Annotated in this window: 55 protein-coding genes, 3 tRNA genes, 1 other RNA gene and 1 pseudogene (1 of these 60 running past the window's edge); 53 read left to right on the top strand and 7 right to left on the bottom strand. The window is 31.9% G+C overall.

What is annotated here, in order from left to right; translation table 11 throughout:
- The 3 genes in view from KJI70_01765 to KJI70_01755 are tightly spaced (at most 5 nt apart) and all read right to left on the bottom strand, a layout consistent with a single transcriptional unit that may run on beyond the window.
- Nucleotides 1-659, bottom strand: the beginning of a protein-coding gene (locus tag KJI70_01765; protein MCP6718257.1) for a B12-binding domain-containing radical SAM protein. It extends 745 nt beyond the left edge of the window; only the first 659 of its 1,404 coding nucleotides appear in the window; it begins with the start codon at nt 657-659; the stop codon falls past the left edge of the window.
- Between the two features lie 5 nt (nt 660-664).
- The gene (locus KJI70_01760; GenBank protein ID MCP6718256.1) at nt 665-1,522 is read right to left on the bottom strand and encodes a glycosyltransferase family 2 protein; all 858 of its coding nucleotides are present in this window, start codon (nt 1,520-1,522) and stop codon (nt 665-667) included.
- Between the two features lies 1 nt (nt 1,523).
- Nucleotides 1,524-2,828 (bottom strand): sugar transferase, encoded by a 1,305-nt coding sequence (locus tag KJI70_01755; GenBank protein MCP6718255.1) that lies wholly within the window; start codon nt 2,826-2,828, stop codon nt 1,524-1,526.
- Nucleotides 2,829-2,891: 63 nt separating this feature from the next.
- On the opposite strand from KJI70_01755, the gene KJI70_01750 reads away from it, so the two are divergent.
- The 19 genes from KJI70_01750 to KJI70_01660 all read left to right on the top strand — a co-directional run bounded on the left by KJI70_01750 (nt 2,892) and on the right by KJI70_01660 (nt 22,877).
- Entirely contained in the window at nt 2,892-4,892 is a 2,001-nt protein-coding gene (locus KJI70_01750) for an O-antigen ligase family protein (protein ID MCP6718254.1), read from the top strand.
- Between the two features lie 25 nt (nt 4,893-4,917).
- The gene (locus KJI70_01745) at nt 4,918-6,633 is read left to right on the top strand and encodes a peptidoglycan-binding protein (protein ID MCP6718253.1); all 1,716 of its coding nucleotides are present in this window, start codon (nt 4,918-4,920) and stop codon (nt 6,631-6,633) included.
- A gap of 252 nt (nt 6,634-6,885) precedes the next feature.
- Complete coding sequence (gene murB, locus KJI70_01740; GenBank protein ID MCP6718252.1) at nt 6,886-7,869, top strand: UDP-N-acetylmuramate dehydrogenase; 984 nt, start codon at nt 6,886-6,888, stop codon at nt 7,867-7,869.
- A 259-nt stretch (nt 7,870-8,128) separates the two neighbouring features.
- Nucleotides 8,129-8,311 (top strand): hypothetical protein, encoded by a 183-nt coding sequence (locus tag KJI70_01735; GenBank protein MCP6718251.1) that lies wholly within the window; start codon nt 8,129-8,131, stop codon nt 8,309-8,311.
- A gap of 88 nt (nt 8,312-8,399) precedes the next feature.
- A complete protein-coding gene (raiA, locus tag KJI70_01730) occupies nt 8,400-8,837 on the top strand; it encodes a ribosome-associated translation inhibitor RaiA (protein ID MCP6718250.1) in 438 nt (145 codons plus the stop codon).
- 136 nt (nt 8,838-8,973) lie between these two features.
- Entirely contained in the window at nt 8,974-9,369 is a 396-nt protein-coding gene (gene speD / locus KJI70_01725; GenBank protein ID MCP6718249.1) for an adenosylmethionine decarboxylase, read from the top strand.
- Between the two features lie 4 nt (nt 9,370-9,373).
- On the top strand, nt 9,374-10,501 hold the full coding sequence (locus KJI70_01720) for a bis-aminopropyl spermidine synthase family protein (GenBank protein ID MCP6718248.1): 1,128 nt from the start codon (nt 9,374-9,376) through the stop codon (nt 10,499-10,501).
- On the top strand, nt 10,488-11,366 hold the full coding sequence (gene speE / locus KJI70_01715; GenBank protein ID MCP6718247.1) for a polyamine aminopropyltransferase: 879 nt from the start codon (nt 10,488-10,490) through the stop codon (nt 11,364-11,366). The genes KJI70_01720 and speE overlap by 14 nt, the downstream gene beginning before the upstream one ends.
- Nucleotides 11,363-12,340 (top strand): hypothetical protein, encoded by a 978-nt coding sequence (locus tag KJI70_01710; GenBank protein ID MCP6718246.1) that lies wholly within the window; start codon nt 11,363-11,365, stop codon nt 12,338-12,340. The genes speE and KJI70_01710 overlap by 4 nt, the downstream gene beginning before the upstream one ends.
- A 61-nt stretch (nt 12,341-12,401) precedes the next feature.
- A complete protein-coding gene (secA, locus tag KJI70_01705) occupies nt 12,402-14,852 on the top strand; it encodes a preprotein translocase subunit SecA (protein MCP6718245.1) in 2,451 nt (816 codons plus the stop codon).
- A gap of 63 nt (nt 14,853-14,915) precedes the next feature.
- Entirely contained in the window at nt 14,916-15,137 is a 222-nt protein-coding gene (locus KJI70_01700) for a hypothetical protein (GenBank protein MCP6718244.1), read from the top strand.
- A gap of 5 nt (nt 15,138-15,142) precedes the next feature.
- Entirely contained in the window at nt 15,143-15,382 is a 240-nt protein-coding gene (locus KJI70_01695; GenBank protein MCP6718243.1) for a type II toxin-antitoxin system RelE/ParE family toxin, read from the top strand.
- A 19-nt stretch (nt 15,383-15,401) separates the two neighbouring features.
- On the top strand, nt 15,402-16,064 hold the full coding sequence (locus KJI70_01690) for a DUF1614 domain-containing protein (GenBank protein ID MCP6718242.1): 663 nt from the start codon (nt 15,402-15,404) through the stop codon (nt 16,062-16,064).
- Nucleotides 16,065-16,116: 52 nt separating this feature from the next.
- Nucleotides 16,117-17,088: a hypothetical protein gene (locus tag KJI70_01685; protein ID MCP6718241.1), complete on the top strand. Its 972-nt coding sequence runs from the start codon at nt 16,117-16,119 to the stop codon at nt 17,086-17,088.
- A gap of 95 nt (nt 17,089-17,183) precedes the next feature.
- Complete coding sequence (locus tag KJI70_01680; GenBank protein ID MCP6718240.1) at nt 17,184-18,518, top strand: hypothetical protein; 1,335 nt, start codon at nt 17,184-17,186, stop codon at nt 18,516-18,518.
- Between the two features lie 2 nt (nt 18,519-18,520).
- Nucleotides 18,521-20,140, top strand: a complete 1,620-nt coding sequence (locus KJI70_01675) for a type IV secretion system DNA-binding domain-containing protein (protein ID MCP6718239.1) — start codon at nt 18,521-18,523, stop codon at nt 20,138-20,140.
- The gene (locus KJI70_01670; GenBank protein ID MCP6718238.1) at nt 20,137-21,282 is read left to right on the top strand and encodes a phosphoglycerate kinase; all 1,146 of its coding nucleotides are present in this window, start codon (nt 20,137-20,139) and stop codon (nt 21,280-21,282) included. The genes KJI70_01675 and KJI70_01670 overlap by 4 nt, the downstream gene beginning before the upstream one ends.
- Before the next feature lie 10 nt (nt 21,283-21,292).
- Entirely contained in the window at nt 21,293-22,459 is a 1,167-nt protein-coding gene (locus KJI70_01665) for a DHH family phosphoesterase (GenBank protein ID MCP6718237.1), read from the top strand.
- Complete coding sequence (locus KJI70_01660) at nt 22,434-22,877, top strand: ribonuclease HI family protein (protein MCP6718236.1); 444 nt, start codon at nt 22,434-22,436, stop codon at nt 22,875-22,877. Before KJI70_01665 ends, KJI70_01660 begins: the two co-directional genes overlap by 26 nt.
- Before the next feature lie 46 nt (nt 22,878-22,923).
- Here KJI70_01660 and rnpB read toward each other — a convergent pair.
- Nucleotides 22,924-23,277: RNase P RNA component class A (rnpB, locus tag KJI70_01655), an RNA gene on the bottom strand.
- Nucleotides 23,278-23,348: 71 nt separating this feature from the next.
- Between rnpB and murJ the strand changes: the two genes are divergently transcribed.
- The 10 genes and pseudogenes from murJ to KJI70_01605 all read left to right on the top strand — a co-directional run bounded on the left by murJ (nt 23,349) and on the right by KJI70_01605 (nt 31,556).
- Entirely contained in the window at nt 23,349-25,016 is a 1,668-nt protein-coding gene (gene murJ, locus KJI70_01650) for a murein biosynthesis integral membrane protein MurJ (GenBank protein ID MCP6718235.1), read from the top strand.
- Entirely contained in the window at nt 25,003-26,790 is a 1,788-nt protein-coding gene (gene lepA, locus KJI70_01645) for a translation elongation factor 4 (GenBank protein ID MCP6718234.1), read from the top strand. Before murJ ends, lepA begins: the two co-directional genes overlap by 14 nt.
- Before the next feature lie 139 nt (nt 26,791-26,929).
- Nucleotides 26,930-27,334, top strand: a complete 405-nt coding sequence (locus KJI70_01640; protein MCP6718233.1) for a septum formation initiator family protein — start codon at nt 26,930-26,932, stop codon at nt 27,332-27,334.
- Nucleotides 27,335-27,338: 4 nt separating this feature from the next.
- Nucleotides 27,339-27,409, top strand: a tRNA-Gly gene (locus tag KJI70_01635).
- A 7-nt stretch (nt 27,410-27,416) separates the two neighbouring features.
- A tRNA-Thr gene (locus KJI70_01630) sits at nt 27,417-27,489 on the top strand.
- A 103-nt stretch (nt 27,490-27,592) separates the two neighbouring features.
- Nucleotides 27,593-28,606 (top strand): annotated as a pseudogene (gene prfB, locus KJI70_01625) (peptide chain release factor 2).
- Nucleotides 28,599-29,297, top strand: a complete 699-nt coding sequence (locus KJI70_01620) for an ATP-binding cassette domain-containing protein (GenBank protein MCP6718232.1) — start codon at nt 28,599-28,601, stop codon at nt 29,295-29,297. The pseudogene prfB and the gene KJI70_01620 overlap by 8 nt, the downstream one beginning before the upstream one ends.
- A 20-nt stretch (nt 29,298-29,317) precedes the next feature.
- Entirely contained in the window at nt 29,318-30,226 is a 909-nt protein-coding gene (locus KJI70_01615; GenBank protein ID MCP6718231.1) for a permease-like cell division protein FtsX, read from the top strand.
- A gap of 4 nt (nt 30,227-30,230) precedes the next feature.
- Nucleotides 30,231-30,301, top strand: a tRNA-Gln gene (locus KJI70_01610).
- A gap of 325 nt (nt 30,302-30,626) precedes the next feature.
- Nucleotides 30,627-31,556, top strand: coding sequence for a hypothetical protein (locus tag KJI70_01605; GenBank protein MCP6718230.1), 930 nt, complete (start codon nt 30,627-30,629; stop codon nt 31,554-31,556).
- Nucleotides 31,557-31,562: 6 nt separating this feature from the next.
- Here the strand turns inward: KJI70_01605 and KJI70_01600 are convergent, their stop codons facing one another.
- Nucleotides 31,563-33,233, bottom strand: a complete 1,671-nt coding sequence (locus KJI70_01600; protein MCP6718229.1) for an ABC transporter ATP-binding protein/permease — start codon at nt 33,231-33,233, stop codon at nt 31,563-31,565.
- Between the two features lie 205 nt (nt 33,234-33,438).
- Between KJI70_01600 and KJI70_01595 the strand changes: the two genes are divergently transcribed.
- The 23 genes from KJI70_01595 (at nt 33,439) to KJI70_01485 (ending at nt 56,100) form a co-directional block, all read left to right on the top strand.
- A complete protein-coding gene (locus tag KJI70_01595; GenBank protein ID MCP6718228.1) occupies nt 33,439-34,860 on the top strand; it encodes a cell division FtsZ family protein in 1,422 nt (473 codons plus the stop codon).
- A 5-nt stretch (nt 34,861-34,865) separates the two neighbouring features.
- Nucleotides 34,866-35,789, top strand: a complete 924-nt coding sequence (locus KJI70_01590) for an FAD-dependent oxidoreductase (protein ID MCP6718227.1) — start codon at nt 34,866-34,868, stop codon at nt 35,787-35,789.
- A gap of 71 nt (nt 35,790-35,860) precedes the next feature.
- The gene (gene eno / locus KJI70_01585) at nt 35,861-37,111 is read left to right on the top strand and encodes a phosphopyruvate hydratase (protein ID MCP6718226.1); all 1,251 of its coding nucleotides are present in this window, start codon (nt 35,861-35,863) and stop codon (nt 37,109-37,111) included.
- The gene (gene apgM / locus KJI70_01580) at nt 37,108-38,307 is read left to right on the top strand and encodes a 2,3-bisphosphoglycerate-independent phosphoglycerate mutase (protein ID MCP6718225.1); all 1,200 of its coding nucleotides are present in this window, start codon (nt 37,108-37,110) and stop codon (nt 38,305-38,307) included. Before eno ends, apgM begins: the two co-directional genes overlap by 4 nt.
- A gap of 3 nt (nt 38,308-38,310) precedes the next feature.
- Nucleotides 38,311-39,504, top strand: coding sequence for an FMN-binding glutamate synthase family protein (locus tag KJI70_01575; protein MCP6718224.1), 1,194 nt, complete (start codon nt 38,311-38,313; stop codon nt 39,502-39,504).
- A 1-nt stretch (nt 39,505) separates the two neighbouring features.
- Nucleotides 39,506-39,685 carry a 4Fe-4S binding protein gene (locus KJI70_01570; GenBank protein ID MCP6718223.1) on the top strand — a complete coding sequence of 60 codons (180 nt, stop codon included), beginning with the start codon at nt 39,506-39,508 and terminating at the stop codon, nt 39,683-39,685.
- A 78-nt stretch (nt 39,686-39,763) separates the two neighbouring features.
- The gene (locus KJI70_01565; GenBank protein ID MCP6718222.1) at nt 39,764-40,177 is read left to right on the top strand and encodes an Rrf2 family transcriptional regulator; all 414 of its coding nucleotides are present in this window, start codon (nt 39,764-39,766) and stop codon (nt 40,175-40,177) included.
- A gap of 14 nt (nt 40,178-40,191) precedes the next feature.
- Entirely contained in the window at nt 40,192-41,364 is a 1,173-nt protein-coding gene (gene nifS, locus KJI70_01560; protein MCP6718221.1) for a cysteine desulfurase NifS, read from the top strand.
- Nucleotides 41,365-41,375: 11 nt separating this feature from the next.
- Nucleotides 41,376-41,855, top strand: coding sequence for an iron-sulfur cluster assembly scaffold protein (locus tag KJI70_01555; protein MCP6718220.1), 480 nt, complete (start codon nt 41,376-41,378; stop codon nt 41,853-41,855).
- On the top strand, nt 41,852-42,916 hold the full coding sequence (mnmA, locus tag KJI70_01550) for a tRNA 2-thiouridine(34) synthase MnmA (GenBank protein ID MCP6718219.1): 1,065 nt from the start codon (nt 41,852-41,854) through the stop codon (nt 42,914-42,916). Before KJI70_01555 ends, mnmA begins: the two co-directional genes overlap by 4 nt.
- 5 nt (nt 42,917-42,921) lie before the next feature.
- Nucleotides 42,922-44,082 carry a tRNA 4-thiouridine(8) synthase ThiI gene (thiI, locus tag KJI70_01545; protein MCP6718218.1) on the top strand — a complete coding sequence of 387 codons (1,161 nt, stop codon included), beginning with the start codon at nt 42,922-42,924 and terminating at the stop codon, nt 44,080-44,082.
- A gap of 68 nt (nt 44,083-44,150) precedes the next feature.
- A complete protein-coding gene (locus KJI70_01540) occupies nt 44,151-44,909 on the top strand; it encodes an SDR family oxidoreductase (protein ID MCP6718217.1) in 759 nt (252 codons plus the stop codon).
- A 7-nt stretch (nt 44,910-44,916) separates the two neighbouring features.
- A complete protein-coding gene (locus tag KJI70_01535) occupies nt 44,917-45,123 on the top strand; it encodes a DUF1858 domain-containing protein (protein ID MCP6718216.1) in 207 nt (68 codons plus the stop codon).
- Between the two features lie 106 nt (nt 45,124-45,229).
- Complete coding sequence (locus KJI70_01530; GenBank protein ID MCP6718215.1) at nt 45,230-46,201, top strand: hypothetical protein; 972 nt, start codon at nt 45,230-45,232, stop codon at nt 46,199-46,201.
- 24 nt (nt 46,202-46,225) lie between these two features.
- The gene (locus KJI70_01525) at nt 46,226-46,465 is read left to right on the top strand and encodes an NrdH-redoxin (GenBank protein ID MCP6718214.1); all 240 of its coding nucleotides are present in this window, start codon (nt 46,226-46,228) and stop codon (nt 46,463-46,465) included.
- A gap of 17 nt (nt 46,466-46,482) precedes the next feature.
- Complete coding sequence (gene gap, locus KJI70_01520) at nt 46,483-47,505, top strand: type I glyceraldehyde-3-phosphate dehydrogenase (protein ID MCP6718213.1); 1,023 nt, start codon at nt 46,483-46,485, stop codon at nt 47,503-47,505.
- Nucleotides 47,450-47,863, top strand: coding sequence for a hypothetical protein (locus KJI70_01515; GenBank protein MCP6718212.1), 414 nt, complete (start codon nt 47,450-47,452; stop codon nt 47,861-47,863). Before gap ends, KJI70_01515 begins: the two co-directional genes overlap by 56 nt.
- A 59-nt stretch (nt 47,864-47,922) precedes the next feature.
- Nucleotides 47,923-49,836, top strand: coding sequence for an acetate--CoA ligase (acs, locus tag KJI70_01510; GenBank protein MCP6718211.1), 1,914 nt, complete (start codon nt 47,923-47,925; stop codon nt 49,834-49,836).
- A gap of 2 nt (nt 49,837-49,838) precedes the next feature.
- Entirely contained in the window at nt 49,839-52,208 is a 2,370-nt protein-coding gene (ppsA, locus tag KJI70_01505; GenBank protein ID MCP6718210.1) for a phosphoenolpyruvate synthase, read from the top strand.
- Nucleotides 52,209-52,210: 2 nt separating this feature from the next.
- The gene (locus KJI70_01500; protein ID MCP6718209.1) at nt 52,211-53,170 is read left to right on the top strand and encodes a carbohydrate kinase family protein; all 960 of its coding nucleotides are present in this window, start codon (nt 52,211-52,213) and stop codon (nt 53,168-53,170) included.
- Nucleotides 53,167-54,021, top strand: coding sequence for a class II fructose-bisphosphate aldolase (locus KJI70_01495; GenBank protein ID MCP6718208.1), 855 nt, complete (start codon nt 53,167-53,169; stop codon nt 54,019-54,021). Before KJI70_01500 ends, KJI70_01495 begins: the two co-directional genes overlap by 4 nt.
- Nucleotides 54,018-54,719 (top strand): 50S ribosomal protein L25, encoded by a 702-nt coding sequence (locus tag KJI70_01490; protein MCP6718207.1) that lies wholly within the window; start codon nt 54,018-54,020, stop codon nt 54,717-54,719. The genes KJI70_01495 and KJI70_01490 overlap by 4 nt, the downstream gene beginning before the upstream one ends.
- A 25-nt stretch (nt 54,720-54,744) precedes the next feature.
- The gene (locus KJI70_01485) at nt 54,745-56,100 is read left to right on the top strand and encodes a lytic murein transglycosylase (GenBank protein MCP6718206.1); all 1,356 of its coding nucleotides are present in this window, start codon (nt 54,745-54,747) and stop codon (nt 56,098-56,100) included.
- Here the strand turns inward: KJI70_01485 and KJI70_01480 are convergent.
- Nucleotides 56,097-56,831 carry a PCRF domain-containing protein gene (locus tag KJI70_01480; GenBank protein ID MCP6718205.1) on the bottom strand — a complete coding sequence of 245 codons (735 nt, stop codon included), beginning with the start codon at nt 56,829-56,831 and terminating at the stop codon, nt 56,097-56,099. The genes KJI70_01485 and KJI70_01480 overlap by 4 nt on opposite strands.
- A 1-nt stretch (nt 56,832) precedes the next feature.
- Nucleotides 56,833-57,060 carry a 50S ribosomal protein L31 gene (gene rpmE / locus KJI70_01475; GenBank protein ID MCP6718204.1) on the bottom strand — a complete coding sequence of 76 codons (228 nt, stop codon included), beginning with the start codon at nt 57,058-57,060 and terminating at the stop codon, nt 56,833-56,835.
- Nucleotides 57,061-57,344: 284 nt separating this feature from the next.
- Here rpmE and KJI70_01470 point away from each other — a divergent pair.
- Nucleotides 57,345-57,671, top strand: a 327-nt coding sequence (locus tag KJI70_01470; GenBank protein ID MCP6718203.1) for a hypothetical protein, incomplete at its 3' end; no start/stop codon positions are given.

Genomic DNA, 57,671 nt, shown 5'->3' with positions numbered 1-57,671 from the left:
TGACGGCAGAAAGTACAAGGGAAAGGACATCCTCTTTCAGAAAGGACAAAAGTAAATTTGGAAGCCATAAAAGGAAAAACATATTTATTCAAAGGCAACAGGTCGTGGCGGGGGATAGGTAATTCATCTAAATTTGCTAAGAATTCTCTTCTTTCATTTATTTTTATTTTTTCCTGAATACGATAGGCCAGACCTTTTATTTTCCCAAAATCGTGGATTTTAGTTTCAAGATTTTTAATTAATTCTCTAAAAGTAATTTCAGGTTCACCAACAATAACAAAATCTAGGTCAAGGTTTTCTCGTAATGTTTTTTCAGGAAGCTCTGTTACATGAGGACCCATGGTTATAGTAATGGCACCTATCTTTTTTGCTTCTTCAAACACCCTTAAATCATTTCGGGCGGTAGAGGTTATGACATGAGATACCACATAGCGAGGTTTTTTAATATTCAATATCTTCAAAAATTTATCCCAGTTTATTTTTTCAGCTATACAGTCAAGTATTTCTATTTTAAGATTTTCAGGGGTCATAGCGGCTAAATAGGCCAAACTAGTTTGAGGCCAAATGATTCTTTCTTTGCTTGTTCTGCCCGAACGATTGAAATCTCTAATAATAATTGAGTTGTCCGGTGATGGGGGATTAATGAAAAGAATGTCCATAATAATTATTTTCTACTTTTAACAATTAAATCAGCTATCATGCCGATTGCCAATATTTGAATGGCTGAAATGAAAAAAATAACAATAGTAATATCCATTATTTGAGGCGTGAAAAAATAGCTATAGACTAGAACTCCCAGACTTAACAAGAATAAAATTAAACTAATTGGGATAAAGACTTTGAGGGGATTAAAATAAAGGATAGTTCTAATTATTAGTTGAAGAAAATTTAAAGTATCTCTAATTGGTTTTATCTTTGATTCACCTTTTCTTTTATAATAATTGATGGGAAAGTATTTAACTTGATAGTTATTGGTCAATAAAGCCAAAGTAATGGTGGTAGTAAAAGAAAATCCATCAGGCAAGAGATGAATAAACTGGTTTAAAACATCTCCTTTAATTATTCTGAGTCCGGAATTTAAATCCGGGATTTTGGTTCCTGTTAAATAGTTGGCTAGTTGGGTAAGCAGCCATTTAACTGGCTTTCTGGCAAGAGGTATTTGACTCTGAGGATTTATTCTAGCTCCAACTACCATATCGTAACGCTCTTTTTGGTTAAGTAAATCAGAGATACTTTCTGTTGGATAGGTACCATCAGCATCAATAATTAGAACATATCCTCCTCGGGCCTTTTGGATACCAGACTTAAGAGCCGCTCCATAACCGCGGTTTTCGAGATGATTGATAACTTTAATACTAGGCATTTGTTCCAGTATGTTTTTAGTTCTATCAGTGGAACCGTCATTAACTACTATTATTTCGCATTCTTGGTTAAGATGTTTTTTGACATTCGCAATTACTTTTTCAATTCCCTTTTCTTCATTATAGGCTGGTATAATGATCGATGTTTTTATTTGATTCATTTTATTCTTTTTTAAAAAATAATTGAAAAGTTCTAAGTAAAATTCCTATATCAAGCAAAAAGTTTCTATTTTTCAAATAATATAAATCATACTGAAATTTTTTACGGCTGTCTATAAAAGACCTTCCATACCTGAATTTTATCTGGGCCCAGCCTGTAAACCCAGGTTTTACTAGATGTCTTAAATGATAATGGGGAATTTCTCTCTCTAGTTTTTCAACAAACTCTGGCCTTTCTGGTCTTGGTCCAACCAAAGAAATATCTCCTTTTATTACATTTATCATTTGAGGGATTTCATCTAAATGACTTTGTCTTAAAAACTTTCCAACTTTAGTTATTCTTTTGTCTTCTTTTTCTGCCCAAACAGCATTCTCTTTTTCTGCTCCAACTTTCATTGACCTGAATTTATATAAAACAAAAGAATTTCTGTCTTTTCCAATTCTTTTCTGAGAATAAAATACATAACCTTTATCTTCTAATTTAATAGCCATGGCAATAAAAGGCCAAAGGGGGAGAGTTAGAATGAATAAAAAGCTGGCTGAAATTATATCAAAAATCCTTTTTGTTTCATCATAAAAACTTTTCTCTCTTTCCTTTATATTCTCTAAAAACCAGGATTGAGAAACTGTTGAGACCGGAATTTTTTCATAAATCAATTCATAAGCTTTAGCAAATTCTAAAAAGTTTACTCTAGCTGGTAAACAAAAATAAAGGGCTTTAAGCATTTCAGGGTTTGATTCAAATTCTTCTGTGAAAATCACTGTGTCAATGTTATGTTTTTGAATCTGAGAAAAAAGATCTTTATTTATATCTATTGAAATTATCTTATAGCCGAGATAAGGTTTTTCATTAATTTCTTCTTTTAATATTTCAACTTCAGAACCTTTCCCCATTATTATGGTTCTGTTTAAAAAGTGCACTGAAAACAGAGAATAAAATAATCTGCGCCAGCCTAAAAACAAGATTCCAAAAATTAAAATATTTATTACTAAATTGGTTTTTGGAGCAATTTCAAAAAAAGGAACTGTATAAAAGAAAAGCATTCCCAGAACTAAACTTACAGCAAGGGCCCCAAGAGTATTGGCATAAAAAGAGGTTTTAGTTTTAATCAAATGAAGGTCGTAAAGGCCGAAAATATAGAAAATAATGAACCAAAAAACATAAATAATGGAAAAAGGCAACACATGCAAAGAGAATATTTCAAAACTAAATTCACCAAAAAACCCTAACAATAAGGTTAGAAAAAGTGAGAGATAGATTAAGAAAATATCCCCCAAAAAAACAAGGATTTTCCTCATACTTGACATAGATATATTTTAGTAAAAAGCGTTAAAATTTGCAATATCTTACATATTGGCTAAAATAATTGAATGATTCAAGCATTGAAAAAAATTTGTCTTTTCATAATCAAAACAGGAGCATATTTAGCCTTGTTTGCTCCAGTAATTGTTTACCGTTATTCTTTTTTTCCTTTTGTTACTCCAAAGACTATTTATTTCAGGATTTTAGTGGAGATTATGCTGGCTGCTTATCTAATCCTGATATTATTGTTTCCTCGTTATCGGCCAAAACCTAATATTATACTTACTGCTATTTTGACCTTCATTTTTGTATTGATAGTAACATCTGTTTTGGGTATTAATTTTGAAAGGAGTTTTTGGAGTACTTACGAAAGAATGACAGGGATTTTTACTTTTCTTCACCTCTTAGCTTTTTTTGTTATTCTAACAAGCACTTTCAAAAAAAGAGAAGATTGGGAAAAGATTCTTGCTGTGTCAGTGTTGGTGGGAATTATTCTTTGTATTGGTGTCTTAACTAACAGTCAACTTTCTAGCAGAGGAGGAGGAGCAATTGGCAATACCTCTTTTCTGGCAGCTTATCTGCTTTTCGACATTTTCTTTGCTTTAGTCTTGTTCTTAACAAAAAAAAGCTCATTTTTACGAATTTTTTCTGGAATATCTCTGCTTTTCTTGATTCCAACCTTATTAATATCTACTGCTAGAGGAGCAATTATTTCTTTTTGGTTTGGTCTGTTTCTAATATTATTGGGTTATTTACTGTTTTCTAAGAAAAAAAAGCTTCAAAAAATAGGAACTGGTTTGATTCTTTGTTTAGTGATTTTAGCCATTGCTGCACTGGTTATTCAACCCTCTTTTCTTAAAGACAGAGTTGGAAACGTCTTAAAAGACATGAAGCCAAGATTTGTTGTTTGGGAAAAAGGCTGGAAAGGATTTTTAGAAAAACCAATCTTTGGTTGGGGGCCAGAGAATTTTAATGTAGTTTTTACTAAATTCTTTAATCCCTGTGTATTCCTATCAGAGTGCGGGGGAGAGATTTGGTTTGACAGGGTTCATAATATTGTCTTAGATACTTTGGTAAATAGTGGGGTAATCGGGCTTTTAAGTCATTTATTGATTTTCGCAGTTTCCATTTTCGCACTTTTTAAAATCTGTTTAAAAAAAGAAGAAAACATGATGCCTTGTTTAATAATGGCAGCTTTATTAATTATTTACTTTGCCCAAAATCTGCTTGTTTTTGATATGATTTCAAGCTATACAGTATTCTTTTTAAGTTTAGGATTTGTTAGTTTTTTAATAAATGAAGAAAAATATTCCTTTTCAGATTCAGCTGAAGAGCCATCTAATTTTATTAAAGAAGGATTGGGACGAAATATTGTTTTTGGCCTTATCATATCATTAACTACTTTGCTTCTTTATTTTGGCAATATCCAGCCATTTTCAAGCGCTGTAAGTGTTGTTGAAATAGTTATTGCTTCTGATAATCCAGAAGAGATGACGGTGGCTTATAAAAAATCATTAAACACTTTAATGGAAAAATATGAAATTAGAGAACAGTTTGCTTTGAAAATTTATCAGTCTACTTTTAATTCTCAAAATGATAAAGAGGCTGTGAAACTAGCTTTTGATATCGGTGAAGAGCAAATGGAGGAAAGCATTAGAAAGAATTCTTTAGATTTCCGCCCCTATCTTTTTTTAGGCAGACTTTATTTCACTGATTATCGTTTTAGTCTTGACAAGGAAAAATTGGATTCAGCAGAACGGGTTTTTGAAAAAGCAATAGAATTAAGCCCTACCAATCAGCAGGGTTACTGGCATTTAGCTGAAGTGAAGCTGGCGCAAGGTGAAAGTCAAGCAACTTTTGATTTGTTTAAAAAGGCAATTGAATTGGAGCCAAGAATGGCCCGATCCCATTGGTATTTAGCCACGGTTTATTACATAACAGGTCAATACGAGCAAGCCCTTGAGAAAGTTAAAGATGCAGAAGCAGCTGGCTATAATTGGAGAAATAACGCAGAAGATGTTAAAAAAGTAACTGAAATTTACAAAGCTTTAGGCATTGAATTAGATTAGTTTTTGTGGAAAAGTAAATGAATACATGAAAAATTTAACTTTTATTTCAATCATTTTAATCATTGTTTTTTTACCTATTTTTGTTAAAGCTGAACAAGTCCTAGGGGATTCAGCTAGTTTTTATATTGAATCTTCTTATGATTCTTTAAAAAGAGAACAAATTCAGGCTACTTTAAGAGAAATTTCCCAAACAGCATATTGGTATGTAGATAATGGCTGGTGGGATGGATTAGAAGAAAACGAACAGTTTGAAATGAATAACGCAATAACTGCCTTGTCTCAAGAATTCACAACCAATATTTATCCTGTTTTAACTCAGAATTTTGGCTCTGAATGGAAGCCAGGGATAGATAAAGACTTAAGGATTACAATCTTAATGCATCCAATGAATGAGCAGGTCGGCAGTTATTTTAACAGCGCTGATGAATTTCCAAAATCTCAAATCCTTACTTCAAACGAGAAAGAGATGATTTATTTTAATGCTTTGAATTTAGGTAGTGATTTAGCAAAAAGCTTTTTAGCTCATGAGTTTCAGCATTTGATTTCTTTTAATCAGAAAGAAAAAATTTATGGGGTTTCTGAAGATATTTGGTTAAATGAAGCGCGTTCAGAATATGTATCAAGCATGTTAGGATATAATGAAGTTTTTGAAGGAAGTGATTTACAAAGAAGGATACAGAATTTTTTAGACAAACCTTATGATTCTTTAACTGAATGGAGAAATCTTTCTTATGATTATGGGGTGGCAAGTTTATTTATACATTATTTAGTTGACCATTATGGTGTAAGGATTTTAATAGATTCCTTAAAAAGTTCGCAGACAGGCATCCAGAGTTTAAATTCTGCATTAATGAAAGCTGGATTTGAGGAAGATTTTAGTCAGATTTTTACTGATTGGACCATTGCTATTTTAATTAATGATTGTTCTTTATTTAATAAATATTGTTATTTAAATAACAACTTAAAAAATCTGAAACTTAATCCTTTAATCAATTATCTTCCTTCAATTGGAAAAAGCACCTTATCAGTTACAAATACAACTAAAGACTGGGCAGGAAACTGGCATAAATTCATTGGTGGCAATCACGGAGATTTGAAAGTGGAATTTATAACTTCTTCTTTGACTAAGTTCAAGATCCCTTATTTAGTTCAAAATGATCAAGGCGAACTATCAATTACTTTTTTAGAACCAGATAGTGATGGCAAGGCAAATATCTATGTTTCTGGATTCGGTTCTTCAAATATTTCTTTAACAATTATTCCTTCTGCTCAAAATAAAACTTCTAATTTTTTAGATTCAGAACCTTCTATTTCTTTTTTCTGGTCAGCTTCTACTGTCGAAGAATCAGAAGAGCCGCAAGAAGATGAATTAACAGCTAAGCTTTTAGCTCAAATTGATGAACTTAGAAAAGAGATAACAAGACTTCAAGCGCAATTAGATGCGCTTTTAGGCACAGGTTCAGTGTCAAATGGAGATTGTACTAGTTTTGATAAAAACCTTTATTATGGCATGACAAATGATAATGAAATAAAATGTTTGCAGGAATTTTTAAAATCTCAAGGAACAGACATTTATCCTGAAGGTTTAATCACAGGAAACTTTCTTTCTTTAACAAAACAAGCCGTTATCCGTTTTCAAGACAAATATTCCAGTGAGATTTTAACTCCAATAGGTTTAGAATCAGGAACTGGTTTTGTTGGACCAATGACAAGAACTAAAATCAATCAGTTGTCTGATTAGCCTAGTATTGACAAAAAACAAAAATATTGTTAATATTGAATTAGTGAGTGCGGTTCTGTTTTTAGAACTCCATTCCTAGTCGGCAAAAGCCCCGTTTTACGGGGTTTTTGCTTTTATGATAAATCTTTTCTTTTTTAAAATAATGTTTTAGAATATAAGTGGGTCAGGAGGATAGCACTCACTAAAGACTTAGAATAGGAGTAACTCTTCTGGCCCATACGTTTTCATTAAGCAATCGCCTAATTAGAACGTATGGGCCAAGAATTTGAAAGCGATCTTTCTGGTGTACAATTAAATGTTTCGTTAAAGAATCATTCTACATTTAGAGTTGGAGGGAAAACAAAATATTTTTTTGTAGTCAGAAAAAAACAGGATTTAATAAAAGCTGTAAAATTAGCAAGGAAATATAACTTGTTGTTTTTTATTTTAGGAGGCGGAAGCAAATTATTAATATCAGATAAAGAGTATCAAGGATTGGTTATAAAAATTCAGATGTCAGAATTTAAAATTCAAAACAATGAAATTTTAACAGAGGCAGGCTTATCAACAGCAACGTTAGTAAACATTGCTTTAGAGAATAATTTAACCGGCTTAGAACCATTAACAGGGATTCCAGGAACAGTAGGAGGAGCTACAAGAGGAAATGCTGGTGCTTCTGGTGGTTCAATAAGGGGCTCAATAGGAGATGTTATAAAACAGGTAGAAGTTTTTGACAGAGAAAAAGAGGAAGTCAAAATCTTTAAAAACAAAGATTGTAAATTTAATTATAGGACCAGTATTTTTAAAGAAAATCCTAATTTGATTGTTTTATCTTGTGTAATTCAGTTAAAAGAAGAAGATAAAATAGAAATTGAAAAGAAAATGAAAGCATATCTAGCTTATCGTAAAAAAACACAACCTTTAAGCTTTCCTTCTATAGGAAGTATCTTTAAAAATTATGCGTTAACAAAATCAAAAATTTCTAATTTTGATAAGAAGCTTTTAAAAGAATTTCCAGAATTAGAAAAATTTATTGAGAAGAGAACAATATCCGCAGGTTATTTAATTGATAAATGCGATTTAAAAGGAAAAATTATTGGAGAAGCAAAAGTTTCAGAAAAACACGCAAACTTTATTGTTAATTTAGGAAATGCAAAAGCAAAAGATGTAAAAAAATTAATTGAATTAATAAAAACTAAAGTTAAAAACAAATTTGGAATTATTTTAGAAGAAGAAATTCAATATTTTAATTTTTAAACTTGTTGAAACTTTTAAAAAACTAAAGAACAAAACTAAAAAGTTTGTTTTTTTTGTTTCAAAATCAAATTTTTTTTAAAAAAGTTACAAAAAATAGTTTTTAACACTTGACATTAATTTTGTAAATGAAAAAATATAATAATAAATTAAAAATTAAAAAAGTTTTTTGTTTTAAAAATTTTTTAAAATTAATTTCTAAAAAAGGCGATAGGGAAGTCGACTATCTGCCAATGAAAATAAATAATTTTTTTTCAAAATTATGGTAAAAAGAAAAAGAAAGAAAGCTGCACCAAAAAAAAGGAAAACAACTAAAAGAAGAAAAGTCGCAAGAAAAAGAAAGCCAGCAAAGAGAAGAAAAGTCGCAAGAAAAAGAAAGCCAGCAAAGAAAAGAAAGAAAGCAACTAAAAGAAAACCAGCAAAGAGAAGAAGAAAAAAGAGATAAAAAGCCTTTCCCCCACCTTAATCATTTCAAACTTGTAAAAGTTTTTTAAAATGATACACTAGAAAAAGCGTGGGGGTTTTCCTTTTTTATGAAGATAAATATTAAAACTACCAAAATAAAGTTGGTTCCTAGTATTTATAAGTTTATTGAGAAAAAAATAAGCCCTCTTGAAAAATTCACTAGATTTGCTAATAATAATTATCGCAGTCTTTCTGGCAAGATTAAACCATCATTGGAAGCTTTTGTTGAGATCGAAAAAGGCACTCATCACAAAAAAGGCCTTTTTTTTAAAGCAGGATGTCAATTGAGGTTTCCAGGGGGAACTATTCGTTCAGAAGCTATTTCAGCTGACATTAGAACTGCTTTAGACGATGTTAGAGCTGATCTCCAAAGGCAATTAAGGAGTCAGAAAGCAAAAATGACTGCAAAATTTAAAAGAAAAAGTCGAGTATCAAAAAAAGAATCCAAAATTTCTCCTTCTGCTAGATTTCATAAACGAGAAAGAAATTTAGAAGAAGGAATCTGATCCTTAAGATGAACTTCATTTTAAGGTAACCTCAATCGCTTTTTTTAACTCTTTGTTTTTCTCAACAACCTACAAGTTGTTGAGCGAGTTTTTCAGCATTAATTAGTGCTGAAAGATAAAGCGATTGACTAAAACTATGAACACAAAAACAAAGAGGTCTATTAAATGGACCATAGATACAAAAAATAAATTTCAACACGCAGGCGTTCATCTGATCGCTGAATTTTGGAATGGCAGAATTATTGAAGATAAGAAAGAAATCAAAGAAATTCTCATCAGAGCAGTAAAAAAAGCTAATTGTACTCCTTTAAAAATTGTAATCCATAAATTTGAACCGCAGGGAATCACTGGGGTTGTTTTATTAGCTGAAAGTCATCTTACACTTCATTCTTGGCCTGAATACAATTATGTTGCTATTGATATTTTTACTTGTGGTGATAAATCTGCTCCCGATAAGGCTTTAGATTATTTAAAAAGTGTATTTGTCCCTAAGAAAATTGAAATTCAGAAAGTAAAAAGAGGCAAAGCTTAAAACAATGGAAAAATATTTTAAAAAACTATATATCAGATTTTTAAAATCTCAGAAAACAAGGTTTATTGAAGACAGAAAAAAGCACTCAACAAGCCTTGAGGATTTGAAGGTGTCAGATAAGATTCTTGGTGAGTTTTATGATAATTATTACAAACCTACATTCTTAGGGTTTTTGCATGACATCAAAACAATAATTTATTCTGACAATGTTTTTGAATTTATTACAAAAGAAGCCTTAGAAGACTGGGATCTATATCCTTATCTGAAACTTTTAACAGATGAAAAAATAATTAAAGTTTCAAGAAATGGAAAAACTACTTTACTTAAAAAAAGAATTGAAAAGTTTATTCCCAAACCTCAAACCGCCAAACAGATTAAAAGTGTTGTTGAAAAGAAATTAAAAATTAAAGCTCAAGACAAACAAGCAGTTATTAATTTATTTAAAAAGTTTGAAAGATTTAAAGTTAAAGCTAAATGGGACCAAATGCCAATATCAGCTGAATCTGCATTTTTTGTTGCAGAGAAAATACTTGCAAAGATTCCTTTTAACAAAAAGTTTCTACTTGTCGGTGATGATGACTTTATTTCAGTTATTCTGACTTTAGCTGATCCAAATATTGAATGCCTGGCAATTGACATTGATACTCAACTTTTAGAATGTATTGATATCTTGGCCAAGAAGTTTGACTTAAAAATTAAAACTAAAAAAGTTGATTTAAGTAAGAAAAAAGATTTAAAAGAAAACTTTGTTGGATTTTTAGCCAACCCAATTTATACAGAAGATGGAATCAAAACATTTATTAAGTTTGGCACAGATCAGTTAGGAAAAGATGGTGGCTTTGTGTTTTTAGAGATAGGAGATGAGGCAATAGGAAATAGGTTTTTGTTTCTGCAAGAATTCTTTTCAAAAAATAATCTAATTATTAATGAATTGATTCTAAATAAAGTTTATTACCCTCATATTAAGTTGTACAAGGAAGATGAAGTTGTTTTAAAAAGAATGACTAAATTTATTAATAAAAAAACTATTGAAAAATCACCTAAATTAGGCGCTGCTTTATACATTTTCAATTATCTGGGTAAAAGACCAAGAAGAGTTAAGTTTGATAAGCCGTTTTATGCCTATCTCTAAAAAAAAGTGGTTTTGTGAAAAATCACTTCCTGGAAAACGAAAAAAAACAATAGAACATTGTTTTTCTATTGATAAATTAATATTTAAAGGAAAAACCAAGTTCCAGAATGTTTTGATTTTTGATAATGACTTATATGGTAGAATTCTTTTTTTAGATGGCATCAATCAATTATCTCAAAAAGATGAGTTTATTTACCACGAGATAATGGTTCATCCAGTAATGTTTTCCCACCCCAACCCTAAAAATATTTTAATTATTGGGGGAGGTGATGGTTGTATTTTAAGAGAAGTTTTAAAGCATAATGTTAAAAAAGTAGATTTAGTTGAGCTGGATGAGGAGTTTATAAAGATTTGTAAAAAACATCTTATTTCTATTAATAAAAAATCTTTTTCTGATAAAAGGGTTAATGTTTACATTGAACCAGGGCAAGATTTTATTAAAAAACATATTAATCATTATGATGCAGTAATTATTGATTGTACGAATTTAGAATATCAGGGCTTGTCTTCTCCTTTATACACTAAAGTGTTTTATAATCAGGTTTTAAAATCTTTGACTAAACATGGAATTATTATTACTTTGGGAGCTTCTTTTTTAGATTTTAATACTCTAATTAAAAAGATTTTTAAAGGAATAAAAGCAATCTTTTCTAACACTGTTATTTACAGATTTACTGTGCCGTCTTATCATTGCGGAGAATATAGTTTTATTGCTGGTTCTGAAAGCATAGATTTGGGAAAAATTAATTTTAAAAAAATACAAGGTAAGTTTGATAAATTAGCTAAAAAACACAAGTTTAAATATTATTCTCCAGAAATCCATAAAGCTAGTATGGTTTTACCTGAAGCTTATAAAATAAAATGAAAGTTTTAATTCTGGGGAAAGGAAGAATAGGGAAAGCACTTATTCATTATTTAAGGCGTGAAAAAAGCAAGACAAAAGCTTGTTTTTTTAATTCAGAAGAAAATGTTAAAAATGCTGATTTAATAATTTCAGCTTTGCCTGGTGATATCGGAGAGCTTGGTTTGAAACTAGCTTTGAAGCATAAGAAAGATTTTATTGATATTTCTGATTTAGATTATGAATTTTATTTAGAAAACGAAAACAAAATTAAAAAAGCAGGAATTTTAGTAATTCCTTTTGCTGGTTTTTCTCCAGGACTTATTAATTTTATATGTGGCAGGGAAGCAAGACAGAATAAAGTTAAACAAATCGAAATTTCAGCAGGAAGTTTGTCAGGACAAAAAAACTCATTTCCATTCCTATGGTGCTTTGAAGATTTAATAGAAGGACATCAGCTAGAGCCAATATTAATTAAAAATGGAAAAAAAGTTAAAGTAAAACCTTTTTCTGATTATAAGAAACAAAAAATTCAAGGAATTAATTCTGAAACATATTTGGCTGAAGGATTAGGCTCTTTAATCGATAATTTAAAGGTTAAAAATATGAGTTATAGGATAATTAGGAATTTAGGTTTTCATGAATTTTTTAAATCTTTAAATAATAAAAATCTATTAAAAGATGAGAATATTGGATCTACAGCAAAAAAATTAGAGTCTAAGAAACAAGATAATTTAACTGTTGGAATAATTAAAATTAAAACTGATAAAAAACAAATTACTTGGAAGATGAAATCAATTTCAAAGAAAAATGAATCATTAAATTCAATGCAAAAAATTACAGCAATTTTCCCAACAGTTTTAGCAAAAGAAGTTTTGAGTAAAAATATTTCTCAAAAAGGATTGTTTTTTCCAGAACAATTAGGTCAAGATAATAAAGGACTGTTTGAAAAGATCATTTCTCAGATTAAAATCCAAGTTTCTTTAAAGAGATCCTGATTTACTTCTTGCTAGAAGAAGTCTTGCTCTTCTGTTTTTTTTTATTTAAGATGAATAAATTATGTCAATTTTAGATAGGGTTTTCAGAAAACCTAATGAAAAATATTTAGAAAAAATTAAATCCATAGTTGAAAAAATCAATTCCCTTGAAAAAGAATTTGAAGGTTTTTCTAATGAACAGTTAAAAGAAAAAACTACTGAATTTAAAAAAAGATTAGAAAAAGAAGAAACTTTAGATAATATTTTACCAGAAGCTTTTGCAGCTATAAGAGAAACATCAAAAAGGACTTTAAACCAGCGTCCTTATGATTCTCAAATTATAGGAGGAATTGTGCTTCATCAAAGAAAGATTGCTGAAATGAAAACAGGTGAGGGAAAAACCTTGGCAGCAACTCTTCCTTTATACTTAAACGCCTTAACGGGGAAAGGAGCACATTTAATTACTGTTAATGATTATCTAGCCAGGCGTGATGCTGTTTGGATGGGTCAGATTTATCATGCTTTAGGTTTGAGTATAGGATGCATTAACCACCAACAGTCTTTTATTTATGATCCTGAGTTTAAAAAATCAGAAGAAGAAAAAGATCAAAAAAGAGATGAGCTAGGTGGTTTTTATGTTGTTGAAGATTTTTTAAGACCATGTGAAAGAAGGCAAGCCTATAGTGCTGATATAACTTATGGAACTAATAATGAGTTCGGCTTTGATTATTTAAGGGATAACATGATTTATGATTTAAGTCAGCGTGTTCAAAGAGATTTTAATTTTGCAATTATTGATGAAATTGATTCAATTTTAATTGATGAAGCAAGAACTCCTTTAATTATTTCAGCTCCTGATATGGAAAGCTCAAGGTGGTACAAGGATTTTGCAGGAATAATTCCAAAGTTAGATTCAGAAATTGATTATGAGGTTGATGAAAAATCAAAAACAGTTTCTTTAACAGAAAAAGGAATTAATAAAGTTGAAAAGATTTTAAAAATTGAAAATATTTATGAGTCCAAAGGAATAAGATATCTAAGATATTTAGAGCAAGCTTTAAGAGCTCAAGCTCGTAAAGTATCAGACAAAAAACCACTATTTATTAAAGATGTTCATTATGTAGTTAAAAATGGAGAGATAATAATTGTTGATGAATTTACTGGAAGACTGATGCCTGGCAGGCGCTGGTCAAAAGGGCTCCATCAGGCGATAGAAGCAAAAGAGGGATTGTATATTAGGCCAGAATCAGTAACACTGGCTTCTATTACTTTTCAGAATTTATTTAGAATGTATAAAAAACTTGCTGGAATGACTGGAACAGCCTTAACATCAGCTGAGGAATTCGAAAAAGTTTATGGTTTGGATGTCATTGTTGTTCCTACAAATAAAAAGTTAATAAGAATTGCTTTAGCTGATAAGATTTACAAGACTGAGCAAGTAAAGTATCAGGAGATTGTAAATGAAATTAAAAAAAGAAATGAGCTAGGTCAGCCAGTGCTGGTTGGAACTCGTTCAATCGAAAAAAATGAATACTTGTCAAAGCTACTGCAAAGACAAGGGATTAAACACCAAGTTTTAAACGCTAAAAATCATCAAAAAGAAGGTGAGATTATTGCTCAAGCTGGAAAGCTAGATGCTGTTACAATTGCCACTAACATGGCTGGAAGAGGAGTTGATATAGTCCTAGGAGGAAATCCAGTAACTAAAGAACAAGCTGAAAAGGTAAAACAATTAGGCGGCCTTCATGTTATTGGAACTGAAAGGCATGAAGCAAGGCGTATTGATAATCAGTTAAGGGGAAGATCAGGAAGACAGGGCGATTCTGGATCAAGTCAGTTCTTTTTATCTTTAGAAGATGATTTAATGAGAATTTTTGGGGGAGAAAGATTGAAAAAATTAATTACAAAATTAAATCTTCCTGACGACCAGCCCATTGAAGCTAATTTAATATCAAAAGCAATTGAAGATGCCCAGTCAAGAATTGAAGGAATGAACTTTGATGCTAGAAAACATGTTTTAGAATATGATGATGTTATTAACAAACATCGTGATGTTGTTTATAAAAAAAGAAGGGAATTTTTAGAAAAAGCTCAGAATAAAGAATTAAAACCATTTATTCTAGAAATGTTTAAGAATTCAAAGTTAAAGCAGGAAGATTATGAAAAAAAAGAAAAGGAATTTGGGGAAAATGCTGACAATGTTTTTAAATCCCTTTACTTTAGAGTTTTAGATATGCTTTGGGTGGGGCATTTGGATAATATGGAATATTTAAAAGATTCAGTAAGTTTAAGAGCTTATGGTCAGAAAAATCCTTTAGTAGAGTATAAAAAAGAAGGTCATAAAATGTTTAAGAAATTACTTGATACTTTAGAGAAAACTGTTACCTTCAGTATTTTAAATGCAAAGCTTGGTCCAGCTCCTGATGCGCCAGCCCAACGTTATGTTCCTCAGGCTAAAAAAAAGATTGGAAGAAATGAACCATGTCCATGTGGTTCAAAAAAGAAATATAAAAAGTGCTGTATGAATAAATAAGTTTACCTTGACATAAGTTTATCTTAAGATAAACTTAAATATTAGTATTAATTCAATGTTTTTATGAAAAATTCAATCGTAGGATTAAAAGAATTAAGAGAGAATATAGAAACTTATCTTTCCGAGGTTAAAAAAGGAAAATCTTTTATTGTAGTTCGTCGTTCCAAACCAGTACTTAAAATATCTTCTCCTGAAGATGAGCCTGAATTATGGGAACGTGTTGTTGATTTTACAAAAATAGAAAAAAAGGGAGTTCCTATTGATAAATTACTTTCTCGTTTGTAGTTTCTATGGATGAAATCAGAAAGGCATTACAAAAATTTAATGCTAAAGAGAAAAAGCAGATTGAGTTTGTTTTAAAGAAATTACATTCTAAAAATGTTCAAGGCTTGGATATAAAGAAACTTAAAGGAAGAGATGACATTTTCAGGATAAGAAAAGGTGATTTAAGAGTGATTTATCGTCTTGAGAATGATGATATTTTTATTCTTGTTATAGATCGTCGTCGAGAAGACACTTATAAATTTTAAATACATTGAATATAGAAAAATGTTCTTCTTACCTTTTGCTTTTCTAATATTTATTTTCTTTATACTGTTTTTACCTGCTTTATTTATTCTTGGTTATTTCCATATCATTGTTGTTGGATTTGAATCTTTAGGCATTTCTCCTGGAGCAACAATGTTTATTCTTTACTCTATTTTAATTGGTTCTGTGATTAACATTCCTTTAACAAAAAAGAAATTAATTTTAGTTCAGGAATCAAGGTTTTTTGGTTTATTCTCAGCTCCCAAAATAGAAAGCAGGTATTTGGCAATTAATTTGGGCGGAGGAATAATCCCAATTCTGCTTTGTTTGTATTTTCTGTTTAGAATTTATTCTTATGGATTTGCACTTAAACCTGTTTTCATAGCTATTGGTTTAATGACAATTGTTTCTAAGTCTTTATCTAAAATCGTTCCAGGCAAAGGAGTTGTTATCTCAGGTTTTATCCCTCCAATTTTCTCAAGCTTATTTGCTTTGATTTTAGCGCCAAATTATGCTGCAGCCTGTGCTTTTATTTCAGGAGTTTTAGGGGTTTTGATTGGCGCTGATCTTTTGAACATACCAAGAATCAGAAATTACAGAGGGTATCTTTCAATTGGCGGAGCAGGGGTTTTTGATGGAATATTATTAGTTGGCGTTGTCTCAGCCCTGCTGTCTGGATTCTAGGGGGAAAACTGAAGGTTGACTATTCTAAGATAAAATGGTTAAATATAAACATATGAAGAACTTTGATTACAGATACATTTGCTCAGATTTACTTAATAGTTTAACTAGCAAACAAAAAGAAATTATAATTCGCAGATTTGGTTTAAGGAAAGCAAAGAAAGAGACCTTGGAAGCAATTGGCAAGGATTTTGGCATTTGCAGAGAAAGGGTTCGTCAGGTTCAATCTGCTAGTTTAGAAAAAATCAATTCAAAAGCTGAAAAATACAATGAAGTTTTTCAAGCTTTTACTAGGTATTTAAAAACTTTTGGAGGTTTAAGAAAAGAAGATTTTCTATTGGAAGAGTTAGGAGAAAGTGGTAATGAAAATGAAGTTTCTTTTCTTTTGGCTCTAAAACAACCATTTAAAAGAATTAATGAAAGCAATGATTTTCATTCTTTCTGGACAATAAACAAAGATAGTTTTGATTCTGCTAAAAAAACAATTAATTCTTTACATTCTCAGCTTAAAAAAGCTAAAGAGCCTTTAATTATTAAAAACCTAAAAGCAAGTTTAAAAGGAAAAGCTTTGATTTCCGCTTTAGATGTTTCTAAAAAGATTGAGAAAAATGACCAAGGGTTATATGGACTTTCAAGCTGGCCAGAAATTAATCCTCGCGGCGTTAAAGACAGGGCATATTTAGTTTTTAAGAAAATCAATAAACCACTTCACTTTAAGGAAGTGACAAAATTAATTGAAAATGCTCACATTCAAACTGTTCACAATGAATTAATTAAAGATTCAAGATTTGTTTTAGTTGGAAGGGGAATTTATGCCTTGTCAGAATGGGGATATTCCTCGGGTCAGGTAAAAGATGTGATTTTAAGCATCTTAAAACAAGCTCAAAAATCCTTAACAAAAGAAGAAATTTTAAAACAAGTTCTAAAGCAAAGAATGGTTAAACAAAACACAGTTTTGCTAAACTTAAATAATAAAACCCATTTTGTTAAGGATCCAAAGGGAAGATATACGATAAAAGAAGTTTAAATTGAAAGAAGAAAGAGAGCTCTATCTAAAAGAGCTCTTTTTCTTTTATCTTAGATATGTATAATAAAATAATAATAATCAAAACTATATAATTTATGATAGCAGCGCCCCCTTCAACATTTTCTTTTCTATCTCCAATATTTGGCTTTTTGTGGCAGATCTTTAGAAATTGGTGGTGGCTGCCTGCTCCTTTTATTTTATGGAAACCATTTGTTTTTTTATGGCATCAATGGAGAGCTTACTGGTGGATAAGAACAGTTTACAAGCCAGTACTTTTAGAAATAAAACTTCCAAAGGAAAGTATCAAGCCAATTAGAGCAATGGAAGATGTAATTGCAAGTTTCCATGGCGCTACTTATCATCCTCCTAACTGGTGGGAGATATGGATTGATGGTCAGGTTCAGACATCAATTGTTTTTGAAGTTGCGTCTTTTGGAGGAGAAATCCATTTTTTTATTAGGTGCCATGATGGTTACAGAGATGCAATTGAAGCAAGTATTTATGCTCAATACCCTGATGCTGAAATTAGTGTAGCTGATGATTATACAAAAGCAGTGCCTCAGGATATTCCTAATGACAATTGGAATATGTGGGCAACTGATTACAAATTAGTCAAACCTGATTTTTATCCAATTTTAACTTATAAGAAGTTTGAGACAGAACAAGAGGGTGTTGAAGAAAGAAGAGTTGATCCAGTAGCAACGCTTTTAGAAGCTTTGTCAAAAGTAAAACCAGGAGAGCAATTTTGGGTTCAAATAGCATGCAAGCCTATTTCAGAAAAGAATGCAGAAAAGTGGGTTAAGGCTTCTGAAGAAGAAAGAGATAAATTAGCAAAAAGAGAAGTAAAACCATCAACAGCAACCAAACCAATGCTTTTAGAAGCAGCAGATATTCTTATAACAGGTAAAGTGCCTGAAAGCGAAGAACCTGAAGAAAAAAAACCATTTTTTCCTCCTGAAATGAAACTTACTCCTGGTGAAAGGGATATTGTTTATGCTTTGGAACAGAAAAACTCTAAACCACTTTTCGAAACCAATATTAGATTTATCTTTTTAGGTAAAAGAGATGTTTTTAATAAAGGCAATTTTAGGCTTGGGTTTACTTTTTTTTCAAGTTATTCAACTCTTGATTTAAATGCCTTAGTTCCTTTTAGTCCAACTATTAGCAAAGTTAAAAAAGGCAGATTTTTGCCTATTAATGCTTTAATACCAAGAAGGCTTTATCTGAAAAACAGAAGAATGTTTAGAAATTATTTGAGCAGACTTGGTCCTGTTTTTCCAAGAACGCCTCCAAAAGAAGCCAAGTTTATTTTAAATACCGAAGAATTAGCATCTTTATTTCATTTTCCATCTTGGCGGGTAGCACCAACACCTACTATTTCAAGGGCTGAAGTGAAAAGAGCTGCACCTCCTGAATTACCAATAGAATAATTATGAGTAAAGAAAACAAAATAACTCTTTTAGGAGAAACAACTTTTAGAAATCAAAGAAAGAGATTTGGAATTAAAACTGATGACAGGCGTCGCCATGTCTATGTTGTTGGGAAAACAGGCATGGGGAAAACCGCACTTTTAGAAAACATGGTAATCCAAGACATCAGAGATGGAAAAGGGGTTGGTGTTGTTGATCCTCATGGAGAAGCTGCAGAAAAAATATTGGATTTTATTCCTGCAGAAAGAATTAATGATGTTATTTATTTTAATCCTGCTGACTTGAATTATCCTATGCCTTTTAATGTAATGGAGAAAGTTGATCCTGAGTACAGACACTTAGTTGCATCAGGACTAATGGAAGTGTTTAAGAAAATCTGGCCTGATGTTTGGTCAGCTAGAATGGAATATATTTTAAGCAATTCTATTTTAGCACTTTTAGAAGATCCCAATTCAACACTGCTGGGCGTTAACAGGATGCTGGCTGATCCAGAATACAGAAAACAAATTGTTGCAAAAGTTAAAGATCCAATGGTTAAGTCTTTCTGGAATAATGAATTTGCCCGCTATACCCAAAGATATGAAGTTGAAGCAACTGCTGCTATTCAAAACAAAATTGGGCAGTTAATCTCCAATCCCTTAATTAGAAATATTATTGGCCAAGTTAAATCTCGGCTTAATATGAGAGAACTAATGGACGACGGCAAGATTTTAATAGCTAACTTATCAAAAGGAAAAATAGGTGAGGAGAATTCAAGGCTTTTAGGAGCCTTGCTTATTACAAAGCTTCAGTTAGCAGCAATGTCGCGGGTTGATATACCCGAAAAACAAAGAAAAGATTTCTTTTTATATGTTGATGAGTTTCAAAACTTTGCAACTGAAGCATTTGCCAATATTTTATCTGAGGCAAGAAAGTACAGGTTATCTTTGGTTTTAGCAAATCAGTATATGGCTCAGCTTGAAGAAATGACAGCATTAGGAAGAAGTACCAAGGTAAGAGATGCTGTGTTCGGTAATGTTGGCACTTTTATAGTTTTTAGAGTAGGAGCTGAAGATGCCGAGTATCTAGAAAAAGAATTTGTACCAGAAATAACCGCTGAAGATTTTGTTAATTTAGCCAAGTATAATGTGTATATAAAATTAATGATTGATGGTGTGGCAGGAAGACCTTTTTCAGCTCACACTCTTGAGCCTTATAAATTTCCTGATCAGTCGCATAAAGACAAAATTATTATGGTTGCAAGAGAAAGGTACAGTATTGAAAGAAGTGTTGTTGAAGAAAAGATAAAGCGCTGGATGGAAGAAGAAAAAGTTTCTGAAACCTTTTATTCAGAAAAAAAATCAAGTCCAATGCATGATGCGGTTTGTTCTTCATGTTCAAAGCAGATTAAAGTTAATTTTAAACCAGAACCAGGAAGGCCTGTTTACTGCAAAGATTGTTTAAAGAAAAGGAGAAAAAAGGATGAGAAGCTTTCTTTAGATCAAGTTAAAAGAATAGAACCTCTTTCATTCTCTTCTACAAGAAAAATTGTTGATAAAGAAAAGCCAAAAAGAGAGAAAAGCCAGATTGATTTGGATAAGTTGAAAAAGAATTTAGAAAAAGCACTTAAAAAAGAAAAATGAAAAAAATTACTGAACTTGATTTAAAAAACAAAACAGTGCTGCTGAGGTGTGATTTCAATGTCCCCATTTCAAAAAATGGGGATATTTTAAATGATTTCAGGATTCAGTCAGTGATTCCAACAATAAAGTATTTGATTGATAAAAATGCAAAGGTCATTTTAATGAGTCATTTAGAAACTAAAGGTGAGAATAAAAGCTTGAGTTTGATTGTTTCTAGATTAAAAGAGCTGTTAAATGACAAAATAGAATTAGTTTCTGATTATTTTGAAAAAGACCAGAAAGAAATTGCTGAGATGTTGAATTCCAATAAAGTAGTTCTTTTTGAAAATTTAAGGTTCTATGATCAGGAAAAAGATAATGACCAAGAATTTGCAAAAAAACTAGCTAGCTTTGGAGATGTTTTTATAAATGAAGCTTTTTCTGTTTCCCATAGAAATCATGCTTCAATTGTTTCTATTGCTCAATACTTGCCAAAAGCAGCTGGGCTTTTATTTAAAAAAGAAATATTAACCCTGTCTAAGTTGAAAGAAAGACCAGAACAACCTTTTGTAATTATTATTGGAGGAGTTAAAATAAAAACAAAAATTAAAACAATTTTAAATCTTTTGAAAAAAAGCGATTACCTACTAATAGGAGGCAAAATCGGTGAAGCAATTTTAGCTTATAAAGGAATATTAAAAGAGAGGCAGGCTCAAGAAGATGGCTTAATAGCTCAAATTGACTTAACAGATAAAAGACTTCATTTGCCTTTGGACGGCATTATTGCTTTAAAAGATTCAATTGATAATCTCAGGGAAGGGGGAATAGGGACTGTTAAAAAACAAGAAGATATTTATGACATCGGCCCAGAAACAATAGGGCTCTTTAAAGAAGTGATCAGTCGCGCTAAAACAATTCTATGGAACGGACCACTGGGAATGTATGAAGACAAGAGGTTTGAGAAAGGAACAAAAGAAATTGCTCAAGCAATTACTGAAAATAAATCTGCTTTTAAGGTTGCTGGCGGGGGAGAAACTATTATGGCCATTGATAAGTTTAATTTAAAAGAAAAGTTTAATTTTATTTCTACTGGTGGGGGCGCAATGTTAAAATTTTTAGCTGAAGAAAAACTTCCTGGCATTGAAGCTCTTAACCACGGATAAAAACAAATATATGGAGATTAAGAATCTAAAAAAGGTTTCTAAAAGAATTCTAAAAGCAATAAAAGATAAAGAGAAAATCATTCTTTATGGTGATAATGATTTAGATGGTGCAGGTTCAGTTATTATTTTAAAAGAAACAATTACAACATTAGGTGGCAAGGTGTCAGCGCTTTATTTTCCAGACAGAGAAATTGAAGGTTACGGGATAACTGAAAAGGCTTTAGGGAAATTAAAAGAGTTTTCACCAGCACTTTTAATAACTGTTGACTGCGGAATTGGTAATTTTAAAGAAATAGAGCTGGCAAAAGAGCTCGGATTTTATGTAATAGTGATTGATCATCATAAGATTTTAGATAAACTGCCTGGCGCTGATATTGTTGTTGATCCAAAACAACCAAGCGAAATTTATTCTTTCCAAGATTTCGCTACTGTTGGTATTGTTTTCAGACTTTCAAAGCTATTGTTTGAAAATAAAATGGGCAAAGGTCTGAAAACAAGCTTTTTGGAGCTGGTTGCTCTGGCAACTATTGCTGATATGATGCCGCAAATTGACGAGAATAAATTATTTATTGAAGAGGGGTTAAGTACAATTGAGCAATCTCTACGGCCAGGAATAAGAGCTCTTTTTGCAACTGAACTTTTAAAAGATTATAGTTTACGTGAGAAAGTTTCAAAAGTTATTTCAATTTTGAATGTTCGTGATGTTAAGGATGGACTGCCTGTTCCTTTCAGAATTTTAACTAATCCTGATTTTGAAGAAGTAAGGGCAATGATTCCAGAGCTTTTAGAAAAAACAAAGCGAAAAAAACTAGACATTAGAAACATTGTTGATAATATTAAAAAAGAAGCTTTAAAAAGTGATTCACCAATTATTTTTAAAGGAAATGAATCATTAGACTTTGCAATAATCTCACCAATTGCATCTTTGCTTTGTAATTATTTTAAAAAGCCAGTCTTTATTTATAAGAAGTTTGAAACAGAAAGCCAGGGAACAGTAAGGTCTACTTCTGATATTGACAGCGTTGTTTTAATGGGAAAATGTAAAGACTATGTTATAACCTATGGTGGACATGCCCGGGCATCAGGTTTTAGATTAAAAAATGAAAACCTGGAAAAATTTAAAAATTGTTTAATAGAAAACGCTTTAAAATATGAAAAAGATAACAATATATACTGATGGTGCTTCAAGGGGCAATCCTGGTCCAGCAGGAGCAGGAATTGTTTTTGAAAATGAAAAAGGCCAGCCTTTTAAAGAATATGCTCATTTCCTAGGGAAAAAGCTTACAAACAATGAAGCAGAATATTTAGCAGTTATTTTTGCTTTGAAAAAGTTTAAGCATCTTTTTGGAAAAAAAATGGCAAAAACAAGTGAAGTTGAATTAAAGTCTGATTCAGAACTGTTAGTTAAACAATTAACTGGAAAATACAAACTTTCAAATAAGAGAATCCAGGAGTTTTTTATTGAAATTTGGAACTTAAGACTTGATTTTAAAAAAATGAAATTCGTTCATATTTCAAGGAACAAAAACAAAAAAGCTGATGCTTTGGCTAATCAAGCGCTGGATCAAAAAGCCAAAGCCCAGAAACTGTTTTAATTTTCCATTCTAACCAAAAACCACGTGTAACGACGCGGTTTTTGGTTATCCTAACAAGCCCATAAGCCGAATTCTGTTTTAGGTAATCATTTATCTTGGCTTTGAGTTGCCTCAGAGCTCATGCGAACTACTTTGCTCTTTTGGGTTTACCAAAAGATTTGTTCTTGCACCTGATAAGGATTTAGCCGTTTCACCCCTACATTGCTGTAGGGCTATCCCGCTATTGCGGGTTGCTAAGTTTTTCAACTTAACACGTCTCTGTTCGCACCTCTACTCTAGTTATATTATCCAGAGCGACGGCTGTTAGCCGCTATCTTTTTAACCCCCAACAAATGGAGAGTAAGTGTTCGGACTTTCCTCCCTTTATTTTTCAATAAAGAGTAATTACCCGGCTTGTTAGGATAAATATATTGTACTAAATTTGTCTTAGTTTGTCAAATTGGATAATTAATGTAAAATAGCCATATATTCATGAGTCTTAATTTTCTTAACCATCAGACAAAGAGAACTGGTTCAGCTGCAGTGATTTTGGCAGCATCGTATTTAATAAGCAGGGTTTTAGGTGTGGCAAGAGATTGGCTGCTTGCTAAGAACTTTGGGGCTGGACAAGAGCTTGATATTTATTTTGCTGCTTTTAAAATTCCTGACCTTGTTTACTACATGTTTATTTTAGGAGGAGTGGTAGCAGCTTTTTTGCCTTTGTTTTCAGAGTATTTTTCAAAAGAAAAAGAAAAAACATGGGATTTTGTTTCAAATTTTTTAAATGTTTTTTTATTTTTTTTAATTTGTTTTTCTTTAATTATTTTTGTTTTTGCTCCTGTATTGACCAAACTTATTCTTCCTGGTTTTAATCCAGAACAACTTAATAAAACAATATTTCTTACAAGGTTAATGTTGTTAAGCCCAATATTTTTTGGAATAAGCTCAATTTTTTCTGGTGTTTTACAATATTTCAATAGATTTTTAGTTTATAGTCTTGCTCCAATTATTTATAACATATCAATAATATTTGGAATTTTATTTTTTTCAAAATCTTTTGGCATTTTAGGAGTTGCCATCGGCGTTGTTGCTGGTGCTTTTTTGCATTTTTTAATACAGGTTCCTGCGGCAATAAACTCTGGATTTAAATACAGACCAATTTTTAATTTAAAAGATAAAAAGATTAAAAAAATATTTCTTTTAATGGGTCCCAGGGTTTTTGGCGTTTCAAGTTTGCAGATTAATGCCATTATTATTAATGCTATTGCTTCAACCTTGGCGATTGGTTCTATTTCTATTTTTAATTTTGCAAATAATATTAGGCTTTTCCCAATTGTTATTGTTGGTGTTTCTTTGGCAACAGCAATTTTCCCCAAACTGTCAAAATCCCAAGTTAACAATGATAAAAGAGTGTTTATTGATAATTTTTCTTCTACCTTTCGCCAAATTATTTATTTGATAGTGCCAACAAGTATTTTAATATTTTTTTTAAGAAATCAGATTGTTGGCCTTATTCTAAAACATGGTCAATTTAGTGCTGAAGCTGCAAATCTTGTTGCTGCTAGTATTGGATTGTTTTGTTTTGGCACTTTATTTGCGACACTTAGACCTTTATTTTTCAGAGCATTCTTTTCAATTAAAGATACAAAAACACCAACTATTTTAGCTTTGATTTTTGTAGTTTTAAATATTTGGATAAGTTTGTTTTTAATAAAAGCACTGCAAATGCCTAACTATCAAAACTTGCATGGGTTTTTGGTTGATAAGTTTTCTCTTTATGGGATAAGTGACATTTCTGTTTTAGCTTTCCCCTTGGCTTATTTGGTTAGCTTAAGCCTTGAATTTAGCTTGTTTATTGTTTTTCTTAAAAAAAGGATTGGTGATTTTAAAATACAAGAGATACTTAATTCTTTTTATAAAACAGTGGTTGCTGGTTTTTTAATGATAGTTTCAATTAGCCTTATGTTTTCTAATTTTGAGTCATTTTTTGCAAATCAAACCACGAAGTTTATGATTTATCAGATTGTAGTTATTGGCTTGGTTGGATCTTTAGCATATATTTTAATCACTAATATTTTAGGTTCTCCGGAAATAAAAAGTATTAAGTCTTTGATTTCTGATAAGTTTTTGTCTAGGATTCATGATTATGAACAATATTAGAAACTTTGTTATTTTTTCCCACATTGACCATGGAAAATCAACTTTAGCTGATAGGTTTTTAGAAATTACAAAGACCATACCTTCTGATAAGATGCGTTCTCGTTTTCTAGACATGATGGACTTAGAAAGAGAAAAAGGAATTACAATTAAAATGCAGCCAGTGAGGATGAACTGGACTATTGATGGAAAGCAATACATGCTTAATTTAATAGATACTCCTGGTCATGTTGATTTTAATTATGAAGTTTCCCGCAGTTTGGCAGCAGTGGAAGGCGGGATCTTACTTGTTGATGCAACAAAAGGAATCCAAGCTCAAACGCTGGCTAATTTAGATTTGGCTCAAAAACAAAATGTGGTTATTATTTCAGCTGCCAATAAAATTGACCTTGCTCATGCCCAAGTTGAAGAAACAAAGCAAGACATATCTAATTTGCTCAATATTTCTCAAAATGAGATTTTTGCTATTTCAGGTAAAACTGGAACCAATGTCGAAAGTCTTTTAAAGGCGACTGTTTTAAAAATCCCTGCGCCAGAAGGAGATGAAGATAAGCCTTTAAGGGCATTGGTATTTGATTCAAAATACGATTCTTACAAAGGAGTAATTGCTTATGTAAGGTTGTTTGATGGAAAAGTTAAAGCCGGTGACAAAATTTATTTAGTTCAAACTAAAATCCAAACTCAGGTAAAAGAAGTAGGATATTTTTCACCAGAGCTTAAGGTTTGTGATGAACTTAGAGCAGGGGAGATTGGATACATTGCTACTGGAGTTAAAGAGACTGCAAGCGTAAGAGTGGGAGAAACAATCACAACTACAACAACTAAAGAAATTTCAGCTTTTCCTGGGTATAAAGAGCCAAAGTCAATGGTTTTTGCTTCAATTTATCCTGAGAACCCAAATGATTTTGAAGTGCTTTCAGATGCTTTTAAAAAATTAAAACTAAATGACGCATCGTTTGTTTTTGAAAAAGAAAGAAAAGAATTTTTAGGCAGAGGTTTTCGTTGTGGATTTTTAGGCTCACTTCATGCTGAGATAATTTGCGAAAGATTAAAAAGAGAATTCAGCCTGGATTTAATAATTTCAACTCCATCTGTTGTTTATAAAATAATTGATAAAAAAAATAATGAAAAGTTCATTTATTCTGCTAGTGATTGGCCAGATAGAAGCACCATCAATGAGACACAAGAACCCTGGGTAATGTTGGAAGTAATTACGCCAGTCAATTATCTGGGAGTAGTTTCAGATCTTTTAAAAGAATCAAAAGCAATTCAAATTGAAAACAAATATTTAAGCAATGAAAGATTGATTTTAATTTATGAAATACCACTTAGAAAAATAATTGTTGGGTTTTTTGATAAGCTAAAAGGAATAAGCCAGGGTTTTGCTTCAATGAATTATGAGGTTTTAGGCTACAGGCCTGCTAATTTAATAAAACTTGATGTTTTAATTGCAGGAAAGAAAGAAAGTGTTTTTTCAAGAGTTGTTGAACAGTCTGATGCGCATAGCGAAGGAAAGAAAATAGTTTCAAAATTAAAAGAGATTTTACCAGCTCAATTATTTTCTGTTCCAGTTCAGGCAGTAATTTCAGGAAAAATTATTGCCAGAGAAACAATAAAAGCAAGGAGAAGAGATGTTACCGCGCCTTTATATGGAGGTGATGTGACAAGAAAAAGAAAGCTTTTAGAAAGACAGAAAAAAGGAAAAAAGAAACTTAAAGCAAGAGGGCAAGTAAGTATCCCTTCAAAAGTTTTTTTGGAAATGTTTAAACAGGGTTGATATTAGCTTAAAGCTTTATTATTATTGAAGCAAAGGAGCAAGTAGGAATGAAAGCATGCTTAAAACAACCAAAACCACTATGAAAATCCAAACTGTTTTAAATAATTTCTGAGATTGATTTTTATTCATACATTAACTTATGATAGCAAAATCTAAAAAACAAAAAAAGAGTAAATTTAGAATCAATGAAGATACTATTTTTCAGGGTATTTTTATTTTCTTAATTGTTTTTTTGGCAGGTTTTTTGATTGTTTCAAATTACAGAATTATTAAAAAAAGAGGAGTGTTAAATGAAAAAATTGAAGAGTTAACAGAAGAAATACAAGCCTTGGAAGCTGAAAGGCAGAATCTTGAGGCTGGGATTTCCCAGACCCAGAAAGACATTTATTGGGAAGAAAAGATAAGGGAGCAAGGTTATGTTAAGGAGGGCGAAGAGCAGGTTGTGATTTTAGGATCAGAGCAAAGCGAGGTTCAGGAATCATCTACAGAACAAAACTTTTTTCAAAAAATATTTGAAGGCATTAAAAGTTTTTTTAATAACTAATGTTGCAGGTGTAACATAATGGCAGTGTGCTTGCTTCCCAAGCAAGTTACGCGGGTTCGATTCCCGTCACCTGCTTATAGCTGCCAGTGTAGCTCAGTTGGTAGAGCAAATACTTCGTAAGTATTAGGCCGTCAGTTCAATCCTGACCACTGGCTCAAAAATTTCTCTTTTATTTTACATAAATTTATGATAATGTTTTTAATATGGAAAACTTAAGTGAGAAAATTCAAGGTTTAAAAAATAAACACCTCTTTTTAGAGGACTATCTTTGACATTGAAAATAGGCGCACAAGGTTAAAAGAGCTAGAAAAACAAGTTCAAGATCCAGATCTTTGGAAAAATAAAGAAAAAGCGATAGAATTAAATCAGGAATTCAGCCAATTAACTGATGAATTAATTGAGTTTGATTCATTAAAAAAAGAAATTGAAAATATTAAAACTGAAGAAAAGATTGAAGAAATTGAAGGCAAATTAAAAGAAAAAGAGATTCAAGTTCTTTTTTCTGGAAAATATGACAAAGGAAATGCAATTTTATCAATTTATTCTGGTGCTGGAGGACAAGATGCTCAAGACTGGGCAACAATGCTTTTAAGAATGTATGAAAGATATTGTGAAGACAAGGATTTTAAAATAAAAATACTGGATCAATCTTTTGGCGAAGGAGGAGGACCTGAAGGAAGAATTGGTACAAAATCAGTGACGCTGGAAATTAAAGGAAGGTTTGCTTATGGAATTTTGAAAAATGAAAATGGGACTCATAGATTAGTCAGACTTTCGCCCTTTTCTCCTAAAAAATTAAGACACACTTCTTTTGCTTCAGTGGAAGTAATGCCTGAGGTAAAAAAGCTTGATGAAAAAGATATTGAAGTAAAACCAGAAGATTTAAGGACTGAGTATTTCAGGGCATCAGGTCCAGGGGGTCAGTATGTTAACAAGCGTGAAACAGCAGTAAGGATTACTCATTTACCAACTAAGATTATTGCGTCCTGTCAGTCGGAAAGATCACAGGCTAATAATAAAAAAAAGGCAACAGAGGTTCTTTATTCACGGCTTTATAAGTTCTATAAGGAGAAACAGAAGAAAGAAGTTTCCAAAGTAAAAGGTGAAAAAACTTCTGCCAGCTGGGGAAATCAAATAAGAAGTTATGTGCTTCATCCATATAAGCTGGTTAAAGATTTAAGAACTAACATTGAAACTGCCCAAGTAGATGAGGTGCTAAACGGCAAATTAGATGAATTTATTGAAGCTGAAATTAAATTAAAAAATGATTAAATTTGAAAATATTTCTAAAATTTATCCAGCCTGTACAGTTAATTCCAAGCCAACAATAGCTTTAGCAGACGTATCTTTTGAAATAAAGGCAAAAGATTTTATTTCAATTGTTGGAAAATCAGGCGCTGGCAAAACAACCTTGCTTAAACTTCTTTTAGCTGAAGAAGAACCAACAAAAGGAAGGGTGTTTTTTAAAGATCAAGATGTTCATAAAATTAAATCAGAAGATTTGCCATATTTAAGAAGAAAAATAGGTGCAGTATTTCAGGATTACAAGCTTCTTTCTTCAAAAACAACTTATGAAAATGTCAGCTATATTCTTGAAACAATTGGCGCTTCAGACAAGGAAATTAAAAGAGCTGTGCCAATAATTTTAGAAATAGTTGGATTGAAGGACAAGGCAGACAATTTCCCAACTCAGCTTTCAGGAGGAGAAAAACAAAGAGCAGCTATTGCCCGGGCTTTAATTCATAGGCCTGAAATTATTTTAGCTGATGAGCCAACAGGAAATTTAGATCCATATCATACTTTGGATATTATTGAACTTTTAGTAAAAATAAATAAAATGGGAACAACAGTTGTACTGTCTACTCATGACAAGGAGGTTATCAATAAGCTGGGTAAAAGAGTGATTACTTTAGAAGATGGAAAAATTACAAGAGATGAAAAAAGAGGAAGATTCATACTTTAAAACTAATAGCTAATAAAACTATGTTCACCCCAATTAAAAGAATAATTCGTTCAGGTTGGAATATTTTTTCAAGAGATAAAGAAATTGCTTTAGCTACCATTTTTACTTTGTTTTTAGCAGCTTGTTTAGTTAGTTCTCTTTTTCTTTTTGCCAAGACAAGCCAATTTATAATTGCAAGCACTCAAGAAAAAATTGATATTTCAGTGTATTTCAAAGAAGAAACAGATGAAAATGATATTTTAGGAATTCAGAAAGAAATATCTAAATTTCCTGAAGTTAAAAAAGTAGAATATGTTTCTCCTGACCAGGCTTTAGTAGAATTTATTGAGCGTCATGAGAATGATCCAACATTAATAGAATCAGTCGAAGAAGTTGGTAGAAATCCTTTTTTAGCGTCTTTAACGATTAAAGCTTGGGAACCAAGTCAGTATGGAATAGTATCTAATTTTTTACAAACAGCTGATTTCGGAGACATGATTGAAAAGATTGATTATTTTGAAAGAAAATCAATTATTGAAAAAATTGCATCATTAACTTCTGCTGCTTACAGGATTGGAATTCTTGCTGCCTTGGCTTTAATTGCAACTGCAGCTTTAACAACTTTCAATACTATCAGGCTCTCTATTTATAACTCAAGCGAAGAGATTAAGATTCAAAGGCTTGTTGGTGCATCTAACTTGTCAATTAAAGGGCCATTTCTAATCCAAGGAGCCTTAGCAGGGCTGGTTGGTAGTTTAATTTGTCTTTTATTGTTTGGTTTGTTAAGTTGGTCATTGGCCTCAAGATTTGAAAGTTTGTTCTACGGGCTTGATATATTCCAACTATTTGTTAGTAATTTCTGGTTATTACTTTTTATCCAGCTGTTTACTGGAATAGGGTTGGGAATAATGTCTAGCAATATTGCAATTAAAAAATATCTTAAAGTTTAATTATTGGAGGGTATGCTAATGGTAGGCGACAGGTTTCTGGCACCTGGGATCTAGGTTCGAATCCTAGCCCTCCAGCAAATTAAAAATCGCTCTTTGGGCGATTTTTTGATAAAATTGAGGCAAAGAGATTCAGTAAAGGTATAATATGGCTTTTCATAATTTTTTAAACTTTTTTGACAATCATTTACGCCGAGGGAAACCTTCTTCTTTATATCTAAATATTTTTTTCCGAAAAACAGCCCTTTCATTGGCAGGAATTTTTGTCCCTCTTTATATTTTTTATCTTACCAAAAGCTTATTCTGGGTTCTTTTATATTTCACTATTTCTTGGGGAGGAAACTTTTTGTTAACTATATTTGTAGCCCCCCTTGTATACCGCCTTCGGTTTCGCAGATCAATTTTGTTTTCTAACCTTATCCTTATTCTAAAATTTGTTTTTTTAATCTTTGCTAAAAACAATATTTTGTTTTTGATTCCGGCGGCTGCTCTTTCAGCTTTGGAAACTATTTTCTATTGGCTTCCTTATCATTTGATTTTTACCGAAGACGGGGCAGAAGGAGGGTTTGAGGAAGATGTAAAAATTGAAAGAATGCTTCTTCGTTTTTCTTCGGCTCTCGCTCCTTTTCTTGGCGGTGTGCTTATTAGCCAAGCAGGTTTTCCGCTTGTTTATTCTTTGGCGGCCTTACTTGTTTTTCTTTCTTCTATTCCTCTATTTATTACTCATCACCATAAAGACTACGGAGTTCCTTCTCCTAAAAGAATCATTAAAGGATTAAAGAAAAAAAATAACCAAAATCTCCTCGTTTCCTTTTTTGGCCAAGGAATAAACCAAGTTGTCTGGAGTGTTTGCTGGCCTCTCTTTGCCTTTTCTATTTTAGATTCTTACCAGTCCTTGGGAGTATTAACCTCAGGAGCTGTTTTCTTTTCTTTAATTCTCTTAACTCAATCTTCCAGATTAGCTCAAAAAGGGAAAGAAAAAAAAGCCATTCTTTGGGGAGGAACAATAGCTGCTATAATTTGGTTTTTTAAAGCTTTTGCTCAAACCCCGATTAGTCTTTTCATCTTTGATTCCTTACAGCAAGGAGCTTGGATATTCTTTGCTATTCCTTTCAGTATTTTTATGTATGAACAATCTTTAAAAAATGCTCACCCTTTTGAGTTTATAATTCGTCGCGAAATTGCTTTGGGTGCAGGAAGAATATTGGCCCTATCGTTGCTTTTCTTTCTTTTTTCTCTTGGAGTCTCTTGGGTAATAATTTTCTCTTTAGGAGCTATAGGAATAATTTTGGCTATTTTTTCAGCCCGTCGGGCTATGTCAAGTCTTCATTAAAAAGGTTTATAGTAAAAGTTCTGTTTCTTTTTCTTTTGATTGGAGTTTCCATAAGTAGGAGTAAAGGCCTGCTTTTTTAATTAATTCATGATGAGTTCCTGATTCAACGATTCTCCCTTGTTCTAAAACAATAATTTTATCAGCGCGCCTTATTGTTGAAAAACGATGAGCAATTATTAAAATTGTTCTGTTCCGAGCTATTTTCCACAAAGCGTCTTGAATCAAACGTTCTGATTCAGAATCAAGATTACTGGTTGCTTCATCGAAAATAATAATTTTCGGATTAATTAAAAGCATTCTGGCAATTGCCAATCGTTGTTTTTGACCACCTGATAATTTAATTCCTCTTTCACCAACCATTGTTTCATAACCTAAGGACAAACTGCCGATAAAACGGTCAAGATTGGCCATTTTTACAACTTGTTTGATGTCATCTTTTTTTGCCGTTGGATTGCCATAACTGATATTAAAACCAATTGTATTATTAAAAAGAATTGGTTCCTGGGGCACAACACCAATGAAGCTTCTGAGCTGTGATTTGGTTAGGTCGCGTATATTAATTCCATCAATTAATATTTTTCCCTTATTAACATCGTAAAATCTCAAAAGCATTCTAATTATGGTTGTTTTCCCTACACCAGAACGGCCTACAAAAGCAACTGATTCTCCAGGTTTAATGTGCAGATTAATATCACACAGCAGATCTTTTTCATTATCTGGATAACTAAAACTGACATTATTAAATTGAATTTCTCCATTTATTTCTTTAACTTTAACAGGTTTTACTGGATCTTTGATTAATATATTTTCATCTAGAACAGAAAAGTAACGTTCAATATCAGCATAATTTTGAGCAATATCTCTTAAGCGATGAAGCAGGTCAAAGAATCTAAAATAAAAAGCAGTAGTAAAGCTAATAACTAGAACTAAATCACCAATAGTGATTTCAGCATTGACCAGCTTGTTAATAACAATATAAAAAATAGCGAATATTCCGATATTGGACAAAGTTCCAATAGATATCTCCATTAAACGAAAACTGTTTGCATATTCCCAGAGTTTTTTAAGCCAATTTTTAAATTGTTTTTTTAATCTGTTTTCTTCTCTTTTTTCTTGGGCAAAGAATTTAACTGTTTCGTAATTAATCATGTTATCAGCAATAATGCCCGAGATATTATCTTCAGACTTCAAAAAAGCCTTTCTTTTTTTAATATTGAATTTAATTAAAAACCAGCTAATTAAACCATTGATTATAAATATCACTACCATTAAAAGGGAAATTAAAGGCGTGATTCTATTAAAGAAAAATATTACTATAATCAAACTTATTATTGTCTGGGCAATGCTAAAATGCAGGTTATTGAAAATATGATGAAATGCAGAATCTCCTCTTTTGAAAGCACTAATTAAAGAACCAGTGCTTTTATTAACATGAAAAGCAAAATCTAAGTCTTGAATGCGCTTGAACACGCGTATTCTAACATCTCTGCTTGCTGGAAGAATTATTTTATCTCCTAGATAGCGGCTTAGAGTTTGCAGCCAGTTACCAACAAGCCTTACACCAACAAACAGCATTATAATTTTTAGCAGCAGTTGATAATCATAAGAAGGAATTGCATCAATCAAGGCCTTATAAACAAGCGGTATAAGATTGCTTACAATTGCAGCAGAGGTCATTATAAAAATAAAGATAATGTATCTTTTTTTATAATTAAATATGAATTTGTAAAATGTTTTAAAAATCTTGAGCATAAATTAGAAAAAATGTTTCTTTTAGAAGTTAAACTTATATATTATACAAAAAAATGTAAAAATTACAAAGTTATTTTACAGCAACTTTAAGGTGTTTGACCGTTTTTGGTCAAATTCGTATACTTAAGTAATGGTTAAAAGAAAAAAAACAACAAGAAAAAGGAGAAAATCAAGAATTTATCGTAAAAAAGCTATTTCAAGAAAAGGAAGAGGGCGACCTAGGAAAAGAGGAAGGCCTAAAAAGACAGGAGGGTCTAAAGGAAGAGGGCGACCTAGGAAAAGAGGAAGGCCTAAAAAGACAAAGATTGAAAAAGGTGAAGAGTCAATAAAAAAGATAAAAATCAGATTGATTGGAATTGGCGGCGGTGGTAGTTCTATTGTTTCCGAAATCGCTCAAAGAATTAAAGGAACTACTTTTTATGCAGCAAATTCAGATATTAAAGCTTTAAATTCTTTAGGTAAAAAGGTTAAAAAATGGCAGCTTGGTGAAGCCTTGACTCATGGCTTAGGAACAGGAACAAATTCCATTATGGGTGAGGAAATTGCCAAGCAAGAAAGAGATAAGATTAAGGAAATGTTAGAAGGTCAGGATTTAGTTATTTTAGTTGCTTGTTTAGGAGGAGGATTGGGTTCTGGAGCTGCTCCAATTTTTGCAAGAGTTTCAAAGAACTTGAATAATTTGACTTACGGTATTTTTACTTTGCCCTTTAAATTTGAAGGCGAGAAAAAAATGGATACTGCTAAAAAATCTTTGGAAAAATTGAAAACAGAATTAAATGCTTTTTCTGTTATTCCAAATGAAAGAATTTTCCATATTGTTGATAAAAGTGCGCCGTTAAAAAAAGCCTTATCAGCAATAAACAAGCACTTAACAAACAGCATTCAAGGTTTGATTGAAATAATATATAAAGCTGGGATAATTAATATTGATTTTGCTGATTTAAAAACTATTTTTGATGGCAAAGGAAAACTGACTTATTTAAACTCAATGGAACTTTCAAAAGATGACGATAAAGATGCGCTTGATAAGATAATTAATTATCCAATTTATCCTTATGGTATTGATGGTGCTAAAGGAGTTGTATTTAATATTTCAGGACAGAGTGATCTTTCCCTGCTTCAGGTAAATCACATTTCTGAATCTATTGCTAAATTAGTAAGCAAAGAAGCAAAAATTATCTTTGGAGTTTCTCGTGGAAGTAAATCTTCAAAAATAAAAATAAGTTTATTGGCAACAGGTTGTAACGGAAAAGATATAATTACAAAAATTGAATCAGAAGTTAAACCAAAAGCTCAGCCCAAAATAGTGCAAAAACAAAATATTAAAAAGGTTAAACTAATTAGAAAGAAAAGAAAAATTAAAATTAAAGTTGAGAAGTCAGAAGTTCCTATTTTAGAAAAAACGTCTCAAGCTTCGTTAACGTCAAATAGGGTAAGGAAAAATGCATTGCAAATTAAAAAAGACATAGAAAATGAAGAGGCTGAGATAGTTTCTAAAGAAAAACTTTGGGAAGCACCTGCTTTCCTGAGAAGAAAAGCATCTCAAGACTAATAATTATGTACGATTTAATTATAATTGGCGGAGGGCCAGCTGGCATTACGGCTGGTATTTACGCAGCAAGACAAAAAGTTAAAACACTTCTTGTCACTAAAAACTTTGGAGGGCAGATTACAAAAAAAGCTGTAGCAATAGAGAATTATCCTGGATTTGAAGAAATCACGGGTTTAGATTTGATTAAAAAATTTGAAAATCATTTAAGAAAATTTAAAGACCAGGTTGAGATTAAAATGGAAGAGATAGTGAAAGTCGAAAAACAAGGAGATGTTTTTTTAATTTGTACAAAAGATAATATTAAATTTAAAGCAAAAACTGTTATTATTGCCACAGGAGCTGGTCCAAAAGCTTTAAATATTCCAGGAGAAGAAGAGTTTATTGGAAAGGGAGTTAGTTTTTGCGCTGTTTGCGATGGTGCAATATTTACCAATAAAGATGTAGCTGTGGTTGGAGGAGGGAATTCTGGGTTTGAAACAGCTCTTTTCTTGAGCAATATTGCCAGGAAAATATATATCTTAGAGTATGGCTCTGAGCCAAAAGCTGATCAAGAAAGTCAAGAGATAGTTAAGAAGAATAAAAAAACTGAAATCATTACCAATACTCAATTAAAAGAGATTAAAGGCGGTGAATTTGTTCACTCTTTAGTTTACGAAGACAGAGTTACTAAGCAAGAAAAGACCTTAAAGGTTGAAGGAGTTTTTGTTGAAATAGGGTTGGTCCCAGCAGGTTCAATTGTTAAAGACTTAGTTGATTTTAATGAAAGAAATGAAATTAAAGTTAAACCAGAGAGTTGTGAAACAAAAACACCAGGACTTTTTGCTGCAGGTGATGTTAATGAAGGAAAGTACAAACAAATTGTTGCTAGTTGTGGTGAAGGGGCAAAAACATTTTTAGCTGTTTTTGATTATTTAAAAAAACATAATTAAAAAATATAGAGATCATTCCATCTTTTTCGTCAACATTTTTAAAAAATGTTGTTTTAGTTTAGAATTAAGGTATGAAAAACTCTGAGATTAAAAACATTACGGCAAGAGAAATATTGGATTCCCGCGGCAATCCTACTATTGAGGTTATGCTGGAAACAAAATTAGGGATTTTTTATGCTTCAGTTCCTTCTGGTGCTTCAGTTGGAAAACACGAAGCAATTGAATTTAGAGATGGAGGAAAAAGATATTTTGGGAAAGGGGTGTCAGGGGCAGTTGAAAATGTGAATAAGATTATTGGTCCAAAAATTAAAGGAATGAATGTTACTTCACAAAAGAAAATTGATGATTTAATGATTAAGCTTGACGGAACAAATGATAAATCCAGCTTGGGAGTTAATGCGATTTGCGGAGTTTCTTTAGCAGTATGTAGGGCAGGAGCAGGTTCTAAGAAGTTAAAGCTTTTTAAATATATAAATGAGATTTTAAAAACAACATACGAATTAAAAGTTGAACCAAAATTACCGGATCCTCTATTTAATATTATTAATGGCGGAGCGCATTCCAAGAGCAGCTTAAGTGTTCAGGAATTTATGGTTGCTATAGATAAAGATTCATTTTCTCAAAAACTAGAAACTATTTTTGAAATTTATAATCAGCTTAGAAACTCGCTTTTAAAAAGATTTGGCAAATTAGCGGTTAATATAGGAGATGAAGGCGGTTTTGTTCCTCCTTTTTTAATTACAGAACAAGCATTAGATTTTATTTTTCAAGCAGCAAAAGACCTGAACTATAAAATAAAAATTGTTTTAGATGTCGCTGCTTCCCAATTCTTTGAAGATGGAAAATATAAAATGGGCGCAGGAGTTTTCACAAGACAAGGGTTTTTAAGATATTATTCAGATTTAATTTCAAAATATCAGATTTTAGGATTAGAAGATCCTTTTTCTGAAGATGATTGGCAGGGATTTCAAGATATTAATAAAAAGTTCGGAAAAAATATTTTAATAATTGGCGATGATTTATTAGTGACAAATCTTGAAAGAATGAAAACAGCAAAGCAGAAAAATGCTGTCAATTCTACGGTAATAAAAATAAATCAGATCGGAACAGTTTCAGAAGCTTTAGAAGCAGTAAAATTAGCAAAGCAATACAAGTGGAAAACAGTTGTTTCTCATAGGTCAGGAGAAACCAACGATGATTTTATTTCTGATTTCGCTACTGGTGTTAGTGCAGATTTTATTAAAGCTGGTGCTCCGGCGAGAGGAGAAAGAATAGCAAAATACAATAGATTATTAAAAATTGAGCAGGAGCTAGAGAAATGAAAACTGTATTAATTATTCTTGATGGCTTATCAGATAAGCCTATTAAAAAATTTAACAATAAAACCCCTTTAGAATCAGCAAAAACTCCAAATCTAGATTATTTAGCTAGTAATGGTGTGTGCGGTCTTATTGAGCCGTTTTATTTTCCCTGGCAAAAATATCCTCGTTCAGACACTGCTCACTTAGCTTTATTTGGTTATGACCCCAAAACTTATTACTTAGGTAGGGGTGTTTATGAAGCAATTGGAGAGAATATAAAAATGAAGAAAGGAGATGTAGCTTTAAGGGCAAACTTTGCCACGGTAGATAAAAACCTAAAGATTCTTGATAGAAGGGCAGGTAGAATTAACAATACTGGTGCTTTGATTAAAGCGATCTCTGGGATAAAGATTAAAGGAATTAAATTCTCAGTAGCTGAATCTTTGGGCCACAGAGCAGTTTTAGTTTTAAAAGGAAAGGGGTTATCTTCGAATATTGGTGGTGGTGATACTGATAAGAATATTGGGATAAAGGCTAAAAATATTATTGCTTTAAATAAATCTAAAAAAGCAAAATTTACAGCAGAAGTTTTAAATGAATTTTTAAAACAAGCTCATGATATTTTAAAAAATCATCCTTTGAATAAAAAAAGAAAGAAACAAGGACTTCTACCTGCTAATTATCTTTTAGTAAGGGGAGCAGGAGAGTTTAGGAAGACACCTAGTTTTTATGAAAAACACAAGCTTAAAGCAGGCTGTATCGCAGCAGGTCATGTTTACAAGGGCATAGCAAAGATTTTAGGCATGGATTTGATTAATGTACAAAGAACAACAGGTGACGTTGATACAAATCTTTTTGGAAAAATTTCTAGCATCAAGAAAAACATTAAAAAATACGATTTTATTTTTTGTCATATAAAAACAGCAGATATTTTGTCAGAAAATGGAGATTGTTTTGGTAAAATGAAATTTATCGAAAGAATTGACAAAAGCATTAAGTCTTTGTTAAATATTAAAGATATAAGAATTGTCATAACAGCAGACCATTCAACTTGTTGTGAAACTAAAAAGCACTGCACTGAATTGATTCCTGTTTTAATTTACAAACATCAGGAATCTAAAAAGAGAAAAATTAAATTTTCAGAAAAAAGTTGCAAAAATGGAAAACTTAAAAAATTCAAACAAATCAAATTAATGAGTAAAATTTTAAAAAAATAAGCTATGGATCAAAATCTAGTAAGAGAAATTCAAAAAAGAACAAAACAAGTATCAGTTTCAAGCGGGAGATCAAACAAACTAGGGAGAATTAGTTTTGATGACCTTGTTTTTGTTCCTGCTCAGTTAAATAAAAGACCCGTTGATTATTACAGAGAAACAATAACTACTGAAAGTGTTGTTGGAAAAAATAGCAAAAAACCAGTTACAATTCAAACGCCAATTGTTTTTGGTGCCATGAGTTTTGGTTCTTTAAGTAAAGAAGCAAAGATTGTATTAGCAAAAGCCTCGAAATTAGCAGGGACAATAGCAAATACTGGAGAAGGAGGAATGTTAAATGAAGAAAGAGAATTTGCAGGTAATTTAACAATTCAATATTCAACAGGAAGATTTGGGATTAGTGAGGAAATATTAAAAAAAGCAGATGTAATAGAAGTTAAAATCGGACAAGGAGCAAAAGGGGGAATGGGAGGCTTGCTTCCTGCTGATAAAGTGACAGAAGAAGTTGCAAGAGTTAGGAAAATAGAAATGGGAAAGGATATTCATTCGCCAGCATATCATCAGGATATAAAAGATATAAAAGAATTAAAGCAAAGAATTGAAAAACTAAGAAAAATCACAGGAGGAGTTCCAATTATAATAAAAATTGCAGCAGGAGATATTGAGAAAGATTTGCCTTTAGCAGTTCAAACTAATTCTGATATTATTGCGATTGATGGAATGGAAGGAGGAACAGGGGCAGCGCCTACCACTGTTTTAAATGATATGGGCATTCCAACTTTAGCCGCATTAGTCAAAGCAAGAGAAGTTTTAGATAAAATAAATGCAAAACAAGAGCTTTGGATTGGAGGGGGATTAAACAAGCCAGCAGATTTTGCCAAAGCATTAGCGCTGGGGGCTGACAAAGTGTTTTGTGGAAGTGCCTTGCTTATTGCTATGGGTTGTATTCAGTGCGGGCTATGTTATCTTGGTAAATGCCCTAAAGGAATAGCCACTCAAGATAAAGAATTGAGAAGAAAACTTGATGTGGATCAAGCTGCTTCAAATGTTGCTAATTTTATTAAAAACTCTACTGAAGAAATTAAAATGGTTGCTGGTGCTTGTGGAGAAAATAATATTTTTAATTTAAATAAAGGTCATCTAAGAGCTTTAAGCTTAGAAATATCTAAAATATCTAAAGTTAAGTTTATAGGTGAATAATATGGCTGATTATAAAGTAAACAAAGAAAAATGTATTAGTTGTGGTGCTTGTATCTCAGTTTGCCCTAAAGGAGCAGAGTGGGATACAGATGGGAAGTCCATGATTAAAGACTCAGATGAAGTAGAAAAATGCGGAGGGGAATCTATCTGCCCTTACGAAGCAATTGAGAAACAAGAATAGTTAAATATTGACATATAGTTTTATTTCACGATATACTTAAAACCGACCAATAATGTCGGTTTTATAGTTTTATTGAATATGAGAATTTCCAAAAAAACACAATATGGATTAAGAGCAATGGCTTTTTTGGCAGATGTCTTTAAAAAAGACAAGGTTTTTTCATTAAGAGAGATTTCAAAAGAAGAAGGTATTTCTTTTGATTATTTAGAGAAAATAATTTCAAAACTGGAAAAGAACAAGCTTGTTAAATCAAAAAGAGGTATTAAAGGAGGATATTGTTTGGCTCGTAATCCTAGAAAAATTAAAGTAGGTGAGATTATTAAGATATTAGAAGGAACAATAGCTCCTGTTCAGTGTCTTGTTGTTGAAAAAGAAAATAAATACAAGTGTCCTAGGAAAAAGGTTTGTAGAACTGTTTCTGTTTGGCAAAAAGTTCAGGATTCTTTAAATTCTACTTTAAATTCAATAACATTAGCTGATTTAATTAAATAATAATTTTAAAAATTATGGTAAAAAATAAACGAGTTTATTTAGATTATGGGGCAACTACCCCAACTGATTCAAAAGTTATAAAAGCAATGATGCCTTATTTTGATAAAAAGTTTGGCAATACAATGTCTCTTCATAGCTTTGGCCAAGAGGCAAAGTTAGCTTTAGAAGAGTCAAGAGCAAGCATTGCCAGTTTGATTGGCGCTAAGTCCAATGAAATAATTTTCACCAGCTCTGCTACTGAAAGTAATAATTTAGCTTTAAAGGGCATTGCTTTTGCAAATAAAGCTAAAAGAAATCATATCATTATTTCTTCAGTTGAACATCCTTGTATTATTGAAGCCAGTAATTGGCTTGAGAAAAATGGGTTTGAAATAAGCAGGTTAAAGGCTGATAAGCATGGCATGGTTGATTTAAAAGAAATAGAAAACTTGATTAAAAAAGAAACAATTTTAGTTTCAGTAATGCATGCTAATAATGAAATAGGAACAATTCAGCCGATTGAAGAAATTGGAAAACTTTGCAAAATCAAAGATGTATATTTTCATACTGATGCGACTCAGGCTTTTGGGAAAATACCTATTGACGTTGATAAAATGAATATTGACCTGTTAAGCGCAAGTGCTCATAAATTATATGGCCCTAAAGGGGTTGGTTTGTTATTTGTAAGAGAGGGGACAAAGATAGATCCTTTACTTCATGGCGGTGGTCATGAAGCAGGTTTAAGGAGTGCAACTGTTAATGTCAGTGGTATTGTTGGTTTCGCAAAAGCAGTTGAGCTTTGCAAAAAGGAAATGAAAAAAGAATCAAAAAGACAGATAATTTTAAGAGAAAAATTGATTAATGGAGTATTAAAAAATATTAAAGATGTAAAACTTAATGGTCATTCAAAAAAAAGACTGCCTAATAATATTAATCTTTCTTTTTCATTTGTTGAGGGCGAATCACTTTTAATTCAGCTTGATATGCTGGGGGTGGCTGTGTCAACCGGTTCAGCTTGCTCTTCTGACAAACTTTTGCCAAGCCATGTTTTAACTGCAATAAAATTAAAGCCTTATCAGATTCATGGATCTATGAGATTCACTCTGGGCAGATGGACAAAGAAGAGCGATATTGATTATGTTTTAAAGGTCTTGCCAGGCGTTGTTAATAAATTAAGAGAAATTTCTCCTTATAAGGTAAGAAAATGAGTCAAAATAAAATATATACAAAAAAAGTAATGGAGCATTTTAAAAACCCGCATAACTTGGGAAATATTAAAAATCCAGATGGAATAGGCAAGGTCGGAAATCTGGTCTGCGGAGATGTGATGCATATATATATTAAAGTTGGAGAGAATAAAAAGAAAGAAAAGATTATTAAAGACATTAAGTTTGAGACATTTGGTTGTGTGGCAGCTTTAGCTACAAGCAGTGTTGTTACTGATTTGGCAAAAGGAAAAACTTTAAACAAAGCTCTTGAACTTAAAAAAGATGATATTGTTAAGTCTTTAGGAGGTTTGCCTCAAATAAAAATACATTGTTCTTTTTTGGCAATTGATGCTTTGTCTGAAGCGATTTATGATTACCTTACAAAGAATAAAAAAAGCATACCTAAAAAGCTTGAAAAAAATCATGAAATCATTAAAAAGGAATTAGAAGTTATTGAGGAAAGGTATAAAGATTTATTGAAAAAGAAATGAAACAAAAACCAGCGTTAAGAGTTGTATCTGCCATGTCAGGCGGAGTTGATTCATCAGTTGCCACAGCTTTGTTAAAAGAAGCTAGTTTTGATGTAATTGGTGTTTTTATGAAATTCTGGGCAGGAGATGATTTAAACAAACAGTACAATAGGTGCTGCTCTAAAGAATCAGAAAAAAGAGCAAGAAAAGTGGCAAGCATTTTAAAGATTCCTTTTTATGTCATTGATTTTAAAAAAGAATTTAAAAGTAAAATAGTTGATCCTTTTTTAGTTGATTGCGGAAAAAACCTAACTCCTAATCCCTGTGTTGTTTGTAATAAAAAGATTAAGTTTGGACTGCTTTTGAAAAAAGCGAAAAGCTTGGGTGCTGATTTTATTGCTACTGGCCATTATGCTCGGATTAAAAAAGAAAGCGGTGAACTAGCCCTAATAAAGGCAAAAGATAAGAAAAAAGACCAATCTTACTTTTTATGGAAATTAAGCCAAAATCAGTTAAAACACATTTTATTTCCAGTTGGTGGTTACTTAAAAAATGAAGTTAGGAAAATGGCTAAAGATTTTAAGCTTCCTGTTTCTGACCTGCCAGATTCCCAGGAAGTTTGCTTTATTGATAAAACAACCAATGAGTTTTTAAGAAAATATCTTAAAATTAAACCAGGGAAAATTGTTGATAAAAATAGTAAAGTTTTAGGAGAACATCAGGGGCTATGGTTTTATACAATTGGCCAGAGAAAAGGAATTAAGCTTTCTGGCGGGCCATATTATGTTGTTGATAAAGATAAAAAGAAAAACAGGTTAATTATTAGTAAAAACAAAAAAGATTTGTATGAAAAAGAACTAAGTTTGAAAAATGTAAGCTGGATTTCTTCTAAAAAACCCAACCTGCCTTTAAAAGTAAAAGTTAAGATAAGATACGGGCATAAATCAGTGGAGGCTGTTATTTCTAAAATAAAAACAAAATATGTGTTAAAGTTTAAAAAGCCACAAATTGCGATTACTCCTGGCCAATCAGCAGTGCTTTACGATAAAAACAAGTTAGTTGGTGGGGGAGTAATTGTTTAAATACAATGTATATAGTTTGTCATTATCACGAAATAGGATTAAAAGGGAAAAATAGAAAGTTTTTTGAAGAAAAATTAGTTGAAAACATTAAAAAATCTTTACCAAAAGATAGTTTTGAGTTTGTAAAAAGAATCTCAGGAAGAATAATTGTGAAATTAACTGATACAGGCTTAAAGCAAAAAGACAAGATTAAAAAATCTTTGAAAAATGTTTTTGGAATGGTGTTTTTTATTTTCGCTTGTAATGTTAAACCAGAAATCAAAATCATTAATAAAAAAGCTCTTGAAATTTTAGAGCAAGAAAAATTTAAAACTTTTAGGATTCGAACTCAAAGATCTGACAAGGATTTTCCTCTAAAATCTCCGAAAGTCAGTGAAACTGTTGGTGCTTTTATTGTTAAGAATTTAAAAAAGAAAGTTAAGCTGGAGAATCCAGACATAACTTTATTTATTGAAATAACCAGGAATCATGCATTTTTATACACAGAGAAAATTAGTGCTTATGGTGGCTTACCTGTTGGTGTTGGGAACAAGGCAGTAGTTTTGTTATCAGGAGGGATTGATTCGCCTGTTGCTGGCTTTTTGACAATGAAAAGAGGGGTAAAAGCTATTTTTGTTCATTTCCATGCCCGTCCTTATACAGATGAAGCTTCAATCGACAAGGTTAAAAGAATTGTTAAAATTCTTAATAAGTTTCAATTCAATTCAAAACTTTATTTAATACCTTTTGCTGATGTTCAAAAACAGATTCTTTTAAAAGTATCAGCTAGGCTTCGTGTCATTTTTTACCGCAGATTAATGATGAAAATTGCTGAAGTTGTTGCGAAAAAAGAAAAAGCTTTGGCGCTTGTTACTGGTGATAGTATCGGTCAAGTTGCTTCCCAGACTTTAGAAAATATATTTGTGATTTCAGAAGCAGTGAATATGCCCATTCTAAGACCTTTGATTGGATTTGATAAGGAAGAAATAATTGATTTAGCAAAGAAAATTGACACCTTTGATGTTTCAATTCTTCCTCATCAAGACTGCTGCGCCAGGTTTTTACCAGCCCGCGTTGAGACAAAAGCTGATTTAAAACAGGTAAAATCAGAAGAAAAAAAGCTTGATGTTGAAGAATTGATTGAGAAAGCTCTTGAATCGACGAAGCTTTTAACAATTTTAAAATAAGATATAATTAATGAAATACTATTAATAATTTTCAAAGGTTGATTTAATAATTTAATTAATAAATAAATATGCAATTAAAAGATAAAATAGCAATTGTTACAGGAGCAAGAAGAGGAATGGGAAGAACTCATGCCTTGGCTTTGGCAAAAGAAGGCGCTAAAGTAGTTGTTTCTGACATATCATTAGAAGATTGTCAGAAAGTGGCTGATGAAATTAAATCTTCAGGAGGTCAGGCAGTAGCAGTGAAATGTGATGTTATAAGCAAAAAGGAAATTGATGGAATGGTGAAAAAGACTTTAGATGAGTTTGGCAAAATAGATATTTTAGTAAATAATGCTGGGATTTTACAATTCAAGCCGTTTTTAGAATTAACTGAACAGGATTGGGATAAAACGATGGCAGTTAATTTAAGAGGATATTTTTTATGTGCTCAGGCTTGTGCAAAAGAAATGGCAAAACAAAAATCAGGCTCAATTATTAATATTAGCTCTATTGCCATGGGTCAGGTTGGAGTTGGTTATGCTCAAATTGTTCATTATTGCGCTTCAAAAGGAGGCATTACTGCAATGACAGAAGCAATGTCTTTGGAACTGACACCATTGAATATTAGAGTTAATGCTATTGCACCAGGAGCAATAGATACTCCAATGGTAGATGCGATAAAACAAGACCCAAAGACTCTAGAACAGTCTTTAGCCAGGATCCCAATGCACAGAATGGGAAAGCCAGAAGAAGTTTCAAATGCAGTTGTGTTTTTAGCTTCTGACAAGTCTTCTTATATGACGGGCTCTATAATAGTTGTTGATGGCGGGTATTTAGCAATGTAATAGTTTAATGTTTAACAAAGATACAACTTTATTTAAGATTTTAAAAAATCCTGATAATGAAAAAATTCTAGTAAAATATAATTTGCCTTGTTTAACTTGCCCTTTAGCAGATATGGAAATGGAGGAATTAAAAATAGGGGATATTTGCAAAATGTATGGGATTGATGCTGATAAACTGCTTGCTGCCTTAAACAAAAATTCCAAGAAAAAATAACTTATATGGATAGTTTGTAAAGCCGTTATGGTTATAGTAAGATATATTTTACAAAGAATTAAAGGTGTGATAATTTAAATTATATATTAAAACAATAAAAGAATTCATGAACCAAAATCTCAAAGACTTATCAATTTTCTTGATCCCAATTATTATACTTTCAGTTTTAGGAGTATTTTTATATCTAAATCAGGATGTATTTAATCAAAAACATTTGTCTCCAGAAGAGATAAGCGAAAAAGCATTAAGCTTTGTTAATACAAATATATTGCCCGAAGGTATTACTGCGTCTTTGATTGACATTACTGAAGAAGGTGATGTTTATAAGATTCGCTTGGATGTCCAAGGAACTGAATATCAGTCTTATGTCAGCAAAGATGGAAAATACTTATTCCCTGATGGTTATGAGTTGGACTTTAATGCTGGAGATGAAGGACAAATCCAGCAGGAGACCTCAAAACGAGAAATGCCAGATGTTAAACTTTTTGTAATGAGTTATTGTCCTTATGGTCTTCAGACCCAGAAAGCGTTTTTACCAGTTTATGATTTATTAAAAAATAAAGCAGAAATGGGTGTTTATTTTGTAGATTATATAATGCATGGCAAAAAGGAAATAGACGAGAACTTGACTCAGTACTGCATTCAGAAAGACCAAAGAGAAAAGTATAGTGAGTATTTATCATGTTTTGTAAAAGATGATGATTCTCAAACTTGTCTTTCAGAAGCAGGAATTAATGAGGATAGTCTTTTGAGCTGTATTGATACTATAGATGAGGAATTTAGTATTTATTCTCAGTATCAGGACGAAGATACTTGGATTGATGGACAGTTTCCTAAGTTTGATCTACACAGCGCCTTGAATCAGTCTTATGGGGTGCAAGGATCACCCACAATTATTGTAAATGATCAAATTGTCAGTTTAAGTTCACGTTCACCAGAAGCATTTAAGCAGGTTGTTTGTAATGCGTTTTCCCAGATACCAGAAGAGTGCTCTCAGATTCTTTCCAGCACAGTTTATTCTTCTGGATTTGGTTTAGAAGTAGGCGGCACTTCTAATGGTCAAAGCTGTAGTTTATAATAATTAAAAAATTAGAAGCATAAAATGTCTAAAACAAGGGTTTTTTCCACTAAAGTTTGTCCTTATTGTATTGTTTTAAAGCAGTTTTTAAATGATAATAAAATTGAGTTTGAAGATTTAGATGTTTCTGAAAATGAAGAAGCAAGAAAAGAAATGGTTGAGAAAACAAAACAAATGGGAGTACCTGTAATAGAAATTGGTGGCCAGTTTGTAATTGGATTTGATAAGAAAAAAATCTCAGAACTTTTAGGAATTAAAGAGTAATTTTTTTTAAAACATTTATGATTAAAGTTGCTATCAATGGCTTAGGAAGAATTGGCAGAGCTGTTTTTAAAAAGATTTTAGAAAACCGTTCTGATTTAGAGTTGGTGGCTGTAAATGATTTAACTGACGCCAAGACTTTAGCTCATCTTTTAAGATATGATAGTATTTACGGGATTTATAAAAAAACAATTAAAGCAGTTGATCATTCTATTTTAGTTGATGGAACAAATAAAGGAATGAAGATAAAGGTTCTTAATGAAAAAGATCCTTCTAAGTTTCCTTGGAAAGAATTAGGCATTGACGTTGTTTTAGAGTGCACTGGTGTTTTTAGGGATTATGACGGCGCTAAAAAACACTTAAAAGCTGGCGCCAAAAAGGTTGTTATCTCAGCTTCATCAAAAGACAAAGAAAAAATACCTTGTTTTGTTTTGGGCGTCAATGAAGAAAAATATGATTCTAAAAAACATGATATTGTTGACATGGCATCTTGTACTACCAATTGCTTGGCTCCAATTGTTAAGGTTTTAAATGATAATTTTAAGATTATTAAGGGATTTATGACTACAATCCATTCATATACAACAAGCCAGAGAATTTTAGACTTTCCTCATAAGGATTTAAGAAGGGCAAGGGCAGCAGCTTTAAACATTGTTCCAACAACAACCGGAGCAAGTGAGGCAATAGGCTATGTTATCCCAGAGATTAATGGAAAACTTGATGGTTTGGCTTTCAGGATTCCAGTGCCAATTGTTTCTTTGTTGGATTTAGTTTGTGAGGTTGAGAAAAAAACAACTTCTCAAGACGTGAATTATATTTTTAAAAAAGCATCTCAAAATATAAAATTTAAGGGGATTTTAGGAGTTGAAGACGCTCCTTTAGTTTCAACAGACTATATTGGCAATTCTTTTTCAGCAATTATTGATTCGCCTTTGACAAAAGTAAAAGATAATTTAGTTAAAATTACTGCCTGGTATGATAATGAATATGGTTATGCCTGCAGGTTGGCTGAATTTGCTGAGTTTATTGGAAAGAAATTATAATAATATTAATATTAAGCGTATGGATGAACAGAAACTAAAAATAATTTTGGAGGAGCAGAGAAAACAATATGAAAATTATTTTGGAGTTGTTGCTGAACGATTAGAATCTCAAAATAAACTGATAGCAGAATCTGTTTTAGGCGTTCAAGAGCAATTAGTTGTTTTACGCAATATAGTTGCTAAAAACTCCGAAAGTATGAAAAACTTACACGTGATGGTGGCTAAGAATGCTGAGAATATTGAAATTATTAAATCAGATGTTCAATTTATAAAACAAGGACTTAAGCGAAAAGTGGATCAAGATGAGTTTGAAAATCTAGAAAAAAGAGTGATATTTTTAGAAAAGAAAATAAGTTAATTTTAATCTGGTAATTTTAAAATCGTGCAAAGCGCGGTTTTTTGGTAGAATAAATGTATATGATTAAAAAAGGCAAGCTGTATTATCCTGGCAAGACTTTTAAAGAAAAGGCCTGGATTAATGATGAGTCTATTTATGAAAAAGCTAATAAAGATCCAGTTAAATTCTGGGAGGATTTAGCAAAAGAAATCCACTGGTTTAAAAAGCCTAAAAAAACATTTTCTCACTACCCGCCATATTTCAAATGGTTTGAAAAAGGAAAGCTTAATATCACTTATAATGCTTTGGATGAAAACCTTGAAGAAAGGAAGAACAAGGTTGCTTTGATTTGGGAACCAGAACCAATAAAAGAGAAAACAAGGTTTTTAACTTATTACGAGCTGTATAAAGAAGTTAATAAGTGCGCTAATGCTTTGAAGAGGTTAGGAGTTGAAAAAGGAGATAGGGTTGGAATATATCTTCCAATGATTCCTGAGGTTGTAATTGCGATGCTGGCATGTGCGAGAATTGGAGCAGTTCATGCTGTGGTATTCTCTGCTTTTTCTTCAACTGCCTTAAATATTAGATTATTAGACACTGAAGCCAAGGTTTTAATAACATCAGATGGGTATTTTAGAAAAGGAAAAGCCATTGATTTAAAGAAAAATGCTGACAAGGCTTTAAAAGGAAGCAAGGTTAAAAAAGTTATTGTTGTTAAGCGTGCCAATAATAAAGTGATAATGAAAAAAAACAGGGATTTGTGGTGGCATGAATTGATTGAAAATGAAAAAGATGAATGCGAGCCGGAAAAAATGAACAGTGAAGATACCCAGTTCATACTTTATACTTCAGGCTCAACTGGCCGTCCTAAAGGCTGTATCCATGTTTGCGGTGGCTATACAGTGCAAGCCTATTTTACAGGTAAGTGGATTTTTGATTTGCATGATAAAGATATTTTCTGGTCAACAGCTGATGTTGGCTGGATAACAGGCCATACTTATACTGTTTATTCGCCCTTGTTAAACGGCGCTACTTTTTTAATGTTTGAAGGTGCGCCTAACTGGCCAGAACCTGATAGATGGGCAGACATTATTGAAGAGCATGGAGTAACAATATTTTATACTGCCCCAACTGCTATAAGGATGTTTAAAAAACAGTGTGATAAGCTTTCCAGAACTAAATTTAAAACCTTGAGATTATTAGGTTCAGTGGGTGAGCCAATTGATGAACATTCCTGGAATTGGTTTTTTAGAAATGTTGGGAGGGAAAAGTGTCCTTTAGTTGATACCTGGTGGCAGACAGAAACAGGAGGAATTTTAATTACATCTTTGCCTGGAATCGGTCCTTTTAAACCAGCCTACACAGGACTTCCTTTCCCAGGATTTAGATTTGATATTTTAGACGATAAAGGAAAACCCGTTAAAGTAAATCAGAAAGGAAATTTAGTTCTTCTGTCTCCTTTTGCTCCAAGCCTATTGAGAATGGTTTATAAAAATCCCAAAAAATACAAAAAGACTTATTGGAATGATTATGGGGACAAGATATATTTTACCTCAGATGCAGCCTACAGGGATAAAAATGGGTTAATCAGGATTGTTGGAAGAGTTGATGACGTAATTAAAGTGGCTGGCCACAGAGTTACGACAGGAGAGCTTGAAAATGTCCTTTCAAAACATGCTTATGTTGCAGAGTGCGCTATTGTTGGCATACCTGATAAAATAAAAGGAGAAGTGCCAGTCGCATTCATTGTTCCTAAAAGCAAGGTTCCTGCATTAAAATTAGAAAAAGAGTTAATTTTAGAAATCAGGGAAAAGATTGGGCCGATTGCTCTGCCTAAAAAGATTTATTTAGTTGATGACTTGCCCAAGACAAGATCAGGCAAAATAATGAGAAGGATTTTGAAAAGATTATTTACAAAAGAACCATTAGGCGATCTTTCAACCTTAGCTAACCCAGAAAGCGTAAAGCAGATTAAACAAACCATTAAAGAATAATTATGAGTCCAAAATCAAAAAAATATATTGTTTGGTTTAAAGATATTTCAAAGAATCAAGGCAAACTGGTTGGGGGTAAAAATGCATCTTTGGGCGAGATGTTTTCTAAATTAACAAAAAAAGGAATTAATATTCCAAATGGTTTTGCTACAACCTCAAGTGCTTATCGATATTTTTTGAAAAGCAATGTTGTTGATAAAGAATTAAAAAAGATTTTTCAAAGTTTTAATCCCAAGAGCATAGCCAGTTTGAAAAAAACAGGAAAATCAGCTAGAGAATTGATTTTAAAAGGTAAGTTTCCTCAAGACTTGCAAAAAGAAATTATTAGAAATTACAAAAAATTATCAGAGAAATACGATGATGCTCAAACTGATGTTGCAGTTCGTTCATCAGCTACTGCTGAAGATTTAAAAACAGCTAGTTTTGCTGGCCAGATGGAAACTTATTTAAATATTAAAGGTGAGAAACAGCTCTTAAGAGCCATTAAAAAATCCATGGCTTCTTTGTTTACTGACAGGGGCATTTCTTACAGGGAGGAGAAAGGATTTGACCATTTGAAGATAGCAATCTCAATTGGAGTTCAGAAAATGGTAAGGTCTGACTTGGGTTCGTCTGGCGTAATGTTTACTATTGATACTGAAAGCGGGTTTAAGGATGTTGTTTTAATTAATTCTATTTTTGGGATAGGAGAACTAATTGTTAAGGGAAAAATAACTCCTGATGAGTTTTATGTTTTCAAGCCTACTTTTGAAAAAGGCTACAAGTCAATAATTGTCAAAGACCTGGGAAGAAAAACTAAAAAGTATGTTTACAATGAAAAAGGGGGATTAAAAGAAAAAACTGTTGACAAAAAACAGCAGCAGGAATTCTCTTTAAGTGAAAAAGAAATCTTAACTTTAACTGATTGGGCTTTAAAAATTGAAAAGCACTATGATTTTCCCCAGGATATTGAATGGGCAAAGGACGGCAAATCAAACAAGTTATTTATTGTTCAGTCCAGGCCAGAAACAGTTCATAGTCCCCAAGCTAAAAACATTTATGAAGAATATGAGATTAAGATTAATAAAAAGCCTGTTTTAACAGGTATTGGTATTGGTGATAAGGTTGGTCAAGGTAAAGTAAGAGTTATTTCTGATGTGGCTAAAATAAATCAATTTAAAAAAGGTGAAGTATTGGTAACAAAAATGACTGATCCTGATTGGGTGCCAATAATGAGATTAGCGTCAGCAATTATTACTGATGAAGGAGGGAAAACGGCTCACGCTGCTATTATTTCAAGAGAATTAGGTATTCCCTGCATTGTTGGAACAAAAAAAGCAACCAAGATTTTAAAAACAGGACAAAATATTACTGTTGACTGTACAAAAGCAAGAGTTTTTGAAGGAATAGTCCCTTTTAAAGTTAAAAGATATAATTTAAAAAAGATTCCTAAGTTGCCAGTTAGTATTAGTTTGAATCTAGGGGTGCCTGAAATTGCTTTTAAAAAATCATTTTTGCCCGTTGACGGAGTGGGTTTGGCAAGGCAGGAATTCATAATTGCTGAGAAGATAAGGATCCATCCTTTGGCCCTTTATCACTTTAATAACTTAAAAGATAAGAAATTAAAATCCCAAATTCAAGAATTAACTATTGGTTACAAAGACAAAAAACAATATTTTATTGATGAATTGGCTGAAGGCATTTCTCAAATTGCAGCTGCATTTTATCCTAAAGACGTAATTGTCAGGCTTTCTGACTTTAAAACAAATGAATACGCAAGCTTAATTGGAGGTCATTTATTTGAACCAAAAGAATCAAATCCAATGCTGGGCTGGAGAGGTGCTTCCCGTTATTATGACAAGGACTTTGAACCAGCTTTTAAAATGGAGTGCTTAGCAATTAAAAAAGCCCGGGAGGTGTTTGGACTTAAGAATATTTGGGTGATGATTCCATTTTGCAGGACAGTTGAAGAAGGAAAAAAAGTTTTAGATTTGATGGCTAAGAATAGTCTTAAAAAAGGAAAAGATGGATTAAAAATAATTGTGATGTGCGAGATTCCTTCAAATGTAATTTTAGCTGATGAGTTTTTAAAGATTTTTGACGGCATGAGCATTGGTACAAATGATTTAACCCAGCTGGTTCTAGGCATGGACAGGGACAGTGCTAAAATAGCTCATATTGACGACGAGAGGAATGAAGCAGTTTTAAAAATGATTTCAGAAACAATAAAAGTCTGCAGGAAGAATAAAAAGTATATTGGGATTTGCGGTGAGGCGCCAAGTTATTTTACAGACTTCGCAAATTTTTTAATGAAAGAAAAAATTGGAACAATATCTTTAAATCCTGACAGTGTCATTAAAACAATAATTAGTTTATCTAAAAAACAAAAATAATCATGTTTGATGTTGTAACTTTTGGCTCAGCTACATTAGACGTTTTTGTCAGCTATAAAAAGATAGGCATTTCTTTAAAAAACAAAAGAAAAGGGATATTCTTGCCATTGGGTGAAAAGCTTGAAGGCGAGAATATGTTTTTTTACTCTGGAGGCGGAGGCACTAATTCAGCTGCTACATTTGGCAGTCAGGGGTTTAAAACTGCTTTTTGCGGGATGATAGGCAATGATTTTGCAGGAAAAGTTGTTTTAGAAGACTTAAGCAGGTTTAATGTTGACAGAAGATTTGTTTTTAAAACAAACAAAGAATCAACGGGAATGTCAGTGATTTTCAGCGGCAGCAAAGGAAAGGTGATCTTACCTTACAGAGGAGCGTCAAGGTTGTTGTCTGCCAGAGACGTTCCCCTTAAAGAGTTAAAAGCAAAATGGTTTTATTTAGCTCCCTTGTCAGGAAAATTAGTTAAAGATTATTTAAAAATTATTGATTTTGCTAAAAAAAATAAGATTAAAACTGCTTTGAATCCGAGCAAATATCAATTGAGATCTTCTGAAATTAAAAAAGCGCTAGAAAAAGTAGATGTTTTGATTCTTAATCAAGAAGAAGCAGGTTTTCTTACCAAGACTTCTTTTAAAAAAGAAAAAATTGTTTTTAAAAAGCTTGATAAATTAGTAGATGGAATCTGCATTATGACAAAAGGAAAACAGGGAGCAACAGTTTCTGATGGAAGATTCCTGTACACTGTTCCTGCTTTGAAAGTAAAACTTGTTGACGCAACTGGAGCAGGAGATTCATTTGGTTCTGGTTTTATTGTTGAGTATATTAATAGCAGTGACATTGCTTTAGCAATTCAGTTTGCCATGGCAAATTCAACTGCCAATATTGAAGAATGGGGAGCTAAAGATGGGATTTTGAAAAAAGGCCAGAAGTGGAAAAAGGTTAAAGTGAAAATACAAAAACTATGAAATTAAAAGAATATCTTTTAAAAGCACAAAAAGAGAAATGGGCAATAGGGCAATTTAATTTTTCAACTTTAGAGCAGTTAAAAGCAATAGTTGGAGCTTGTGAAAAACTGAATTCACCAGCAATAATAGGGACATCAGAAGGAGAAAGTGGCTTTGTTGGTTTAGAACAAGCAGTTGCTCTTGTAGGTTCTTATAGAAAGAATAAAAATCTTGCTATTTTTTTAAATCTTGACCACGGAAGATCATTCGATTATATTAAGAAAGCAATAGATACGGGTTATGATGCAGTGCACTTTGATGGTTCAAAACTGGATTTTGAAAAAAACATTGATATTTTAAGAAAGATTCAAGATTATAGCCAGAAGAAAAATATTTTAATTGAAGGAGAGTTTAATCCTACCTTAGGAGCTTCAAGAATGCTTGAGAAAGCGCCAGAAACAAAACAGGGGTTAACAGATCCAGGCCAGGCGTTAGAGTTTACAAAACAAGCTAAAATTGATAGTTTAGCAATTAGTATTGGCAGTTTTCATGGCATTGAATCTTCCGGGAAAAGTCCAATGATTGATTTTGATCGGTTGAAAAAAATAAAGGAAAGAATGAAAGAATTTCTTGTGCTCCATGGCGGTTCAGGCGTGTCTGACCAAGACACTAAACAGGTTATATCTCAAGGCATTGTTAAAATAAACATAAATACTGAGTTGAGGTTAGCTTATAGGGATACTTTAAAACAGGTTTTAGAAAACAGACCACAAGAAACCACACCATATAAATTAATGCCAGAAGTTGTTAGCGCAGTTCAAAAAATTGTTGAAAATAAAATAAAGCTTTTTGGTTCTGACAACAAAACATGATTAGTTTAAAAGCAAAAAAAAGAAAACAAAAGGATTTAAAAGGGCTTAGGGCAAAAGAAAAAGTGCCCGCTGTTTTATATGGCTCTAATGTTAAGAATACTAATTTAGAAGTTGATTTAAAAGAATTTAATAAAGTTTACAAAGAAGCAGGGGAGAGTTCGTTGATTTCTCTTGAAGTAAAAGATGAAAAGGAAAAGTTTTTGGTTTTAATACGTGATATTCAATTTAATGTTATTACTGACAATCCTATTCATATTGATTTTTATCAACCTAACTTAAAAGAAGAAGTTGAGATAATGATTCCTTTGATTTTTGAAGGCGAAGCGCCAGTAATTAAAAGCTTAGGAGGCACTTTGGTTAAAAATATTTCTGAGATTGAAGTAAAAGCGTTTCCTCAAGACCTTCCAAAAGAAATTAAAATTGATATTTCAAAATTAAAAACTTTTGACGATAATATTTTAGTTAAAGATTTGCAAATTCTTTCTGGCATTAAGATTTTAAAAGATCCTGATGAAATTATAGTTACAGTTTCCGCGCCTGAAAAAGTTGAAGAAGAGCTTGAAAAGCCAATTGAAGAAAAAGAAACAGAAGTCATTAGTAAAGAAAGGGAATCAGAAGAGAAAGGAGTAAAAGAAGAAGAAAAACCTGTTTCTGCAGAAGTTTTAACAGGTCAAGAAAAAAAGAAAGAAAAAAAATAGCACGACACAATCTTTGTTTATAAAAATGGGCAGTAATAAACTTATTAAAATTATTTTAAGCGTTGTTTTATTAGCAGGCTTTATTTTGCCTGTTTTTAATTATTTTGATTGGCAGGCTTTGGCACAAACTTCCCAGCAAGAGAGAGAGGCGCTAGAGCAGGAATTAAAACAGCTTGAAGAACAGCTTTCAAATATTGAAAATGATATTGAAAAAACTGAAAAAGAAAAGAAAACTCTTCAAACTGAAATTTATCTTTTGAAAAGAAGAATCCAGAGTTTAAATGTTCAAATTCAGCAATCTAATACAATGATTAAGGATTTGGGATACCAAATTGAAGATACAGAAGGATCTATTGAAACCACGATTTTTAAAGTGGAAGAATCAAAAGACTATCTTTCAGCAATTTTAAGAAGTATTCATCAGGAGGATAAAAAATCTTTAATTGAGATTTTTCTTTCAGAAAATGATTTATCTGATTTTTTTGAGAATATGATAGCTTTGGAAACTTTAAATGGAAAAAGCCGTGAACTCTTAGCTGATATTAAAAATCTTAAATTAAGCCTTGAAGATCAAAAAGAATCATTAGATGAAGAAAAAATAGATTTAGAAACAATAGTTAAAGTGAGGTTACTGCAAAGACAGGAAAGCAGTGTTTTGAAAAATCAACAAGAAGGATATTTAGAGCTGACTGAAGAACAATACCAAGTACAGCTTCAAGAAAAGCAGGAAACAGAGAAAAAAGCTAATGAAATCAGAGCAAGAATATTTGAACTTATTGGTGTTCCTAAAGCTCCTACTTTTGGAGAAGCTTATGAGATTGCAAAGTATGTGACAAGTATTACTGGAATAAGGCCAGCACTGGTTTTGGCTGTATTAACTCAAGAATCCAATATTGGCAAGAATGTTGGCCAATGTTATTTAACTGACACTACAACTGGCAGGGGGAAAAGAATTACTACTGGAAAAATAGAATTGAAAACAATGAATCCAACCCGTGATTTGCCTTATTTCCTTGAAATCACCAGAAAATTAGGCAGAGATCCTTTGAGCACTCCAGTTTCCTGTCCAATGAGTATTGGTTGGGGAGGAGCAATGGGGCCAGCCCAGTTTATTCCTGATACTTGGGGAAATCCAAGATATGGTTATGGTGAAAAAGTAAAACAAGTTACTGGCAGGGAAGCCAATCCATGGGATATTAGGGATGCATTTTTAGCTTCTGGTATTTATTTAAAAGATTTAGGAGCCAAAACAAATGAATTTAAAGCTGTAATGAGATATTTTTCTGGTTATAGATGGTCAAAATGGGAAGAGTTCTATGGGAGATCAGTTTTAGCTATTGCTGATCGTTATGAGGAAGACATTAAAGAGCTTGGGAATTAAAGTTTAGATTCAAACTTATTTAGAGTTTTAACTACTTTGTCTAATTTGCCATTCATAATATCAGTTAGATTGTGCCAGCTTTTTTTTATTCTGTGGTCAGTCAGTCTGTCTTGAGGGAAATTATATGTTCTTATCTTATCAACTCTTCTTGCCCATTTGATTTGGGCTCTTCTTTCTTTTGTTAATTTTTCAATATTTTTTAATTCTTCTTGCTCTAAAAGCTTTACTTGAAGTATTGCCATTGCGTTTTCTTTGTTCTGAAGCTGATTCCTTCCTGCTTGAGAAGTTACAATAAGTCCAGTAGGCAAATGAGTGATTCTTACTGCAGTTTCTCGTTTATTAACATATTGGCCTCCTGGCCCAGAAGCCCTGTAATAATCAATTTTTAATTGGTCTGATCTGATTATGCTTGCTTGGGCTTTTTCTGGTTTCGGAAATACTGCGACAGAAGCTGTGGAAGTATGGATCCTTCCTGATTTTTCAGTTTGAGGTATTCTTTGAACTCTATGAACTCCTCCTTCGTATTTTATTTTTGAAAAAACATCGCCATTTTTCAATTCAAAAATAATTTGCTTTAAACCGCCAAGATCGGTTGAATGAGTATCTAGGGTTTTTTGTTTCCAATCTTGATACTGGGCATAGCGGGAATACATTTTAAATAAATCAGCAGCAAAAAGAGCTGCTTCTTTTCCTCCAGCTCCAGCTCTGATTTCAATAATAACTGATGCCATGTCACTTTTTTTTCTTTTTCAGCTGTTCTTTTTTAGCCAATTTTTCCTTGAATTTTTGAACCTGTCCCATTGCATCTAATATTTTTTCTTTTCCAGTATAAAAAGGATGGCATTGTGAACAAATTTCAGTTTCAATGAATTCTTGAGTTGAGCCAATAGTAAAGCTATTGCCGCAAGCACATTTTGCTCTGGCTTTGCTATGATATTTTGGATGGATTTCTTTTTTCATAGTCTTTATTTTAGCAAAAATATTCTAAAAATCAAATGAAAACTGAACAAATGCTTTGTTAAACCAATTATACGTTTCATTATGGATATCTTTTAAATAATGTATAAATGTACAAGTTTTGAAAAAAGAGAAAAATATATCGAAAGACAGGCAATATCATATGTTTTTTTTAATATTGAATATGTTAAAATGAATACATTAATCAAATACTAAACAAAATTAGCAAAGGTTTTTGATTAAATAAAGAATCTAATTAAAAACTCAAGACTAATTAAAAAAAACATATGAATAAAAAAAACACACTACCACTTATACTAAGTGTTTTAATCTTATCATTATTAACTGTTTATTGGATTTCAGCCTGGACTGAACCATCAACAGCTCCACCAACAAGCAATATCTCAACTCTCATAGATACCAGCACTACTGCTCAAACTAAATCAGGAGAATTAACTGTGTCAGTATTAAAGACTAGTCAAGGCGCAGGTAGTGGTGTGATCATCTACTCAGGAGGAGATTTAGAGATTAAAACTCCTGACAATTCAGGAGGAGCTTTGTTCTATGTTGATACTAATGAAGAATTAGTAGTTAGATCCAAACTTAAAGTAGAA

The sequence above is a fragment of the Patescibacteria group bacterium genome (assembly GCA_024238995.1).
Lineage (GTDB): Bacteria > Patescibacteriota > Minisyncoccia > Minisyncoccales > JANBVM01 > JANBVL01.
Note: the sequence above shows the minus strand (reverse complement) of the source record. Positions and strands in the feature narration are given on the sequence as shown.

Coding starts and splice junctions, on each gene's coding strand:
- KJI70_01760 (MCP6718256.1), bottom strand. CDS start 1,522: ATGAATCAAATAAAAACATCGATCATTATACCAGCCTATAATGAAGAA.
- KJI70_01755 (MCP6718255.1), bottom strand. CDS start 2,828: ATGTCAAGTATGAGGAAAATCCTTGTTTTTTTGGGGGATATTTTCTTA.
- KJI70_01750 (MCP6718254.1), top strand. CDS start 2,892: ATGATTCAAGCATTGAAAAAAATTTGTCTTTTCATAATCAAAACAGGA.
- KJI70_01745 (MCP6718253.1), top strand. CDS start 4,918: ATGAAAAATTTAACTTTTATTTCAATCATTTTAATCATTGTTTTTTTA.
- murB (MCP6718252.1), top strand. CDS start 6,886: ATGGGCCAAGAATTTGAAAGCGATCTTTCTGGTGTACAATTAAATGTT.
- KJI70_01735 (MCP6718251.1), top strand. CDS start 8,129: ATGGTAAAAAGAAAAAGAAAGAAAGCTGCACCAAAAAAAAGGAAAACA.
- raiA (MCP6718250.1), top strand. CDS start 8,400: ATGAAGATAAATATTAAAACTACCAAAATAAAGTTGGTTCCTAGTATT.
- speD (MCP6718249.1), top strand. CDS start 8,974: ATGAACACAAAAACAAAGAGGTCTATTAAATGGACCATAGATACAAAA.
- KJI70_01720 (MCP6718248.1), top strand. CDS start 9,374: ATGGAAAAATATTTTAAAAAACTATATATCAGATTTTTAAAATCTCAG.
- speE (MCP6718247.1), top strand. CDS start 10,488: ATGCCTATCTCTAAAAAAAAGTGGTTTTGTGAAAAATCACTTCCTGGA.
- KJI70_01710 (MCP6718246.1), top strand. CDS start 11,363: ATGAAAGTTTTAATTCTGGGGAAAGGAAGAATAGGGAAAGCACTTATT.
- secA (MCP6718245.1), top strand. CDS start 12,402: ATGTCAATTTTAGATAGGGTTTTCAGAAAACCTAATGAAAAATATTTA.
- KJI70_01700 (MCP6718244.1), top strand. CDS start 14,916: ATGAAAAATTCAATCGTAGGATTAAAAGAATTAAGAGAGAATATAGAA.
- KJI70_01695 (MCP6718243.1), top strand. CDS start 15,143: ATGGATGAAATCAGAAAGGCATTACAAAAATTTAATGCTAAAGAGAAA.
- KJI70_01690 (MCP6718242.1), top strand. CDS start 15,402: ATGTTCTTCTTACCTTTTGCTTTTCTAATATTTATTTTCTTTATACTG.
- KJI70_01685 (MCP6718241.1), top strand. CDS start 16,117: ATGAAGAACTTTGATTACAGATACATTTGCTCAGATTTACTTAATAGT.
- KJI70_01680 (MCP6718240.1), top strand. CDS start 17,184: ATGATAGCAGCGCCCCCTTCAACATTTTCTTTTCTATCTCCAATATTT.
- KJI70_01675 (MCP6718239.1), top strand. CDS start 18,521: ATGAGTAAAGAAAACAAAATAACTCTTTTAGGAGAAACAACTTTTAGA.
- KJI70_01670 (MCP6718238.1), top strand. CDS start 20,137: ATGAAAAAAATTACTGAACTTGATTTAAAAAACAAAACAGTGCTGCTG.
- KJI70_01665 (MCP6718237.1), top strand. CDS start 21,293: ATGGAGATTAAGAATCTAAAAAAGGTTTCTAAAAGAATTCTAAAAGCA.
- KJI70_01660 (MCP6718236.1), top strand. CDS start 22,434: ATGAAAAAGATAACAATATATACTGATGGTGCTTCAAGGGGCAATCCT.
- murJ (MCP6718235.1), top strand. CDS start 23,349: ATGAGTCTTAATTTTCTTAACCATCAGACAAAGAGAACTGGTTCAGCT.
- lepA (MCP6718234.1), top strand. CDS start 25,003: ATGAACAATATTAGAAACTTTGTTATTTTTTCCCACATTGACCATGGA.
- KJI70_01640 (MCP6718233.1), top strand. CDS start 26,930: ATGATAGCAAAATCTAAAAAACAAAAAAAGAGTAAATTTAGAATCAAT.
- KJI70_01620 (MCP6718232.1), top strand. CDS start 28,599: ATGATTAAATTTGAAAATATTTCTAAAATTTATCCAGCCTGTACAGTT.
- KJI70_01615 (MCP6718231.1), top strand. CDS start 29,318: ATGTTCACCCCAATTAAAAGAATAATTCGTTCAGGTTGGAATATTTTT.
- KJI70_01600 (MCP6718229.1), bottom strand. CDS start 33,233: ATGACCTCTGCTGCAATTGTAAGCAATCTTATACCGCTTGTTTATAAG.
- KJI70_01595 (MCP6718228.1), top strand. CDS start 33,439: ATGGTTAAAAGAAAAAAAACAACAAGAAAAAGGAGAAAATCAAGAATT.
- KJI70_01590 (MCP6718227.1), top strand. CDS start 34,866: ATGTACGATTTAATTATAATTGGCGGAGGGCCAGCTGGCATTACGGCT.
- eno (MCP6718226.1), top strand. CDS start 35,861: ATGAAAAACTCTGAGATTAAAAACATTACGGCAAGAGAAATATTGGAT.
- apgM (MCP6718225.1), top strand. CDS start 37,108: ATGAAAACTGTATTAATTATTCTTGATGGCTTATCAGATAAGCCTATT.
- KJI70_01575 (MCP6718224.1), top strand. CDS start 38,311: ATGGATCAAAATCTAGTAAGAGAAATTCAAAAAAGAACAAAACAAGTA.
- KJI70_01570 (MCP6718223.1), top strand. CDS start 39,506: ATGGCTGATTATAAAGTAAACAAAGAAAAATGTATTAGTTGTGGTGCT.
- KJI70_01565 (MCP6718222.1), top strand. CDS start 39,764: ATGAGAATTTCCAAAAAAACACAATATGGATTAAGAGCAATGGCTTTT.
- nifS (MCP6718221.1), top strand. CDS start 40,192: ATGGTAAAAAATAAACGAGTTTATTTAGATTATGGGGCAACTACCCCA.
- mnmA (MCP6718219.1), top strand. CDS start 41,852: ATGAAACAAAAACCAGCGTTAAGAGTTGTATCTGCCATGTCAGGCGGA.
- thiI (MCP6718218.1), top strand. CDS start 42,922: ATGTATATAGTTTGTCATTATCACGAAATAGGATTAAAAGGGAAAAAT.
- KJI70_01540 (MCP6718217.1), top strand. CDS start 44,151: ATGCAATTAAAAGATAAAATAGCAATTGTTACAGGAGCAAGAAGAGGA.
- KJI70_01535 (MCP6718216.1), top strand. CDS start 44,917: ATGTTTAACAAAGATACAACTTTATTTAAGATTTTAAAAAATCCTGAT.
- KJI70_01530 (MCP6718215.1), top strand. CDS start 45,230: ATGAACCAAAATCTCAAAGACTTATCAATTTTCTTGATCCCAATTATT.
- KJI70_01525 (MCP6718214.1), top strand. CDS start 46,226: ATGTCTAAAACAAGGGTTTTTTCCACTAAAGTTTGTCCTTATTGTATT.
- gap (MCP6718213.1), top strand. CDS start 46,483: ATGATTAAAGTTGCTATCAATGGCTTAGGAAGAATTGGCAGAGCTGTT.
- KJI70_01515 (MCP6718212.1), top strand. CDS start 47,450: ATGGTTATGCCTGCAGGTTGGCTGAATTTGCTGAGTTTATTGGAAAGA.
- acs (MCP6718211.1), top strand. CDS start 47,923: ATGATTAAAAAAGGCAAGCTGTATTATCCTGGCAAGACTTTTAAAGAA.
- ppsA (MCP6718210.1), top strand. CDS start 49,839: ATGAGTCCAAAATCAAAAAAATATATTGTTTGGTTTAAAGATATTTCA.
- KJI70_01500 (MCP6718209.1), top strand. CDS start 52,211: ATGTTTGATGTTGTAACTTTTGGCTCAGCTACATTAGACGTTTTTGTC.
- KJI70_01495 (MCP6718208.1), top strand. CDS start 53,167: ATGAAATTAAAAGAATATCTTTTAAAAGCACAAAAAGAGAAATGGGCA.
- KJI70_01490 (MCP6718207.1), top strand. CDS start 54,018: ATGATTAGTTTAAAAGCAAAAAAAAGAAAACAAAAGGATTTAAAAGGG.
- KJI70_01485 (MCP6718206.1), top strand. CDS start 54,745: ATGGGCAGTAATAAACTTATTAAAATTATTTTAAGCGTTGTTTTATTA.
- KJI70_01480 (MCP6718205.1), bottom strand. CDS start 56,831: ATGGCATCAGTTATTATTGAAATCAGAGCTGGAGCTGGAGGAAAAGAA.
- rpmE (MCP6718204.1), bottom strand. CDS start 57,060: ATGAAAAAAGAAATCCATCCAAAATATCATAGCAAAGCCAGAGCAAAA.